This window comes from Burkholderia sola, from assembly GCF_905400185.1.
GTDB classification, from domain to species: Bacteria; Pseudomonadota; Gammaproteobacteria; order Burkholderiales; family Burkholderiaceae; genus Burkholderia; species Burkholderia sola.
In genome coordinates this window covers 286,628-343,624 of the sequence record NZ_FR989677.1, presented here as the reverse complement: position 1 = coordinate 343,624, position 56,997 = coordinate 286,628, and the positions used below count along the sequence as shown (strand labels likewise).

At 67.6% G+C, this 56,997-nt stretch carries 55 protein-coding genes and 1 pseudogene (1 of these 56 running past the window's edge); 28 read left to right on the top strand and 28 right to left on the bottom strand.

Annotation, left to right across the window (positions count from 1 at the left end; translation table 11 throughout):
• A protein-coding gene (locus tag KR541_RS31640) for a sialidase family protein (protein WP_252996723.1) crosses the window boundary here: on the top strand, positions 1–856 show its 3' portion. 281 nt of this gene lie to the left of the window's left edge; the window shows 856 of its 1,137 coding nt (coding positions 282–1,137); its start codon lies beyond the left edge, outside the window; it ends in the stop codon at positions 854–856.
• Between the two features lie 23 nt (positions 857–879).
• On the opposite strand, the gene KR541_RS31635 is transcribed toward KR541_RS31640, so the two are convergent.
• The 19 genes from KR541_RS31635 to KR541_RS31545 all read right to left on the bottom strand — a co-directional run bounded on the left by KR541_RS31635 (position 880) and on the right by KR541_RS31545 (position 21,697).
• Positions 880–1,815: a KpsF/GutQ family sugar-phosphate isomerase gene (locus KR541_RS31635; RefSeq protein WP_124630067.1), complete on the bottom strand. Its 936-nt coding sequence runs from the start codon at positions 1,813–1,815 to the stop codon at positions 880–882.
• On the bottom strand, positions 1,793–2,599 hold the full coding sequence (gene kdsB / locus KR541_RS31630; RefSeq protein ID WP_050013555.1) for a 3-deoxy-manno-octulosonate cytidylyltransferase: 807 nt from the start codon (positions 2,597–2,599) through the stop codon (positions 1,793–1,795). The genes KR541_RS31635 and kdsB overlap by 23 nt, the downstream gene beginning before the upstream one ends.
• A complete protein-coding gene (locus KR541_RS31625) occupies positions 2,583–3,122 on the bottom strand; it encodes a KdsC family phosphatase (RefSeq protein ID WP_204384810.1) in 540 nt (179 codons plus the stop codon). Before KR541_RS31625 ends, kdsB begins: the two co-directional genes overlap by 17 nt.
• 8 nt (positions 3,123–3,130) lie before the next feature.
• Positions 3,131–3,976 carry a 3-deoxy-8-phosphooctulonate synthase gene (kdsA, locus tag KR541_RS31620; protein ID WP_050013557.1) on the bottom strand — a complete coding sequence of 282 codons (846 nt, stop codon included), beginning with the start codon at positions 3,974–3,976 and terminating at the stop codon, positions 3,131–3,133.
• Between the two features lie 100 nt (positions 3,977–4,076).
• On the bottom strand, positions 4,077–5,159 hold the full coding sequence (locus tag KR541_RS31615) for a glycosyltransferase (protein WP_050013558.1): 1,083 nt from the start codon (positions 5,157–5,159) through the stop codon (positions 4,077–4,079).
• 51 nt (positions 5,160–5,210) lie between these two features.
• Positions 5,211–6,191 (bottom strand): glycosyltransferase, encoded by a 981-nt coding sequence (locus tag KR541_RS31610; RefSeq protein WP_216090048.1) that lies wholly within the window; start codon positions 6,189–6,191, stop codon positions 5,211–5,213.
• Complete coding sequence (locus tag KR541_RS31605; protein ID WP_050013649.1) at positions 6,188–6,718, bottom strand: serine O-acetyltransferase; 531 nt, start codon at positions 6,716–6,718, stop codon at positions 6,188–6,190. The genes KR541_RS31610 and KR541_RS31605 overlap by 4 nt, the downstream gene beginning before the upstream one ends.
• A gap of 1 nt (position 6,719) precedes the next feature.
• Positions 6,720–7,919 carry a capsular polysaccharide export protein, LipB/KpsS family gene (locus KR541_RS31600; protein WP_216090047.1) on the bottom strand — a complete coding sequence of 400 codons (1,200 nt, stop codon included), beginning with the start codon at positions 7,917–7,919 and terminating at the stop codon, positions 6,720–6,722.
• A 28-nt stretch (positions 7,920–7,947) separates the two neighbouring features.
• Positions 7,948–9,180 carry a lipopolysaccharide biosynthesis protein gene (locus tag KR541_RS31595; protein WP_213346928.1) on the bottom strand — a complete coding sequence of 411 codons (1,233 nt, stop codon included), beginning with the start codon at positions 9,178–9,180 and terminating at the stop codon, positions 7,948–7,950.
• A gap of 63 nt (positions 9,181–9,243) precedes the next feature.
• Entirely contained in the window at positions 9,244–11,481 is a 2,238-nt protein-coding gene (locus KR541_RS31590) for a polysaccharide biosynthesis tyrosine autokinase (RefSeq protein ID WP_124630062.1), read from the bottom strand.
• A 52-nt stretch (positions 11,482–11,533) separates the two neighbouring features.
• Positions 11,534–11,968: a low molecular weight protein-tyrosine-phosphatase gene (locus KR541_RS31585; protein ID WP_050013562.1), complete on the bottom strand. Its 435-nt coding sequence runs from the start codon at positions 11,966–11,968 to the stop codon at positions 11,534–11,536.
• Positions 11,965–13,134, bottom strand: coding sequence for a polysaccharide biosynthesis/export family protein (locus KR541_RS31580; RefSeq protein ID WP_239469032.1), 1,170 nt, complete (start codon positions 13,132–13,134; stop codon positions 11,965–11,967). The genes KR541_RS31585 and KR541_RS31580 overlap by 4 nt, the downstream gene beginning before the upstream one ends.
• Before the next feature lie 167 nt (positions 13,135–13,301).
• Positions 13,302–14,378, bottom strand: coding sequence for a sugar transferase (locus KR541_RS31575; RefSeq protein ID WP_050013564.1), 1,077 nt, complete (start codon positions 14,376–14,378; stop codon positions 13,302–13,304).
• 732 nt (positions 14,379–15,110) lie between these two features.
• Positions 15,111–16,037, bottom strand: coding sequence for a helix-turn-helix domain-containing protein (locus KR541_RS31570; RefSeq protein ID WP_373452514.1), 927 nt, complete (start codon positions 16,035–16,037; stop codon positions 15,111–15,113).
• Between the two features lie 306 nt (positions 16,038–16,343).
• The gene (locus KR541_RS31565; protein ID WP_124637467.1) at positions 16,344–16,583 is read right to left on the bottom strand and encodes a hypothetical protein; all 240 of its coding nucleotides are present in this window, start codon (positions 16,581–16,583) and stop codon (positions 16,344–16,346) included.
• A gap of 709 nt (positions 16,584–17,292) precedes the next feature.
• A complete protein-coding gene (locus KR541_RS31560) occupies positions 17,293–18,117 on the bottom strand; it encodes an alpha/beta fold hydrolase (RefSeq protein ID WP_124637466.1) in 825 nt (274 codons plus the stop codon).
• Positions 18,118–18,259: 142 nt separating this feature from the next.
• Positions 18,260–19,249: a LysR substrate-binding domain-containing protein gene (locus KR541_RS31555; protein ID WP_050013566.1), complete on the bottom strand. Its 990-nt coding sequence runs from the start codon at positions 19,247–19,249 to the stop codon at positions 18,260–18,262.
• 619 nt (positions 19,250–19,868) lie between these two features.
• Complete coding sequence (locus tag KR541_RS31550; protein WP_204384808.1) at positions 19,869–20,720, bottom strand: ferritin family protein; 852 nt, start codon at positions 20,718–20,720, stop codon at positions 19,869–19,871.
• A gap of 29 nt (positions 20,721–20,749) precedes the next feature.
• The gene (locus tag KR541_RS31545; RefSeq protein WP_050013567.1) at positions 20,750–21,697 is read right to left on the bottom strand and encodes a fatty acid desaturase family protein; all 948 of its coding nucleotides are present in this window, start codon (positions 21,695–21,697) and stop codon (positions 20,750–20,752) included.
• Positions 21,698–22,124: 427 nt separating this feature from the next.
• Between KR541_RS31545 and KR541_RS31540 the strand changes: the two genes are divergently transcribed.
• From KR541_RS31540 to KR541_RS31430, 23 genes are read left to right on the top strand one after another with little or no spacing between them, the layout of a single operon-like run.
• Positions 22,125–23,888: a fatty acyl-AMP ligase gene (locus KR541_RS31540; RefSeq protein ID WP_239469031.1), complete on the top strand. Its 1,764-nt coding sequence runs from the start codon at positions 22,125–22,127 to the stop codon at positions 23,886–23,888.
• Positions 23,885–24,595 carry an ABC transporter ATP-binding protein gene (locus KR541_RS31535; protein ID WP_050013569.1) on the top strand — a complete coding sequence of 237 codons (711 nt, stop codon included), beginning with the start codon at positions 23,885–23,887 and terminating at the stop codon, positions 24,593–24,595. Before KR541_RS31540 ends, KR541_RS31535 begins: the two co-directional genes overlap by 4 nt.
• Entirely contained in the window at positions 24,567–25,784 is a 1,218-nt protein-coding gene (locus KR541_RS31530; RefSeq protein ID WP_216090046.1) for an ABC transporter permease, read from the top strand. Before KR541_RS31535 ends, KR541_RS31530 begins: the two co-directional genes overlap by 29 nt.
• Positions 25,781–26,524, top strand: a complete 744-nt coding sequence (locus KR541_RS31525; RefSeq protein WP_089490100.1) for an outer membrane lipoprotein-sorting protein — start codon at positions 25,781–25,783, stop codon at positions 26,522–26,524. The genes KR541_RS31530 and KR541_RS31525 overlap by 4 nt, the downstream gene beginning before the upstream one ends.
• Entirely contained in the window at positions 26,514–27,851 is a 1,338-nt protein-coding gene (locus tag KR541_RS31520; protein WP_216090045.1) for a hypothetical protein, read from the top strand. The genes KR541_RS31525 and KR541_RS31520 overlap by 11 nt, the downstream gene beginning before the upstream one ends.
• Positions 27,852–27,864: 13 nt before the next feature.
• A complete protein-coding gene (locus KR541_RS31515; protein ID WP_050013573.1) occupies positions 27,865–28,950 on the top strand; it encodes a hypothetical protein in 1,086 nt (361 codons plus the stop codon).
• A gap of 58 nt (positions 28,951–29,008) precedes the next feature.
• Positions 29,009–29,263 (top strand): acyl carrier protein, encoded by a 255-nt coding sequence (locus KR541_RS31510; RefSeq protein ID WP_006481176.1) that lies wholly within the window; start codon positions 29,009–29,011, stop codon positions 29,261–29,263.
• Between the two features lie 7 nt (positions 29,264–29,270).
• The gene (locus KR541_RS31505; protein ID WP_050013574.1) at positions 29,271–30,146 is read left to right on the top strand and encodes a hypothetical protein; all 876 of its coding nucleotides are present in this window, start codon (positions 29,271–29,273) and stop codon (positions 30,144–30,146) included.
• A 1-nt stretch (position 30,147) separates the two neighbouring features.
• Complete coding sequence (locus tag KR541_RS31500) at positions 30,148–30,774, top strand: hypothetical protein (RefSeq protein ID WP_050013575.1); 627 nt, start codon at positions 30,148–30,150, stop codon at positions 30,772–30,774.
• Positions 30,774–31,757: a ferritin-like domain-containing protein gene (locus tag KR541_RS31495; protein ID WP_050013576.1), complete on the top strand. Its 984-nt coding sequence runs from the start codon at positions 30,774–30,776 to the stop codon at positions 31,755–31,757. The genes KR541_RS31500 and KR541_RS31495 overlap by 1 nt, the downstream gene beginning before the upstream one ends.
• A gap of 1 nt (position 31,758) precedes the next feature.
• Positions 31,759–32,748 carry a beta-ketoacyl-[acyl-carrier-protein] synthase family protein gene (locus tag KR541_RS31490; RefSeq protein ID WP_050013577.1) on the top strand — a complete coding sequence of 330 codons (990 nt, stop codon included), beginning with the start codon at positions 31,759–31,761 and terminating at the stop codon, positions 32,746–32,748.
• Positions 32,738–33,910 carry a PLP-dependent decarboxylase gene (locus KR541_RS31485; protein ID WP_204384742.1) on the top strand — a complete coding sequence of 391 codons (1,173 nt, stop codon included), beginning with the start codon at positions 32,738–32,740 and terminating at the stop codon, positions 33,908–33,910. Before KR541_RS31490 ends, KR541_RS31485 begins: the two co-directional genes overlap by 11 nt.
• A gap of 16 nt (positions 33,911–33,926) precedes the next feature.
• Positions 33,927–35,516: an acyl-CoA ligase (AMP-forming), exosortase A system-associated gene (locus KR541_RS31480; protein ID WP_050013579.1), complete on the top strand. Its 1,590-nt coding sequence runs from the start codon at positions 33,927–33,929 to the stop codon at positions 35,514–35,516.
• Positions 35,513–36,607 (top strand): hypothetical protein, encoded by a 1,095-nt coding sequence (locus KR541_RS31475; protein WP_050013580.1) that lies wholly within the window; start codon positions 35,513–35,515, stop codon positions 36,605–36,607. The genes KR541_RS31480 and KR541_RS31475 overlap by 4 nt, the downstream gene beginning before the upstream one ends.
• Positions 36,607–38,457: an acyl-CoA dehydrogenase family protein gene (locus KR541_RS31470; RefSeq protein ID WP_176015876.1), complete on the top strand. Its 1,851-nt coding sequence runs from the start codon at positions 36,607–36,609 to the stop codon at positions 38,455–38,457. The genes KR541_RS31475 and KR541_RS31470 overlap by 1 nt, the downstream gene beginning before the upstream one ends.
• A 1-nt stretch (position 38,458) precedes the next feature.
• Entirely contained in the window at positions 38,459–39,706 is a 1,248-nt protein-coding gene (locus tag KR541_RS31465) for a citrate/2-methylcitrate synthase (RefSeq protein WP_216090044.1), read from the top strand.
• Between the two features lie 28 nt (positions 39,707–39,734).
• Positions 39,735–40,397, top strand: a complete 663-nt coding sequence (locus KR541_RS31460; RefSeq protein ID WP_050013583.1) for a class I SAM-dependent methyltransferase — start codon at positions 39,735–39,737, stop codon at positions 40,395–40,397.
• A 3-nt stretch (positions 40,398–40,400) separates the two neighbouring features.
• Positions 40,401–41,474, top strand: coding sequence for a TauD/TfdA family dioxygenase (locus KR541_RS31455; RefSeq protein WP_050013584.1), 1,074 nt, complete (start codon positions 40,401–40,403; stop codon positions 41,472–41,474).
• Positions 41,475–41,485: 11 nt separating this feature from the next.
• Entirely contained in the window at positions 41,486–42,499 is a 1,014-nt protein-coding gene (locus KR541_RS31450) for an ATP-binding cassette domain-containing protein (protein WP_050013653.1), read from the top strand.
• Complete coding sequence (locus KR541_RS31445; protein ID WP_124555099.1) at positions 42,492–43,571, top strand: ABC transporter permease; 1,080 nt, start codon at positions 42,492–42,494, stop codon at positions 43,569–43,571. The genes KR541_RS31450 and KR541_RS31445 overlap by 8 nt, the downstream gene beginning before the upstream one ends.
• Positions 43,572–43,608: 37 nt before the next feature.
• Entirely contained in the window at positions 43,609–44,151 is a 543-nt protein-coding gene (locus KR541_RS31440; protein WP_124555100.1) for a permease, read from the top strand.
• A 2-nt stretch (positions 44,152–44,153) separates the two neighbouring features.
• Positions 44,154–45,572 (top strand): FAD-binding oxidoreductase, encoded by a 1,419-nt coding sequence (locus KR541_RS31435; RefSeq protein ID WP_089490108.1) that lies wholly within the window; start codon positions 44,154–44,156, stop codon positions 45,570–45,572.
• 32 nt (positions 45,573–45,604) lie between these two features.
• The gene (locus KR541_RS31430; RefSeq protein ID WP_176015874.1) at positions 45,605–45,856 is read left to right on the top strand and encodes a hypothetical protein; all 252 of its coding nucleotides are present in this window, start codon (positions 45,605–45,607) and stop codon (positions 45,854–45,856) included.
• Between the two features lie 168 nt (positions 45,857–46,024).
• Here the strand turns inward: KR541_RS31430 and KR541_RS31425 are convergent, their stop codons facing one another.
• The 5 genes from KR541_RS31425 to KR541_RS31405 form a co-directional block, all read right to left on the bottom strand.
• Complete coding sequence (locus KR541_RS31425) at positions 46,025–47,584, bottom strand: methyl-accepting chemotaxis protein (RefSeq protein ID WP_050013589.1); 1,560 nt, start codon at positions 47,582–47,584, stop codon at positions 46,025–46,027.
• A gap of 182 nt (positions 47,585–47,766) precedes the next feature.
• Complete coding sequence (locus KR541_RS31420) at positions 47,767–48,858, bottom strand: lactonase family protein (protein ID WP_050013590.1); 1,092 nt, start codon at positions 48,856–48,858, stop codon at positions 47,767–47,769.
• 94 nt (positions 48,859–48,952) lie between these two features.
• Entirely contained in the window at positions 48,953–50,305 is a 1,353-nt protein-coding gene (locus tag KR541_RS31415) for a TRAP transporter large permease (protein ID WP_006481162.1), read from the bottom strand.
• A 4-nt stretch (positions 50,306–50,309) separates the two neighbouring features.
• The gene (locus KR541_RS31410) at positions 50,310–50,888 is read right to left on the bottom strand and encodes a TRAP transporter small permease (RefSeq protein ID WP_216090043.1); all 579 of its coding nucleotides are present in this window, start codon (positions 50,886–50,888) and stop codon (positions 50,310–50,312) included.
• Positions 50,885–51,871 carry a TRAP transporter substrate-binding protein gene (locus KR541_RS31405; RefSeq protein ID WP_050013592.1) on the bottom strand — a complete coding sequence of 329 codons (987 nt, stop codon included), beginning with the start codon at positions 51,869–51,871 and terminating at the stop codon, positions 50,885–50,887. The genes KR541_RS31410 and KR541_RS31405 overlap by 4 nt, the downstream gene beginning before the upstream one ends.
• Positions 51,872–52,327: 456 nt before the next feature.
• Here KR541_RS31405 and KR541_RS31400 point away from each other — a divergent pair, with 456 nt between their 5' ends.
• On the top strand, positions 52,328–52,522 hold the full coding sequence (locus KR541_RS31400) for a hypothetical protein (protein WP_050013593.1): 195 nt from the start codon (positions 52,328–52,330) through the stop codon (positions 52,520–52,522).
• A 35-nt stretch (positions 52,523–52,557) separates the two neighbouring features.
• Here KR541_RS31400 and KR541_RS31395 read toward each other — a convergent pair whose 3' ends face one another.
• From KR541_RS31395 to KR541_RS31385, 3 genes are all read right to left on the bottom strand, one after another.
• Positions 52,558–53,649, bottom strand: a complete 1,092-nt coding sequence (locus tag KR541_RS31395) for a helix-turn-helix transcriptional regulator (protein ID WP_050013594.1) — start codon at positions 53,647–53,649, stop codon at positions 52,558–52,560.
• 193 nt (positions 53,650–53,842) lie between these two features.
• Positions 53,843–54,094: a hypothetical protein gene (locus KR541_RS31390; protein ID WP_089490112.1), complete on the bottom strand. Its 252-nt coding sequence runs from the start codon at positions 54,092–54,094 to the stop codon at positions 53,843–53,845.
• Between the two features lie 269 nt (positions 54,095–54,363).
• Positions 54,364–54,666: a hypothetical protein gene (locus tag KR541_RS31385; RefSeq protein ID WP_150123313.1), complete on the bottom strand. Its 303-nt coding sequence runs from the start codon at positions 54,664–54,666 to the stop codon at positions 54,364–54,366.
• 23 nt (positions 54,667–54,689) lie between these two features.
• Between KR541_RS31385 and KR541_RS31380 the strand changes: the two genes are divergently transcribed.
• Entirely contained in the window at positions 54,690–55,427 is a 738-nt protein-coding gene (locus tag KR541_RS31380; protein ID WP_252996702.1) for an NAD-dependent epimerase/dehydratase family protein, read from the top strand.
• Positions 55,372–55,812, top strand: a pseudogene (locus KR541_RS31375) (helix-turn-helix domain-containing protein); the annotation flags it as partial. The gene KR541_RS31380 and the pseudogene KR541_RS31375, both read left to right, overlap by 56 nt.
• A 119-nt stretch (positions 55,813–55,931) precedes the next feature.
• On the opposite strand, the gene KR541_RS31370 reads toward KR541_RS31375, so the two are convergent.
• Positions 55,932–56,420 (bottom strand): RidA family protein, encoded by a 489-nt coding sequence (locus KR541_RS31370; RefSeq protein ID WP_089490114.1) that lies wholly within the window; start codon positions 56,418–56,420, stop codon positions 55,932–55,934.
• 226 nt (positions 56,421–56,646) lie between these two features.
• On the opposite strand from KR541_RS31370, the gene KR541_RS31365 reads away from it, so the two are divergent.
• On the top strand, positions 56,647–56,946 hold the full coding sequence (locus tag KR541_RS31365) for an H-NS histone family protein (protein WP_050013598.1): 300 nt from the start codon (positions 56,647–56,649) through the stop codon (positions 56,944–56,946).
• Positions 56,947–56,997: the final 51 nt, after the last annotated feature.

Here is a 56,997-nt window from a genome sequence, read left to right as displayed (position 1 = left end):
GTATCTGATGGGCACCAACCGCTCGATGGGCACACCGTCGATTCGCCGCTCCGACGACGGCGGTGCGTCGTGGACCACGCCGGTCGATGCGTCCACCGGTCTGCTGCCGTATTCCGGGCGTTTCATCACCGGGCCGGTTCCGGTGCTCGTCGATCGCGGGCGCGTCTGGCGCGCGTATGAAAGCGTCGACGGCGCCGACCTGCGCGCGACGGTGCTGTCCGCCCCCGTCGACCGCGATCTGCTCGACGCGCGCAACTGGCGCATGTCCGCGCATCTGCCGTCGGACAAACGCTGGCTCGACGGCACATTCCAGTCGTGGGAAGAAGGCAATGTCGTCGGCAGGCAAGGCGCCGCGCCCGTCGTCATGCTGCGCGTGAATACGGAGAACGGCCCGGAGAAAGCCGCATTGGTGACGACGAGCGACGACGGCCGAACGCTGTCGTTCGACCCGACGCGCGATTTCGTCGACCTGCCCGGCGCGGGCAAGAAGTTCACGATCCGCTTCGATCCCCAGTCGAAGCAATACTGGACGATCACGAATGCAGTGCCGAAGAGCGTCGGGCCGATGAACCTCGAGCGCGTGCGCAACACGCTGGTGCTGCTGTCGTCCCCCGATCTGCGGCGGTGGACCGCGCGGCGCATCCTGCTGCAACACGCGGACAAGAAGCGGCACGGCTTCCAGTACGTCGACTGGCAATTCGACGGCAGCGATCTCGTTGCCGTGCTCCGCGTCGCGTTCGACGACCCGGAAGGCGGCGCGGCCAGCCAGCACGACTCGAATTTCATCACGTTCCTGCGCGTACGCCGGTTCCGCGACAACGCCGCATCCACTGCGCTGACACAAGAGTTGCAGTAGCCCCGGCCGAGGCCGCCGCCCGTCTATTTCTTGAACACGCCGACGACGTCGCTGCCGTCGACCACCAGCAACGCGCCGATGCGCTGCGTCTGCATCAGCAGCAGCGCATCCTCGACCCGCGTACCCGGCCGTACCGTACAGGGCTCGATCGACATCATGTCGGCTGCCGTGCGCCGCAATACGCCGTCGCCATACCGCTCGATCGCGCGGCGGATGTCGCCGTCGGTCACGATGCCCCAACCCGTGTCGCGCTTCACGATCGCGAGCCCGAGACGCCCGCGCGTCATCGCGTCCAGCACGTCGAGCGTCGACATGTCTTCCGTCACGATCGGCAGGTCTCGGCGCGCCATTTCGTCGTCGACCGTGGACAGCAGCCGGCGGCCGAGCGAGCCGCCCGGGTGGAAGCGTGCGAAGTGCTCCGGCTGGAAGCCGCGCGCCCGCATCAGCGTGACCGCCAGCGCATCGCCCATCGCGAGCGTGGCCGTCGTCGACGCGGTCGGCGCGAGTTGCAGCGGGCACGCCTCGCGTTCGACGCCGACGTCGAGATGGACCCGCGCGGCGCGTGCGAGGGTCGACGCAGGATCGCCGGTCAGCGCGATCAGGTCGTTGCCGTTGCTGCGCAAGAACGGGATCAGCTTGATCACCTCGTCCGTTTCCCCGGAATTCGAAATCGCGAGAAACGTGTCGTCCGGCGTCACCATCCCCAGATCGCCGTGATAAGCCTCGCCCGGATGCATGAAGAAGCCGGGCGTGCCGGTGCTCGACAGCGTCGCGGCGATCTTCCTGCCGACGATCCCGGACTTGCCCATCCCGCACACGACGACCCGCCCGCGCGAGCCGAGCATGATCTCGATCGCACCGTCGAAGTTCGCGTCGAGCCGCGCGGCCACGCTGGCCAACGCCCGCGATTCGATCTCGAAGACCTGCCGGGCGGATTCAATATGGTTCTGTCGCATCATCAGTTTGCCGTTTGAGAAGGGAGACGACGCGCGCGACGTCGTCGGGCGTATCGATGCCGGCCGGCGGCGCATCGGGCCATTGCATCACGTCGATCGGCATGCCGAGCCAGAGCACCCGCAACTGCTCGAGCCGCTCCAATCGTTCGAGCTCGCACGGCGCCGCGGCCGCCAGCGACTGCAACGCCGTATTCGCGTAGCCGTAGAGGCCGATGTGCCGCAGAAAACCGCCGCCGTTCGGACCGCTCGTTTGCGCGGGCCGGCCGTCGCGGCAGAATGGAATCGCCGCGCGCGAGAAATACAGCGCACGGCCGCGGCCGTCGACGACGAGCTTGACGATGCCCGGCTCGTCGAGCAACGCGGTGTCGCCGACCGGGCAGGCCACCGTCGCGACACCGAAGTCCGGCGCCGCGCTGCAGAAGCCGGCGAATGCCCGCAGCAGCGCCGTGGGCACGAGCGGTTCGTCGCCCTGTACGTTGAGCACGGCATCGGTGTCGCGCCAGCCGAACGCACGCGCGACTTCCGCCGCGCGATCGGTGCCGGACTCATGCCCGGCGTCGGTCATCGCGAAACGGATGCCGCGCGCGGCGAGCACGTCGGCGATACGCGGATCGTCGATCGCGACGACGATGTCGGTATCGGGCAGCGCACGGCTCACGCGCGCGTGCACGCGGACGATCATCGGTTCGCCGTCCAGATCGACGAGCGGCTTTCCCGGCAGTCGCGTCGAGCCGTATCGTGCCGGAATCACGACGTGCACCGGCCGCCCGTTATTGAATGACGTCATGGCTGCTCCATGCGTCGAACAACGGCCGGTACGCGTCGTCGAGCGACAGCCCGGCGCCGGTCAGCAGATGCTCGGCCACCTCGCGCGCCACGCCGCGGCCTCCGACCGTGCGTACGACATGATCGACGCGTGCGCGGACGAGCGGATGCGCGTCGGCCGGCGCATACGACACGCCGACGCGTTCGATGACCGCGAGATCGTTCACGTCGTCGCCGACGTACGCGATTTCGGGGTCGCCCATCCGTTGCCGCGCCTTGATGTCCGCATAACCGGCGGCCTTGTCGTCGCAGCCGGTCACCAGCACGTCGACGCCGAGCTGGGCCGCCCGCCACGCCAGCGCGCCGCTATGCTTGCCCGACAGGATGCCGACGCGAATCCCGTGCGCGCGCAGCAGTGCGACCGCGACGCCGTCGTGCGCATGAAAGCTCTTCATGAACTCGCCGTCGGCCGTCACGTGGAGCAGGCCGTCCGTCAACACGCCGTCGACGTCGAACAGCACCAGGCGCACGGGCCCGCGATACATCGCGCCGCTCACCGGATATCGAGCGGCGCGAGCCGCTTGACCAGATCGTCCACCGCCTTCGTCTGCTGCAGGAACGCGTCGAGCAACGCGAGCGGCAGCGCACTCGGGCCGTCGCAACGCGCGTGGTCGGGATCCGGATGCGCTTCGAGGAACAGCCCGGCCAGCCCGACCGCCATCCCGGCGCGCGCGAGATCGAGTACCTGACGCCGCCGGCCGCCCGACGCGGCGCCGTGCGGATCGCGCATCTGCAGGCTGTGTGTGACGTCGAAGATCACCGGGCAGTCGCCCGTCGCATCGCGCATCTGGCGAAAACCGAGCATGTCGACGACGAGATTGTCGTAGCCGAACGAGGAACCGCGCTCGCACAGGATCACGCGATCGTTGCCGGCCTCGCGGCATTTCGATACGACGTGCTCGATCTGCGTCGGGCTCATGAACTGCGGCTTCTTGATATTGACCACGTTGCCGGTCTGCGCGATCGCGACCACGAGATCGGTCTGGCGCGCGAGGAATGCCGGTATCTGCAGGACGTCGACGACCTGCGAGACCGGCCCGACCTGCCACACCTCATGCACGTCCGTGATCACGGGCACACCGAACCGGTGCCTGACTTCGTCCAGGATCCGCAGCCCCACGTCGAACCCCACGCCGCGATACGAGTGGATCGACGAACGGTTGGCCTTGTCGAAGGACGCCTTGAACACCAGCGGAATGCCGAGGCGGCGCGTGACCTCGACGAACGTGCCGCAGACGTCGAGCGTGAGCCCGAGGCTTTCGAGCACGTTGAGGCCGCCGAAGAGGACGAACGGCAGGTCGTTGCCGACCGTGACGTCCGGCGTGATGGTTACATTCATATGGATCTCCACGAAATGAGGACGATGGTGTTCGCGTCGTGCTGCGGCCGCGACCGCCGCCGCGCGAAACGCGGAGGTCGACCGCCGCTGTTTGCCGACGTCAGCGCTCCCCGCTCGTCGCATAGAGCGGCGCAAGCTCGCCGAACAGGCGTTCCTCGCCGAAACGCTGCCGCGCCTCGCGGTTCGCCCGCCGGCCCAGTTCTGACCGCAATGCAACGTCGCCAGCGAGGCGCTGCAGCCACGCGGCCGCGTCGGCTGCCGTCGCATAGATCACGCCGGTCTGCAAATGACGGACGACATCGACGTTGCCCGCACAGTCGGACACGACGACGGGTCGGCCGGCCAGCATCGCCTCGATCACCGACACCGGCATCCCTTCCCACGACGAGGTCGACAGGTACACGTCCGCGCATCCGAGCCGACGCTCGACCTCGTCGCGCGACAGCCATCCGGTCACTTCGACGCCGGCCTTCGCCAGTTCCGCCTTCGCACCATCGTCGCCGTCGCCGATCCAGACGAAACGCGTACCGCGCGCGCGCATGCCGTACGCGATCTGCGCGAACAGGCCCGGATTCTTTTGCGCGCGGATGCCGCCGACCGTCACCACATAGGCGGGACCGTCCGCGGGCCGCGCGGCGTCGCCCGAATGCGCGGTCGACGCAGCCTCGACCACCGCATTCTCGACCACCACCACCGGCTGACGAAGCCAGGTGCGAATCGCCCGACCTTCACTCTCCGAGCACGCGACGTAAAGGCACTTCCGCACGCACGCGATTCTCTCCAGGCCGACGAACGCCAGGCGCTTCACGCGCGAGATGTCGCGACGCATGAAAGAAATGCAGTGCGGACTGTAGAAGAACGCCGCCTTCGGCAACGCAAACAGCGTCGACAGCCGCCCTAAAAAACCGGCAAACGACGAATGCATGTGCACGACGTCCGGGCCGATCCCGTTGAGTGTCGCGCGCAGGCGCATCACGGTCTGCAACAGGCCCGCGCCTTTCATCTGAAGGTGGCGCAACGACACCCTCGCGTCGAACATCGCGGCCAGACCCGGCGGCGTATCGGGCCGCACCGAATAGACGACGTGCACGTCGTGCCCTTCGCGAGCGAAGCGATTGGCAATCAGGCACACCATCGACAACGTGCCCGTCGCGCTGGATTCGACTATGTGGACGATTTTCATCGGGTCCGTTCCATGAAAAATGAGCCGTCGCGCACCGACGCCGAACGACCGTCAAACACGCGGGCCGCGCCCCGCGACCGCATCGATATACGCGAGCACGCCGGACCCTTCGATTACGCGCCCCCATTCGAGCGACTTCATCGCAGCCGGATCGGGACGACGCACACGGATCCGCGACAACGGAAACACTTCGTCGAAGATCGCCGCGCCGGTGACGTGACACGGGATACCGAGTTCTTTCGCGGTGCGTACGTTCGACGGCGCGTCGTTGCAGACGATCTTTTTTCCGAGCGACGCGTATTCGAGCAGCTTCGTCGGCGTCTGGAAGCAATGCGGTCGGTGATACGGAAAGAAGCACACCGCGTATTCGCTGTCGCGCACGATCCGCAGCGCGTCGCGTTGCGGTACGCGGCCGACGAAGCGGATGCCCGGCGTGTCGGCGAAAGCCGCGCGGATTTCGGGCTCCGGATGGCCGACCAGCACGAGCGTGTCCGCTGCGTCGCGCCGCGCGTCGCGGTAGGCGGCGAGCACCTTGTGAAAGCCGCGTTCTCGGCTCATCTCGCCGATATAGCAGAACCTTCCGGACGGCATTTGCACGGTATCGGCGTCACCCGCGGCCGCGACGTCGGCACCGGCACCGGCATCCACCGGATCGAAGATCCAGTCCGGCACGCCCATCGGCAGCAGCAACGCGCGTACGCCGTCGCCAAACGCCATCGCGTCGCGCATCCGCGCGTTCTGGAAGATGCGCAAATCGGGCCGTACGTTCAACACGCGCTTCACGCGGTCCTTGACGGCCGCGAGCCGGCCCACCGACAGCGACCGATAGTCGTGAATCACGAACCGCGCGGGCGGCAATGCCCGATAGAAACCCATGATGCACCACAGGATGCAGACGTCCCGGTCCGGAAAGCGCACATACGCATCGAGATCGCCGTCGAACACCTCGAACCCGTGCGCTCTCAGCCGACGGCCGTAGGCGGCGATCTCGGGATAGTTCGCCTTGCCGGGATGCAGAATGAACACTTTCATTTCGATTCCTGTCCGTTGTCGACAACGCGCGCCGGCACACCGACCGCGACGCCGCCGTCGGGCACGTCGGTCAGCACGACCGCCCCGGCGCCAATCCGCGCGCGGTCGCCGATGCGAACCTCGCCGAGCACGACGCTGTGCGCGCCGAACTCGACGTGATCGCCGATCGTCGGCACGCCGCCGAGCGTGCCGTCCTTCCGGATCGTGTTGCCGACGGTCACGCCGTGCCGCAGCGTGCAGTACGCGCCGATCGTCGCGTATCCGTTGATCACGAGGCCGGTGCCGTGATAGATCGCGAGCCCCCTGCCGATCTTCGTCTTCGCCGGAATCTCGATGCCCATCAGCCAGTCGCACAACACGATGTACAGCAGGATCAGCGGCGCGCCGGCCAGCAGCGTGAACCGGTTCCGGCACGCGAGGTAGTGCACGATGCGGTAGAAGATCACCACGCTGCGCGTCTTCACGAACGCATTGCGGCGGCAATCTTCGGCGATCGCGTCGGCGGTCTGTCTCAACGTGACGGTCATGTCAACGCTGCCCCGCGAAAACGCGCCGCGCCGCATCGGCCGGGATACGCGCGGTGCCGAAGTAGTCGATGCCGTCGACCAGAAACGAATGGATGTACTTCAGCAGGCGCTCGCGGTCGAACTCCTTGTAGAAACACCGGCCGAGCGACACCACGCGCTTGCCGTACAGCATCGCCTCCAGCCCGACCGTCGAATTGATCGTGACGACCGCATGCGCATGCCGCAGCAGCTCCGTGGTCGGCGTCGTGACGATCTCGAAGTGATACGTCTGCTGCAGGCGCACGATCGCGTCGATCTCGGCCGCATCGGTTTCCGCCGGATGGAGTTTCACGAACAGGTCGGCGCTCTCGTTCGCCGCGAACTCGAACGCATGGCGAATCGCGTCGAGATTGCCGACGTCAGAGTGCAGCTTGATCTGCGTATCGCCGGCCACCTGAAGCGGCAGGAATACATAGCGGCAGGTCGACAGCGTGTCGGGCGACATATAGGTGGCCTGGCGCGGCGCCGGCATGCCGTTGCGCGCGCGCACGCTTGCCAGACGCCGCCGGCCGACACCGCGGCTGACCAGCTTCAGCACATAATTCGTCGCGGACGTCGCCTTGCGTCCGAACGACGTCCGCGCCTGCGGCAGCGGCTTGCGCTTGTCGCGTTCATAGGTCGACAGCCAGCGCGCATGCGTGTCCTCGTCGGGTAGCGGCAGGCGATCGATGACCTCGGGGTAGCGGCTGATCGTCGACAATGCATTGACGCCCAGCGAATCGACGAACAGCTTGCCCGGCAGATTCGAGATCTCGATGAAGCGGGTCGCCACGCCCTGCACCGTGCACGCCTGCCGCACCGCACGGCACACGAGCTGCTGCCCGTTCCACATCACGCACTGCTCGATCCGCAGCCCACGAAGGACTTCCAACGCAATATGGAAGATCGCCGCCGACTCGCGCTTCGCACGCGCCTCGGTCATCTGCCCGTTCATCACTTCGATCGACAGTTGATACGGCGTGCGGTCGGCCGCGCCGCCGTCTGACACGTCGATCGGCATCAGCCGGTTCAGGTACACCGACCGGAAGCCGCCCAGCAGCAGGCCGAGATGCGCGACCGGTTCACTCGTCAGGAATGCGAACTCGTATTCGTGCCGGACCGCGTTCACCAGGCGGGTGGCGAAGTAGTAGCGCTCGAGGGAGTCGATGACTATCAGGATCATGGTGTACTCGTTCGTCGTATCGGCGTTCTCACGCCAGCGCCCCCAACCGGGACAGGTTCGCGTCGAGGACCCGGTACGTCAGCGCGATGCCCGCCGCCATCAGCGCCGCGCCGGTCAATGAAAAAATCAGGACGCTCGTCGGGGCCGACAGGTTCGTCAGCCGCGCGACGCCCAGCGCGCCGACGAGGCCCAATCCGCAGGTCAACTGAAACAGGAAATCGGTGCGCTGTGCGCGCGTGGCCAGGAAGATCTGCGACAGCGGCACGTAGATCAGCTGCAGCGCGAACAACGGCATCAGGCTGTAATAGAAGCCGACCGAGCCGCGCCAGCTTGCGCCGAAGAACAGATCGACGAGCGGCGCGAACAGCAGCAGCCCGCCGGCCATGTACGCGACGGCGAGGCCCGCGAGTGCACGCGCGTAGGTGCGATACACCCGATGCACCGCCGAGCCGCCATCCGGTCGCGCCATCGCGCCGATTGCGTCGCGCCGAAACACGCCGCCCACGCTCTGCGCGATCAGCGAAACCGGAAAGAAACCGAGCCGGTAAGCCGCGGCGAAGTAGCCGGCACTCTGCGCATCGAACCAGTGCGGAATGGCGATCGCCAGCGCGTAGGTCAGCACCGACGCGCACAGCGTCGACGGCAGGATGTACAGCGCGAACCGGCGATTCCTGACGAAGAAACCCGGCGACAACCTGAACGCATACCCTGCGCGATAGCCGCTCAGCACGATCGCACCGGCCATCACGACCGACACTGCGGCGGTCACCCACGCGTACAACGCGAATACGTCGACCTTGCCGCATGCGGAGCAGGCGAGCGACAGCACGAGACCGATCAGGAACGCACCGTTGACGACCATGCGCGACAGCGCGATCCATCCGTAGCGCCTGAGGCTGTTCAGGTAGGCGCCGGCAGCCAGCTGGATGAACGATGCCAGCGCATAGACGGCGACAGGATAGAGATCCGCCCGGCCGGCGATCGCGATCAGCATCCCGCCCGCGGCGGCGACCATCAGGCCCAACGCCGTCACGTTGACCAGCGCATTGAACGATTCGCGCGGCGAATCGTCGACGCACGCGAGCTCGTAGCGCAATGCGAGCAGCGTGCCGACGAAAGACGCCAGCGCGAGCAGATAGTTGAAGTGGCCCAGCGACTCAGGCCCGAACCGACGTCCGATCACGAAGATGCTGACGAACAGCGCGATCTGTCCCATCACGACGCCGGCCAGCGAAACGATCGAATCCCGCGGATTGATCATCGCGCCTCCGTGCGCCGCGCGCGACCGGATTCGCATGCCGGGACGCCGGCTGCGCTGGACGTATCACGCATCCTGCGCTCCGTACTCGTAGGCGACATAGCGATAACCGCCGTACTTCGAACCGTAGCCGTACTGTCCGAGCCGCGGGTTGACGCCGTTGAAGATGACGCCGTTCAGGCGAACGCCGTTTTGCGCGAAGCGCTTCGCCGATTCGTCGATCTCGCCGAGCTTTGTCTTGCCCGCCATCGTGACGAGCAGCGCGGTACCGGCGAATGCACCGAGAATACCGGTATCGGGCACGGCGAGCACCGGCGCCGAGTCGATCACGACGATGTCGTAACCCGACGACAGGCCGTCGACCAGCGCCGCGAGATTGCGGTTCAACAGCAGTTCCGCGGGATTTTTCGGTATCGTGCCGGTCGAGATGAAGTCGAGACCCTCGACCACCTCTCGGTGAATCACGTCCTCCACGCGTGCGCTGCCGGCGATCAGCTCCGTGAAGCCGCGGCCGCGCGGAAAGCCGAGATAGTCATGCATCCGCCCCTTGCGAATGTCGCCGTCGATCAGCAGCACACGCTTCCCGGCGCTGGCCATCACGACCGCGAGGTTCGACGAGATGAAGGTCTTGCCGACGCCCGGCGCGGGACCGGCGATCAGCACGATGTTGTTCTTCGCCTCGAGCATCGCGAACTGCAGGGCGGTGCGCAGGCTCCGCAGGCACTCGACGGCCGGCTCGTTCGGGAAATCGATCGACAGGATCGACTTGTGGCCGCTCTTGCGCGCGGCTTCTTCGGCCAGGTCGCGCTGATGGTCGCTGATCGGGACCGTCGCGTACACCGCGAGGCCGAGGCGGCGCTCGATCTCGTTGTGATCCGAGATGCCGTGGAACAGCATCGAGCGGACGATCGCGGTGCCGCTGCCGGCGAGCAGCCCGAGCAGCAGCGACGCCAGCGCGACGAGCACCTTCTTCGGCCGCACCGCCACTTCCGGCACCGCAGCCGTGTCGACGAGACGCACGTTGCCGACCTTGCCGGCCTGCACGAGTTGCAGTTGCTGCATGTTGTTCAGCAATGCCGTGTAGAGGTCGGTGTTGACCTTCACGTCGAGCATCAGCCGCACGGCTTCCTGCTGCAGGTCCGGCAGGCGCCTGATCTGCAGCTCGGCGGCGTTCCGATAGCCGTTCAGCGCGGCGATCTGCTCGTCGATCACGGCCACGCTCGGGTGCCGTTCGGTGAAACGGGACATCAACTCCTGCCGCTTCTGCTGCAACTCGAGCAGGCGCGTCTTCGCGTCCGCGGTCTGGGCCAGCGCGAGCTTCGCCTCCTCGGTGAGGTCGACCGTGCCATGCTCGTCTCGCAGTTTGGTCAGACGTGCTTCGGAATCGGCCAGTTGCTGCTTGAGCTGCGGCAATTGCGCGGTCAGGAATTCAAGCGACTGCGCGGCCTCCGCCGATTTCCGCTCGATGTTCTGCCGCACGTACTGACGGCCGATTTCGTTCATCGTGTCGCTGACCCATTTCGGATCGGTATCCTGAAGACTGGCGACGACGACGTCCGATTGCTTCACGCGCTCCTGCACGTTGAGGCGGTCGCGGATGTCCTCGATCGTCTTCAGCCGCGAGTGGCGAACCAGCACGAATGCGGCGCCGGGCTTCGCGGCGATCGACGCGACCTGCAGCACGATCGGGCCGCGCGGCGAGTCGAAGCGCTCAAGCGCGCCGACGGTGCCCTCGACCGGCGCATCGAGATCGCCGCCGTCGAGCCGATAGCGCTTGCCCCCGAGGCTCGTCAGCGTGAACGCGTCGCCTTCGTTCTTGCGCGGCACGTCGAAACGCCGCACGTCGATGCGTTCGCGGCCCCACGCGTAGCCGCCCAGGCCGGCGAGGCCGGGTTCGGACAAGCCATCGCGATGGCGCGCGATCCAGTCGCCAATCAGCGGAAATCGCTTCGGCTCCGCGTCGATAAACAGGTTGAGCTTGTCGACCGCACGTTCGACGACGAGGCGCGACGCGAGGATCTGCTGTTCGGCGGCGGCCGACGACTTGACGTCGAACAGCGCCGATACGTCGCCGAGCAACGACTTGGCGGCCGACGTGTCGGGGCTGTCCTCGACCTGGACCATGATGTTGGCTTCGAACACGGGCTTGCCGAGCATCGCGTACGCGAGGCCGGCCGCCAGCAGCACGCACGTGATGGACGCGATCAGCCAGCGGCTTTCCAGCAGAATGTCGAGCACCGCAACGAAATCGGTCTCGCTGCCGTCTTCGGCGGCTTGCTGCGGCGGGGCGGAGGGTTGGGTCATGGCAACGATATGAGGCGTATGGGTTCCAGTGGAGCGTCGGCCGACGGCGGCTTCAGACGATACGAAGGCGCTTCGACCACTCGGACACGCCGAGTTCGATCAGTCGCGCGCAGCGTTCGAATACGAACCTGGGCTGCCGGTAAGGGTCGTGCACGTCGAAGTCCGTGTATTCGCCGAGACGAAACACGCGTCCCCGCACGAACGGAAACCGGTTCTCGAGCGACGTGCGCTGTCGACGGTCCATCACGAGGATCAGGTCGGCGTCGGTACACAGCGCGCGGTCGACCTGCCGGGCGCGATGCGGCGACACGTCGAACCCGCGCAGGCGCATGACGTCCAGCGCATACGGCGCGGCCGGCATGCCGACCAGTGCGTTCAGGCCGGCGGACGTGACGCGGCGCCCCGGCATCGACTGACGCAGCATCGCTTCGGCCATCGGGCTGCGGCAAATGTTGCCTTCGCAGACGATCAGGATGGACTCCATCATTTGGTCGCGATCGCCGCGGTCAGGCCGGCATTGATGGCCGGCAGCAACAGGCTGAGCACGCGGCTGAAGCGGACGAGCCCGTTGCCGTCGACGTAGACGACGTCCTTCGGCTTCAACTGGAATTGGTTGGCGAGCACCATCGCGACCGGCGAGCGGGCATCGAGGTGATAGACCTGCGGTTGCGCGTCCTGCATCCCGCGCACCACGTAGAGCTGCGCGGCGTCGGCCGTGTTCGCGTTCAGGCTGCCTGCCTGCGCGATCGCCTCGCTCAACGTCAGCCGGCCATTGCGCATCGGCAACGCCGTGACGGGCTTGTTGACCTCGCCCATCACGAATACGCCGCTCTCGTCGCGTGCCAGCACGCGCACGAGGTCGCCGTTGCGCAGCACGATCTTCGACGGATTGCGTCCTTGTTCGGCCATCCCGGTCAGATCGATCCTGCGCTCGACGCCGTCGCGCACCAGCACGATGCGACTCTGGTCGGCCGCCGCCGAGAATCCCCCTGCCCGCCCTATCGCGTCATACAGCGTCATCGGGATGTCGTTCACCGGCTGCGAGCCCGGCGTATGCACCTCGCCCTCGATATACACCTGCTTCGCACGGAACGATGCGATCCGCACCGTGACCTGCGGATTCCTGAACGTCTTGTCAAGACGCCGCGCAAGCTGCGTTTGTACCTGCTCGGCCGTCAGCCCGGCGACCGGCAACCGGCCCGCGTAAGGAAACTGCAGCGTACCGTCCTGATCGACGACGAAACCCGGCGGCGCATCCGCGGCACGCGGCGCGGACTGTGCCGGCGCGCCGAGCGCCGCCGCCAGTTCGGGGTGATCCCACACGGTGATCTGCAACACGTCGCCGCGGCCGATGGTGTATGCGTCCGGCGACGAGGCGATATCGCGGAGCTCGCCGGGCACACTGCGTTCCGTATCGCGCATGCGCCGGATCAGCGACAGGTCGATATTCGTCACCGGAACCGGCAGCGTGGCGTTGTCACCCGGCGTCGTGCCGCTTTGCAGCGGAATCGACGCCGGCTGCTGCATGCGCATGCCCGGCGCGATACCGCACGCGCCCAGCAACGCACACAGCGGCAGGATCATCACGAGTCGACCGACACGCGATCGTCGGCGCGGCGCGCGCGCCGGCTCCATTTGACGCAACCTCTGCATTACAACCTCGCTCTTTTTTAGTCTGAAATTGCTTCGGTCGCCTCGCGTCGTGTCGACCGCGAGTACAGCACCCCTGTCGAGACCGGACATGCCTGCTGCCACACCGTACCGTTGCGCCGCCTTCCGCCACGCGCGATCGCACCGCCTTCACATGCGGGAGGAAGCGACTAGTACGCGCCCGAGCCGCGCACCACCACGGTGATCGTCCTGAACAGAATGCCGATGTCGCGGCGCAGCGACCAGTCGCGCACGTAGGACACGTCGAGCGACACGCGCGTCGAATAGTCGGTGTCGTTGCGGCCGCTGACCTGCCAAAGGCCGGTCATGCCGGGCTTGGCCATCAGGTAGTAGCGCACGTCGGCGCCGTAGCGTTCGAGCTCGGCCTCGACGATCGGGCGCGGCCCGACCAGGCTCATGTCGCCCTTCAGCACGTTCAGCAACTGCGGCAGTTCGTCGAGGCTCGTCTTGCGGAGCAGGCGGCCGATCGGCGTGATGCGGACATCGTTCTTCAGCTTGAATTCGCGCGCCCATTCCGCCCGGGCGTCGGCGTCGCGCTCCAGCAGCGCCTTGAGCACCACATCGGCGTTCGTCACCATCGAGCGAAATTTCAGGCACTTGAAGCGCCGGCCGTTTCGGCCGACACGCTCATGCCCGAAGATCGCCGGACCGCCGTCGCGCCTCACGGCCCATGCGATGCCCAGCAATGCCGGCGCGAGTACGACGAGCAGCACCGACGCGCCCACCAGGTCGAAGCTCCGCTTGACCGTCCGTTTGACGCGTCCGACCGTCCGGTGGCCGATCTCGAACTGGCCGCGCCGGTCCGCGTGCGCGATCGCCGCCGCGCGCACCTGACCGCCCGCACGCTCGATCACACCAAAGATCGCTAGCGTCAGCGCGCGGAATGCGATCAGGCCGATCCCACTGGCGAGCGTCCAGCACACGAACCACTCGCTCGACAGCACATGCGCACGATGCAGCACGTAAAGCAGCGCGGTGCTCATGCCCTGCACGACGATCCATGCCAGCACCGTGCGCCCGAGCAGGCGCAGCGCCGATTGCGTCCGCACCTTCTCGTAGATGCCGCATGCGGGAAATACCGACAACGCCAGCGCGGCGGCAAACGCGACGAGGGCACCGTCGAACAGGGTGCCGCGCGCACCGCCGGTCGCACCGATCAACGCGGGGATGAACGCGCCCAGCACGATCATTCCGATATCGGTCGCTCGATTGATCAACGAATTCATTGATATGAACTCCTAAGTCATCACCCAATATCCATTCACGACGCAGCGCGGCATCACATCACGCGGAACGCTGGTTGCGGCGCCTCTGCTTCAACGTTTCCGCAGTGCATCATATTCGCCTCGACTTGCGCCTTTATCGATTGCGTCCGAATCCGCCTTGTTGATGGCGGAACAAATCAAGGCCGATTTCCCGAGCGAATTATTCGATCCATTTCTCGAATCGAGCGATGCACGAATAACGTGCGTTCGCACCCATTCATGCCCGGATTCGGATCGGATGTACGACATGAATTTCATGTCGATTTGCAATTCGCCGCGGCCGCCATGCGCGCGCACGGGGCATGCGCATGCATCGCCTGGTGCGTCCTGGCCTACGAGCGAGCATCGGCCGAACGACGGCGCTCGATGCTCGCCCAACGAATAAAAAGGCCTGCACGGTGCGCTCACGACGACACGGCAGGCAAAATTCCGAGGAGTACCGGGGTGCCGACTCCTCGAAAGGCCAGTCGATAACCTAATCAGTGGAAATACGCGCGGGTTGATCGATGTCCGACCGCGCCACGATTGTGGCCGAATCCGCCTTCGTCAAATCAGAATTACCGATACCACTGATTTGCATTCCAAATCATAAAACCGTCATGCTGAATGAACATCGATATCCAGGCATGGATTTGAATTCGGGTAAAGCGACTTCGCCGATGGGCGTCCGATGGCGAATTGCGATCGCCCGCTCTAGGACGATGCGCCGCTCATCCAGTCGCCCAAATCCGACGCGTACAGCGTGTCCGTCGATGCGTCACTGTCTTTTCGTGCAGCCGCCCGAAATTCGGTCGGCGATGTCTGCAAGTGCTGGCGAAACAGTTTTGCCATCCGGTCGCCGCTGCCGAGGCCGGTGCGCCGCGCGACCTTGTCCGCCGGAAGATCCGTCTCGATCAGCATGCGGCATGCCTTTTCGAGGCGTATCCTCAGCACGAACTCGGTAGGCGTGACACCGATTTCGTTCTTGAAGCGCCGCAAGAAATTGCGCTCGCTCATCGCGGCGGCCTGCGCGGCATCGGCGATCGAAATGCGGTTCTCGCTATTGACCCGCAGATGATGCGCAGCCATCCGGATCAGCGTGCTCGCACGGGCGACGCGTGCACCGAACAACACGTCGGTCAGTTTGCGGTTCGCGCCGGACACCATGCACATCACGATTTCCTGCGCGATTTCGTAACCCATGTCCACCCGGACGATCGACAACGCATCGGAGAAAGGCCCGTCGTCTTCGTCGCCGGCGGCTTCATCGTCCGACGCGCCGCCGTCCGTTCCCGACGCTGCCTTCTCTATCTCCTTCTGCCCCAGGCGAATCTGCGTCAGCAATCTCCGGCCGCCATGGCTGCCGCGCACGACCCGCGCCCGCTGATGGACATGCCGGACCCACGCAATAAACTGTTCGTCGAGCTCGTCGGTCCCGCCTTGACCGCTCAACACGAACATCGCGTGCACCCTGCTGGCTTCGAGTGTGCGCGCCGCTTCCGTCCAGATGCCGACGCCCGACGACGAACGAACCGGGCCGCCATGCACGGAATACAGGCGCAATTCGTAACGGTCGACGAATGCGCCATCGACCCGTCCGAGCTGATTCGCCAGTTCGAAAACGGCGGCCAGCTTGCCCATCTGCATAATCGAAAAACCCTCGAGCAACAGGACGATTACGCTTGCCCGTTGATGTTCGTTGCCGGCGCCTCTTCCCCGATTCACGCTTGACCCCGTCGATGAATGATTCGGCACTGTTTGCATCCTGCGGCCCTTTAACAATTTCTTACATTTGTTGTTTTCTGCGCCGCATCATAAGGGGCGCTCCTCGCCCGCCGATTTGTCAATGTCTGTTTTCGCCGTGTTGTTGTCGGATTCAATCAAGCCAATGATATGGACCTATTTATTGAAATTCATCAATTTTGGTGGAAATACGATCACGCCATTTCATTGAAAATTGACGTGCATCAATGCCAGGAAATATAAATCGCGATAACGCAGGCGGGGGAAATCACCGGTAATGAAGAGAAACCGAAATCGATCGAATGAGCCGTCTTTTTCGAGTGCCGCCGCCGCAATGGGCGAACGGGCCGCATCGCGGCGACCCCGCGTGGGCGCTGGTGAGAGCCGTTCAGGCAGCATGGTCGAATGTCGCTCAGGGCGGGTGAAACCGGCGATTTCGCGCAAACGTCATCCCGGGATTTTGGCCAGGCATTTAAGGAAAATTCAGATCGTGCGTGACCTCGGATCGGTAATGAAATACCGGCTCCATCGTCGAATCTTTCGGTATAGCGGCACGCAAACGTTTGTCGTTGAAGAGACCGAAACCTATGGGCGATACACGGGATCACACGGTATGACCAAGGATTACATGCGATTACGATCAATTACACGGGACGATTCGTTCGCCTGCCGGATCCTATGCCGTTTGTCGGACTTGTCGGTATGGATCCGTCATAGGGCAGTTCGTCCGGCGCGCGCTCATCGAATTCGGATCGACTCGTTTTGATGGGCGTTCGCGTCGGTCGAATGCGGCGCGTGCGATATGCGCGTTGCCCTGCCCGCACCGCCGGCCCGGGTCAGGAAAGGAGGAAACGGTTGCGGGCGACCCCGCCCGGTGCGTTTTAAACTTTCGTTCGTACTGCAGATTTTCGTGTGTCGACAGGCAACCCCAATGTCCAACCGAATCGGTAGTATTCCGGAAGATCGGTGGTCGATCGCAACCATTCGGCCGCGCGACCCGAGGGCGGCGCTCACGCCCACGCCCACGCAATCAGGATCGCTAGAAACCCGGCAGCCGCCCATGCCCGTCCGACCGCTGCGCTGCGGCGGCTCGCCACCGGAAAAACCGATCTGCGCGGCGCCGGGCACGCGGGCGTCGCCGTTCGCGCGATCGTCAGTTCGACGGCAGTGACTGCGCGTCGAACCAGTCGAGCAGCGTGCGCGTGACGAACGCCGGATTTTCCAGGTTCGAGATATGGCCGGCGTCGGGCACCAGCGCATGCGCGCAACCGATCACGCTCGCCATCTTCACGGTTTCCGACGGCGGGCGCGCCATGTCGCCCGCGCCGCACATCAGCAGCGTGCGTGCGGCATCGAGGTCGGCGAGTGTCGCGAGTGTGTCGGGCCGGCCGAAAATCAGCCGGCCGAGCGGCGCGATCGATTGCCGCAGCCGGTCGGCCGGCAGGTTCGCGAGCGCATCGCGAAACGCCGTCGGCACCGGGTCGTCGAGATTGACGTCCGGCCGGAAGAACAGCGGCACGATCGCGTCGAGCAGCGGCGGCGCGATGCGGCCCGCTGTCTCGATCGCGTCGAGCATCCCGAAGTAGCGGGCGCGCGTCGCATCGGGTTCGGCCTCGAGCGACGCATCCATGATCACGAGCGAGCGCACGCGCTGCGGCTCGCGCAACGCGAGCCGCGCGCCCCACATGCCGCCGACGCTGAGCCCGACGATCGCGCACTGTTCGATCTCCAGCGCGTCGAGCAGCGCGCTGGCGTGCGCGGCGAGATCGTCGAGCGTGTGCGTGCCGTCCGGCAGCGCGCCCGATTCGCCATGCCCCCACAGATCCGGCACGATCACGCGATACCGGCGCGACAGTGCGTCGATTTGCGGCGCCCACATCGTCGCGTCCCACAGATAGCTGTGCCCGAGCAGCACCGGAAAACCGGCGCCGTGATCGAGGTAGTGCAGGGTACTGCCATGAATAGTGTGTGCGGGCATGCTGTCTCCGGATGTGAGGACGCGGCGATGGCCCGGAAACGGGTGCCGCAGTCGGCGGCGTTCTGCGACGAACGCGAAGCGGCGCATCATCGCACAGGTTGCAGGCGTCGTGCATGACGCCGCGCACGACGTATTCGCCGCGCTATCCGACGCGGTACATCGGCAGCACGTTGCTGCCGGCGATGCCCGGCTCCTCCTCGAGCGAATGACACGCTTGTTCGAGCAACCAGTTGGTCAGCACCGCGATATCGAATTCGTTGCACGCATCGGGGTTCTGCACGAGCACGTAGCTGCCCGATGCAACGGTGCAGTGCGGGAACAGCTCGACGAGCCGCCCCTGCTTCAACAGCCCGTCGACGAGGGGCCGCCTGCCGATCGCGATACCGTGGCCGTCGACCGCGGCCTGGACCAGTTGATCGTACTGGCTGAAGTGCAGCGCGCCGACCGGCCGCAGCCGCGGCACGCCGAGCGCCTTCAGCAAATGGCTCCAGCCGTGCCACGGCCATTCGCCGCGCGGGTCGTCGAGATGCAGCAGCACGTGCTTGTCGAGGTCGGCCGGCTTCATCGACGCGGCGTCGCCCGCCGCCACCAGGCTCGGGCTGCACACCGCGACGACACGCTCGCGAAACAGCACGTCCGTATCGTCGGTCGACGTATACGGGCCTGCATAGCGCACGGCCAGGTGCAAACGTTTGCGTTTGAGATCTTCGATTTCGCTCGTGGCCGACACGCGCACGTCGATGTCCGGATAGCTGGCGCGAAACGAACCGAGGCGTGGAATCAGCCACAGCGCGGCGAACGAGACGGTGGTCGACAACGAGATGGCGCGCTGGCCGACACTCGACGACAGCTTACCGACCACCGATTCCAGGTCGGACAACGCGAACGAGATCGCGTCGTACAGCTCGCGCCCCTTGTCGGTCAGCGTCAACGAACGAATGTGCCGATGGAACAGCTCGATCCGGAGCTGCTCTTCGAGCGCCTTGACCTGCCGACTCACGGCCGATTGCGTGACGTTCAGTTCCTGCCCCGCCCGCGTGAAGCTCAAATGGCGCGCCGCGCATTCGAAGCCTCTCAGGAAATCCAGCGAAGGCAGACTTCTCAATCGCTTTGCCAATCTCACATTAGCCATACCGCCGCCTCAAAGTTGCACCCATCGACCGATAAGTCGCCGTTCGTCTCCCTGAATCGTCTCTCCCATTTGGATTCGGAAACGATTTTATATTGAAGCATGGATGCACATCATTCTTATTTTCAATCGTGACACTTGTATTTATCTATCGATTTTGATCGCAATGATATCCTTACATGAACATTATCCAGGTAGTGATTTTGTAAATTAATATGAGAACGAATCCAGCACTTCAAATAGTCGACAAACTCCTTAAAAAACAGAGGATTACCGCCAGAATTCGACGCTATCACGTCGATCTCGTCGCACAATCAGATGCATCATCCGATTCCTACAATTCAATTTCAATCGGCCAACTTTTAAATTTATTTTCCCGGACTGCGAAAGACAACCGGTCGGTAACATACACGAAAATGCCATCTAAATCCGGAATTCCGTGTTTACATAAATATGCTAAACGAATGAATTTCAAAGCTGCCATGCAATTTCAAGCAACTGATGCGCCGATTATGTCTGGAATGATTAATTCGCCTGCCGGTAGCGCCGTTCGGCCGCATGGCGTTCGGATGTCGGCGGGATTTCGGCCCGCACCGCGCGACGGGCTGCCTGTATCGATCCGCTACGGGCGGCCCAACGCGCCATTCGTCCGCGCGGTCACTTCGCGGCGATAGCGGTTCAGTTCCTGCGCGGTCGCGAACGTGCGCTCGAACAGGATCGACAGGTTGTGCAGGATCCGCTCGACGACCTTCTTCTCCCACTCGCCGTCGAAACGGATCTGCTCGTCGAGCCAGCGCTCGAGCCATTCCGGATCGGGCAGGCGCGACTGCACGGTGTCGCGCGGGAACAGCGCCTGGTTCACGTGCAGGTTGGTCGGGTGCAGCGGCTTCTCGGTGCGGCGCGCCGACGCCATCAGCACGCCGATCTTCGCGAATGCGGCGCGGGCGACGTCGCCGCAGTTGTTCAGCGCTTTCTTCATATAGCGCAGGTACGCGCCGCCGTGACGCGCTTCGTCGCGCGAAATCGTTTCGTAAATCTGCTTGATGACGGGCTCGGTGTGCCAATCGGCCGCGCAGCGGTACCAGTGGTTCAGGCGGATTTCGCCGCAGAAGTGCAGCATCAGCGTCTCGAGCGGCGGCGCCGGATCGAACTGGAAGCGCACCGCGTGCAGTTCCGCTTCGGTCGGCACCATCTCCGGCTTGAAGCGGCGCAGGTATTCCATCAGCACGAGCGAATGCTTCTGCTCCTCGAAGAACCACACGCTCATGAACGCGGAGAAGTCGCTGTCGTGCCGGTTGTCGCGCAGGAACATTTCCGTCGCGGGCAGCGCCGACCATTCGGTGATCGCGTTCATCCTGATCGTCTCGGCCTGCTCGTCGGTGAGCAACGCGGCATCGAACCGGTTCCACGGAATGTCCTTCTCCATGTCCCAGCGAACCGCTTCGAGCGATCTGAACAGTTCCGGATAGAGCATCGTCGTCCCAAGATAGTCGGCAGCGGTAGTCATGCCGATTGCGTGGACGCCGGCGCAACCGCTTCGGCATCGGGCTCGCGATCGTCCCGATCGTCGTCCACCGAGCGAGGCGTCAGCCGGCCGCGCAGCAACGCGTAGTAGAACTGCCGGTACGTGCGGTGGTAATAGCGGATGCGCGGCGCGATCGCGCCATGCAGATCGTGCAGGCGCTCGATCGGCAGGTTCGGCATCATGTGATGCTCGACGTGATAGTTGTTGCCGTTCGTGAACCATGTCATGAACGCATTGCTCTCGATCGTCCTCGTGTTGCGGAACGGGTCGGTGCTCGTCAGGTCGCAGCGGTAGTGCTCGGGCATCTCGACCAGCGCATGCACGGGCGCCGCGACGCACACGAGCGGCACGACCCACACCCAGACGACGCACCACGAGTGCAGCGCGAACGACAGCGCGGCCAGCAGCGCGATCGCCGCCGCCATCAGCAGGTAGTCGCGGCGGATCGCACGCGACACGAGCGCGTTGTCGCCGAAGCGCGCGCCCGGCACGACGAGCTTCGCAACGCTCTTCGCGAACTGGATATAGTGCGCGGCCATCGACAGCCGCCACGCCCACAGCCCGACATTGACGACCGGGCGCGCGCCGTACTGGTCGCCGTAGTCGAAGAACTCCTTGTTCTCCGGCGTGCCGAGCAGCCGGTGATGGCGCAGGTGGCTGTCCTGGTACGCGTGGAACGACACGAGCATCGGCATGCCGAGCAGCACGCCGAACACCATGTTCAGGCGCTTGCTGCGGAACCCCTGGTAATGCAGCGCCTGGTGCTGCAGTTCGACGCCGTGCGCATACATCGCACCGATCAGCAGGATGCCGAAGATCTTCAGGATCACGAGCGCCGACAGCGCGAACATCATCCCGTGCGCGATGAGCGCGACGTACACCGCCAGCTTCAGCGAGAAGACCACGCCGCTCGGGCGGCTCTTCATGTCTGCAACCGATTTCGTTCGGGCGACCAGCGATGAGGTGACGGACAAGACGCTCTCCTTGAGCCGGGCCCCGCCCGGCACGATGACGCGGCGGCGCTGGCGCGCTGCCGGGATGCAATTCTTCTGTGAGTCGATGTTTCGGACAAACGAATTTTCCGAACGCATTGCATGACGCCTGCGCATGAGCGCACCACATCGTGAACTAGACGACCGGTCGAATGAGACAGACCAGTCACCTAGCGCGTATTCATCGTTCACGCTGATAACGAATGTGCGCTGCCCCGAGTGGATGCGCTCCGCTCATGCATAGCCTGCATAGATTCCGTTTGTCGCGGCCGATCGATCCGGCAAGAATCCACCTCACTCGACGAACGGCGCCGCCGGCACCGTGGCGCGAGCGGCCGTGTTCCGCAACGGGAGAACCCTCGTGACGAAGTACGCATCGACCATTCATCGCCTGATCGAATCGCTCGAGGACGTCGCGGGCGCCATGCATCGCATGACGTTCGTCGACGATGCGGGCAACGAAGCCGGCGTCACGTACCGGCGCTTCGCGGAAGCGGTGTTTCATCAGGCCGGCGCGCTGCGCGAGCTCGGTGTGCGCGAGAACGATCTGGTGATGCTGGCGCTGCCCGCGTCGGTCGAACATGCGGTCGCGATGATGGCCTGCGTGATGACGGGTGCGCTGCCCTGCACCGTGTCCGTTCCCGCACGGCGCGCGGCGGCCGGACGGCAGGTGATCGACGTCGCGTGCGAACTGTACCGGCCGCGCATCGTCGTCGCCGCGGATGCGCAGGCCGCCGCGTGGCGCGACGACGCGTTTCCCGCGGCCTCAACGCGCGTGGTCGATCTCGCGACGCTGTCGAATGCCGCCGACGCCGGCGCGCGCGCACTGATCAGCGCGAAGAGCGGCAGCGATCCGCATCATGTGCAGCTCACGTCCGGTTCGACGTCGCATCCGAAGGCCGCGGTGCTCAGCCACGAGAACGTGATCGCGAACGTGCTCGGCATCGGCGGCTCGGTGCGCTTCGATATCGCGGCCGGCGACGGCACCGCGTCGTGGCTGCCGCTCTATCACGACATGGGGCTGCTCACGCTGCTGTCGAACCTGCATTACCGCGCGCCGCTGCTGATGATGCAGCCGAACAGCTTCATCCGGAATCCGCTCGGCTGGTTGAAGCGCATCGCGTCGGCGCGCGCGACGACGACGTCGGTGCCGACCTTCGCGCTGCGCTACTGCGTGCGCCGCTTCAATGCGGCCGCGATGATCGGCGTCGATCTGTCCGCGTGCCGCAACATCTTCATCGGCGGCGAACGCGTCGACGACGCGACGCTGCGCGATTTCGCCGCGACGTTCGCGCCGTACGGCCTGGCGGCATCGGCGCTGCAACCGTGCTACGGGATGGCCGAATCGACGCTCGCGGTATCGATGCATCGCGCGTGGCACGAAGGCGCGGTCGACCGCGCGCCGTACGTGATCGCCGACACGCTCGACCGGCGCGCGCTGATCGAGCGCCGCGACGCGCAGCCGGCCGCCGCGAACGACGGTCGCGAGACGGACACCGAAACGGTGCTCGCGATGGGCACGCCGATCGACGGGATGGCGTTCCGCATCCTCGACGACGGCGACCACGCGCTGGCGAACCGCGCGGTCGGCGAAGTCGCGATCCGCGGCACGTCGGTGATGCTCGGCTACCTGAACCCCGACGACGGCACGATCGCCGCGCCGCTGACGGCCGACGGCTGGTTCCGCACGGGCGACATCGGCTACGTCGCGGACGGCCAGCTGCATATCCTCGGCCGCAAGAAGGAAGTCATCATCATTCGCGGCAGCAACTATTTCCCGCACGAGATCGAGGAAGCGCTGGCGTCGCACAGCGCGCTGCGCAAGAGCACGTGCATCGCGTTCGGGCTGCCCGATCCCGAAACCGGCACCGAGCGGCTGGTCGTCGCGATCGAGGCGCGGCCCGTCGACGCGACGCCGCAAACGCGCACCGAGTGCCAGCAGCTGCTCGCGTCGCGCATCGGCTTCGCCGCGCAGGATCTGTGTTTCGTCGAGCCCGGCTCGCTGCCGCGCACGACGAGCGGCAAGCTGCAGCGCGTGAAGTGTCGCGATCTCTATGCGAACGGCGCGCTGCCCGTCATCGCAGCACCGGTTGCCGTCGAAGCGGGCCAGGGAGCATTCGCATGACGGCCGCGCCCCTGGCCCCGGTGCTCGAGCTGCGCGACGTCACACGCACGTACGAAGGCGCGGGCCGCGTCGTCGCGGTGCGCGACGCGACGATCTCGATCGCCCGGCGCGACGTCGTCGCGCTCGTCGGTCCGTCGGGCAGCGGCAAAAGCACGCTGCTCAACCTCGCCGGCTTTCTCGACGTGCCGACGAGCGGCGAACGCTGGCTCGAAGGCCGCCGCATCGACGATGCGCCGGACACGCTCGAACGGATTCGCCGCGAACGCATCGGCTTCGTATTCCAGCAGTTCAACCTGATACCGGTGATGTCGGCGCTCGAGAACGTCGAGCTCGGCTGCTTCGCATGGGGCACGCCGCGCACGCGGCGCGAACGCGCGCGCGCGATGCTCGACGCGGTGGGGCTCGCCGCGCGCGAACGACATCGCCCCGGCGAGCTGTCCGGCGGCGAACAGCAGCGCGTCGCCCTGGCCCGCGCACTCGCCAAGGAGCCGGCGATCGTGATCGCGGACGAGCCGACCGCGAGCCTCGACAGCACGAATGCGCGGGCGGTCGCCGAGCTGATCCTCGACACCAATCGCACGCTGGGCACCGCCTTTCTGATTGCGTCGCACGACGATCGTCTGTGCGCGCACCTGCCGCGCCGCATCGAGATGCGCGACGGCGTACCGGGAGTGAATCGTGAACTGGTCGACGTTTGCGTGGCGTAACCTCTGGCGCAACCGGCGCCGCACCGTGCTGACGATGGCGATGATCGGCGTCGCCGCGTTCGCGTCGAGCCTCGCGCTCGGCTACGTGATCGCGACGTTCGATGCCGTGCGCGAAGGGTCGATCGACAGCGGCGTCGGCCACGTGCAGGTGCTGCATCACGGCTACCTCGACCTGATCGGCGAACGGCCGCTGCAATACGGGCTGACCGCCGACGAACAGGCCGCCGCCACGCAGGCGATTGCAAAGGTGCCCGGCGTCGCGACGACCGCGCGCGGCATCGACTTCGACGGGCTCGTATCGAACGGCGATCTCAGCTACGGCTTCGTCGGCGAAGGAATCGAACCGAACCGCGAGCCGCCCGGCTTCTTCGACTATCACACGGTACTGTCGGGCCGCTATCTGTCGCCGACGAACGCGGGGACCGAAGTCGTCGTCGGCGCCGAACTCGCACGCAAGCTCGGCGTGCACGTCGGCTCGGTCGTGCAGCTGATGGCGTCGACCGCGCACGGCGGCATCAACGCGACCGACGCGCAGATCGTCGGCGTGATGAGCACCGGCAACAAGGACGTCGACGAACGGATCGTCAACGTGACGTTTACGGCCGCGCAGGCGCTGCTGCGCACCGACCGCGCGTCGCGCATCGCGGTGTTCCTCGAGGACACCGCCGGCACGACGGCCGCCGCTGCGACGCTGCGCACCGCGCTGCCGACGCTCGACGTGCGGACCTGGGACCAGCTCGTGTCGCTCTATCACCAGGTCGTCGCGCTGTACAAGAACCAGTTCTCGGTGTTCGGCGCGATTCTGTGCGTGACGATCCTGCTGTCGATGAGCAACTGGATTTTGATGAGCATCGTCGAGCGGCGCCGCGAGATCTCGACGCTGCGCGCGCTCGGCGTGCCGGCCGCGACGGTGCGCGGCGTGCTGATCCGGGAAACCGCGCTGCTCGGCCTGCTCGGCGCGGCCGCCGGCATCGCGCTCGCGCTGTTGACGATGGTCGCGCTCAATCACGCGCAGATCCACCTGCCCGCACCGCCCGGCCGCGTGAAACCGATCCTGCTCGAATTCACCGTATCGCCCGTCGCCGTGGCCGCCGTCGAAGCCGCGTTCGTCGTGCTCGGCGTGGCCGCGGCGCTGCTCGCGACGATCGGGCTCGCGAAACGCAACATCCTCGAAGGACTCGCCCCATGAACCGCATTCGCCTTACGTTCGCCGCGCTCGTCGCGTGCGTGCCGCTCGCCGCGCACGCGGCCGACACGCCGACGGCCCAGACCATGCTCGCCCGTGCCGACGCATACCGCAGCACGGCCGCCGATACGCAGACGAACATCCGGATCACCAACGAGGTCGGCGGACAAGCCGGCGACGCGACGCGCTATCTCGTCTACACGCGCGGCAACGGCGACACGCTCGCGCTGACGCGCAGCGGCGAGAACGACGGCCAGAAATACCTCGCGACGACGCGCGGGCACTGGTTCTACGTGCCGAACACGCGCAGCGCGGTGCGCATCAACGGGATGCAGCGGCTGCAAGGGGAAGTCGTGATCAGCGATATCACGCGCACGCACTGGGCGGACAGCTATCGCGCGACGGCCGTGCCGGGCACGACGCCGATCGCCGGCAAGCCGGCCACCGAGCTCGACCTGAGCGCGACCGATCCCGACAACGTGTACCCGACGATCAAGCTGTGGGTGACGCCCGACACCGACGTGCCGGTGCGCGCGCAGTTCTTCCTGGCGAGCGGCCTGCTGTTTCGCAGCGCCGACTTTTCGGCTCCGGTCGACGCGAACGGCCGCAAGGTGATCCGCAAGATCACGTATCGCAACGAGGTCGAGAAGCAGCGCGCGAGCGTCGTCGACATCCTCGACGGCCAACCGCGCAAGATTCCGTCGGGCTGGTTCAATCCCGACACGCTCGCCGATGGCCAGTGAGTACGACGCCGATGCCGACGCTCATCGTGACCGCCTCCGTTCGTCGCCCGACCGCGCAAGCCGCACGTCCTGCGGCTGGCCCGGCGTCGCGCTCGCGATCCCGCTCGCGCTCGGTTGCACGCTCGCGCACGGAGCATCGCTGATGGATCAGCTCGGCACGCTCAACGGTATCGGCTACGCGCGCTCCGTCGACAGCATGGACGGCCGCGCGCTGCTCGGCCGCCTGATCGGCGACTCGCCGCGCAACCAGCAGGAAGCCGGCCTGCTCGCACGCATCGACGGCGAGAACCTGTTCGTGAACGCGCGCGTCGTCGCCAGCAACCATTCGCTCGGCGCGCAGGCGAGCCGCTTCAACGAAGCGGGCGTGCGCTACGCGTTCGACAACGGCATCACGCTGACGGCCGGCAAGCGGATCGATACGCTCGACACGTCGCAGGCGTTCTTCCCGCTCGGCTTCTTCCAGAAGCGGGCCGCGACGGCCGACATCTACGATCGCTACGGCGACGTCGAAGGCACGCCGCTCATCGAAGCGAAATGGGCCGGCGAACAGACCACGCTGCAGTTCATCGCCGGCGAGAACCGCACGTTGCGCAACGACGTCGACAACCGCGACGTGCAGGGCGCGACGCAACTCGTGCGCGGCGCGTACAACGGGTCGGGCGGCTCGGCCGCGCTGCTCGCGGGCCGTCACGCGGGCCGCGGCGGCGCGGGCGCGACGCTGTCGTTCGACGTCGCGCGCTCGAACACCGTCTATGCGAGCGCGTGGCTCGAGCGCGGCACGACGCGGCCGCTGCCCGCGTTCATCGCGAACGGCACGCCGCTCGATTCGGCCGCCGCGTACGACGCCGTCGATCGCCGCAACGATCGCCAGTACATGTGGCGCAGCGCGGTCGGCATGCAGAGCGCGCTGCCCGGCAATCTGTCGCTGATCGTCGAGTGGTCGCACGACGAAGCGCGTTACGACGCGAGCCAGTGGCGCCGAATGGTCGGCGCGGTGCAGGCGAACAACGCGCTGCTGCCCGTCGCGCCCGGCGCCGCGCTGGCCGGCCTCGGCGGCACGGCCAACTTCGTGAGCGTCGACGGCAGCCTGCGCGACTACCTGTTCGCGCGGCTCGGCAAGAAGGTCGGCCGCGTCGAGTATTCGCTGCGCGGCGTCTATTCGCCGCAGGACAAGGGCCTGCTCGCGATCGCGCAGGTCGTCGCCGACGTGAACACACGCGTGAGCGTCGATGTCGCGCTCACCCACGCCTTCTCCGACAGCCAGTCCGAGTACCGGATGGTCGGCCTCGGCACCCGCATCGACGCCGCCGTGCGCGTGCGTTTCTGACAGGAACCCTGCCATGTCCACGCTTTCCGCCCCCGCCCCGATCGCACCGCCGCTGCTGCTGCGCGTGGCCGACCAGGCTGCGTATCCGGTGCTGCGCCACCTCGACGCGATCGGCACGCCGCCGCGCGCGGCGGCCCGGCTCGTCGAAGCCGCCGCCGTGCGGCTGCTCGACAGCGAGATGGTGATCGCGCTGCGCGCCGCCACGCCGGACGTGCTGCCCGACGCGTCCGCGTCGACACCGCTGCGGCACGACGAGGCGCCGCTCACCGAAGCGCTGCTCGAGCAGATCGACCGCGAAGGGTTTCATCACCTGTTCAAGCCGTTCATGCGCGCATTCATCCGCATCATGTTCGGGCTGTTCTTCTCCGACGACCAGAACCGCCGTGCATGCGCGTGCATCGACGCCGGCCACAACTTCGCGTTCCTGATGAGCGACGGTGGCGGCCCGACGCTGGCCGCCTGGCGCACCGTCGTACGTAGCGACGACAACGGGCTCGCGCTGACCGTCGACAAGGTATGGGGCATCGAGGCGCATCGCGACTGCATGGCCGTCGTCGCCGCGCGCCTGCCGGGCGTGATGTTCCCGGCCGCCTATCTCGTGTGGCCCGAAGAGTATCGAAAACTGAAACGCACGACCTGCGGCGCGCCGTTCCTCGCGGGCAACCTGCAGCTCGCAAACGTCGGCGGCCAGGTGCGCGTCGCCGCCGAGGATCGGCTGCGGATCGGCGGGCCGACCGTCTTCAACAAATACCTGACCGTGGTGCGACCGTACTTCGTCCGCGCGCTGATGGCACACGTCGGCTGGCTCGAACGGACCGGCCGCGTCGAACTCGATGCCGACGCGCGCGCCGTGCACCGCTTCATCGCGGACGCCGCGCGCACCCAGACCGACGACGCGCACTACAGCTTCGGCAAGGTGCAGCGCGTGCTCGCGATCAAGCTGCTGTCGAACGAGTTCCTGAGCGCGCTCGTGCGCGACGGCAAGGTGCCGCTGTTCGACGACCAGCGCGACCTGCTGGCGTTTTCGAAGATGGAAGGCAGTTCGTACCGTTGTTATCACGAGCTTCGCAAGAGCCTGCGCTGCGAAGCCGGCAGTTGATCCACGCGACAGGCCGATCGATCCCGATCCATTCAACTCAACTCCAGGAGCTCCCCTCATGACGACCCAGAACGTTCCGGCCGACGCGCTCGACATCCTGTCCCGCGAAGTCGCGAAGATCCTCAACGTCGAAACCGTCGACACGGACGCCGGCATCGGCGAACTCGGCATCGATTCGCTGAACATCGTCGAGCTGATCGTGTTCTGCGAACAGCTTTACGGTTCGATCGATCCGGAAGCGCTGAACATCACGCAGTACACGACGCTGCAGCAGCTCGACGCGCAACTGCGCAGCCAGCAGCACGCGGCCTGATACGGCGATGCTCGCGCCCCTTGCCCCCGTGGCGACCGCCGCCATCGAGCCGGCCCCGGCGACCGCGCTGACCGTGCAGGCGCTCGCGTACCGGCGCGTCGCGCCGTCGCGCGACGGCGCGGCGGTGCCGCTCGACGACACGGCGCGCGCGATCGGCACGCTCGCGTGCGCCGAGCGCGAGCGGCTGTGCGGCGCGGTCGGCGCGGACGACTACGTGGTCAGCTCGACGATCCTGTCGATGCTGCTGATGAACGATTCGCCGCAGCATCGCGTGTTCGCGCAGGCGCTGGCCGGCGCGAACGACTACACGCCCGACTGGATGACCTGCTCGTACGAATGCGCGGGGTGGGGCTACGTGCTGCGCCGCACGCTCGCGACCGCGGCCGAGACCGGGCCGCGCACGCTGCTGCTGCAGATCGTCGACATCGACGTGCACGGCTATACGTACTGGCACGGCAATCCCGCATGGGGGCGCTCGGGCTTCGGCGTCTGCACGCTGCTCGTCGACGTCGGCCGCGAACCGGCGCAGTCGGTGATCGCCGACGCCGCGCCGCCGTCCAGTGCGGTCGTGCGGCTCGGCCGCGACATCCGCACGTTCTGCGCGGCGCGCCCGGGCCTGCACGCGGCGTTGCCGTTCTTTCCGGCGACGTCGCGGCGCGCGCTGCTCGCGTCGGTCGGCAAGACGCCGCTGCTGCCGGACGGCCACGGCGTGTTCGGCCATGCGTTCGGCAGCGACCCGTGGCTGTCGGTGCTGCTCGCGCGGCGCGACGGCGACACGCCGCGCCGCGCGGCCGTCTGCTCCCTCGCGCTGAACGGCTATTACGCGATCGCGGACGTCGCGTTCGCGCCGGACGCGACGTTCTCTCTCGACGGCGAGGCGTGACATGGTGCGACCCGTTCACTTCACCTACCGGATCGAGCGCGATGCGCGCCAGCCGGTCGCGGTCGCGGCCAGCGCATACCGGATGCCGCTCGACACGCCCACCGACTACGCACGCGCCGCGCTCGCGGAAGCGGCCGGCGATGCGTACGACGCTGGCAATACGTCGGACGCGGCCGACGGCGAACGCCGCGTGCTGCTCGACCACGTGCAGTATTTCGCATTCCTCGCGGAAATCACCGCGCGGATTCGCGACGCGGTGCACCCGGACGCGCGCCTGTTCATCGAAGTGTGCGCGCCGTATTTCGGTGCGCTGCCGGCCGAACTGCTCGCGCCGCACGTGCTGCTCGGCGTGCACCTGTACGACGAAGCCTTGCGCGATGCCGCGCGCGGCGCGCCGGTCGTCTGGATCGGCGACCGCATCCTGCGCGATGCGGAATTCGCCGGCGACAACCGCGTGTGCTGCGCGATCTGGCCCGCGCGGCTCGCCGATGCGTTCGACGCGCAACTGCGCGGCGCGTGGCCGGCGTTCGCGATCCGGCTCGAGCCGCACCCCGGCGCGTCGCGCGCCGCCCCATTCACCGATTCCGCCCATCATTCCGGCGCCGCCGCGCGGCCGGGGAGACCCTGATGAACGACACGCTTACCGTGATGCAGGACACGGCCGATATCCGCTGGTCGATGCCCGTCGATGCGCTGATGTCGAACGACTACGCGCTGCGCGAAGAGGCGCTGAACCGGCTGTACGAGAAGGCTAAGGCCGCGCAGTGGGACGTCGCGACCGACGTCGACTGGCGCCACGACCTCGACCCGGCGAACCCGCTCGGCATGCCCGACCCGACGCTGCTGATCTATGGCACCGAACTGTGGGGCAAGCTGGCCGACGCCGACAAGCGCGAGGTACGCCACCACGCGCAGGGCTGGCTGCTGTCGCAGATCCTGCACGGCGAGCAGGCTGCGCTGATCTGCGCGTCGAAGCTCGCGTCGGCCGAGAACGGCCTGAGCGCGCGGCTGTGCGCGGCCGCGCAGATGATGGACGAAGCGCGCCACGTCGAGGCGTACGCGAAGCTCGTCAACGAGAAGCTCGACGTCAGCTACCCGATGAGCCGCTCGCTGAAGGGGCTGCTGCACGACACGATCACGAGCAGCGCGCTCGACATGACGAACCTCGGGATGCAGGTGCTGGTCGAGGGCATCGCGCTGTCGATCTTCCAGAGCGTCGTCGCGTACAGCACCGACCCGTTCATCAAGGACCTGTTCCTGCGGATCCAGCGCGACGAAGCGCGTCACTTCGCGGTCGGCCGGATCACGCTGTGCCGCGTGTACGCGGAGATGAGTTCGCACGAGCTGCGCGAGCGCGAGGAATTCATCTGCGAAGGCGCGGCCGTGCTGTACGAGCATCTGTGCGCGGACGACATCTGGGAGCCGATGGGACTGTCCAAGCGCGAATGCAGCGCGATGGTGCGCGAGTCGCCGGTATCGAGCTCGATCCGCCGCTCGATCTTCCGGCGCCTGGTGCCGACGATCCGCGAGATGGGCCTGCTCACGCCGACCGTGCAGGCGACCTTCGAAAAGCTCGACGTCCTCGACTACGCGGCGATGCCGCTCAACTGACATGACGATGCCCTCCTCCCCCGCATCCCGCGACGCCGGCTTCTGGATCGGCATCGACGCGGTGGCCTACGAGCTGCCGGGCCCGCCCGTCGATATCGAAGCCTGGGCCGCCGAACGCGACTATCCAGCCCAGCGGGCGGCCGCGATCGCGCAGTCGGGCAGCCGCTATTTCCACATGGCGCTCGACACGAGCGAGACCGATCTCGCGATCGCGGCGGTCGGCCGGCTGCTCGATACCGCGCGCGTGCCTCCGTCCGACGTCGGCGCGATCGTGCATGTGCACACGCAGCAGTTCAGCGTGCCGCCCGCGCCGCGCAGCCTGCCGCACGAAGTGGCCGCGCGCTTCGGCATCGAGCCGCTGTGGCTCGGCTCCGTCGCGCAACTGAACTGCGTATCGGTCGCGGCCGGCATCGAAACCGTGCGCGCGCTGATGCGCCGCCATCCGCAGATCGACGCGGCGCTCGTCGTGTCGTCCGACCGCGTATACGGCGAGGATTACCGGATGCGGCAGATGACGGGCGTGCAGTGCGACGGCGCGGCCGCGATGCTGATCGCGCGCAACAGCACGAAGAACCGGCTCGGCGGCATTGCGATCGAAACGCATGCGAAATGGCATCGCGGGTCTGACACGGTCGCCGCGAACGAGGCCGACCTGATCATGATGGAGTGGCCGTACACGCGTCGTGCGATCGACGCGGCCGTCGCGCTCGAACCGCATGCGCTCGACGCATACGACCTCGTGCTGCCGCACAACGCCGACCTGCCCGGCTGGAGCGCGCTGTGCCGCGCGATGCGCGTGCCGGCCGAGCGGCTCTATGCGGACAACATCCATGCGCGCGGCCACGCGTGCTGTTCGGATTTCCCGATCAACCTGGCCGACGTCGGGCTCGATGCGGTCGCGCACGGCCGGCGCGTGCTCGGCGTGATGCAGTCGAACTGCGGCGCGTATGCGGCCGCCACGCTCCATCCGGTGAGCCGCCATGACGCCTGAGCGCCCGCTTCCCGCCGCCGATCAGGCGTGGATCGCCGATCTGCGCACGCCGTGCTACGTGTACGAGCCCGAGATCGCGATCGCCCGCTACCGGTCGCTGAAGGCGCGGCTCGGCACGCGGCTGATCGTGTCGCTGAAGGCGAATCCGAACCAGGACATGCTCGCGCGTTGCGCGCATGCGTACGAGGACGGCGTCGAACTCGCGAGCCGCGGCGAACTCGACGCGGTGATCGGCCGGATCAAGACGCCGCGCTACCTGAACAATCCGTCGATGGACGAGATGTTCATGCGCGCGGGGCTCGCGTCGCGCTGCCATTTCGTGCTCGACAACCCGGACGCGGTCGCGCGCTTCGTGCCGCTCGCCCGCGAAGCGGCGGCCGGCGGCAGCACGCCGGGCGCCGTGCTGCTGCGCGTGAACGCCGGCGCGCTGGCGGGTGAACACGCACGGGCGCTGTGGCACGACCACTTCGGGATGACGCCGAACGAGGCGCACGACGCGGTGCGCACGCTCGTGGCCGCCGGCTTGCCCGTCGCCGGGCTGCATGTGTTCTCCGGCCCGCATTCGTTCATCCGCCAGGACCCGACGCAGCCGGACACGCTCGTGTTGCCCGAACGGCTCGCGGCGCTGGCGCGCGATCTCGCACCGGCCAACGGTGCGCCGCTCGCGTCGCTGAGCCTCGGCGGCGGTTTCGCCGACGATCATCCGGGCGATGCCGCGTTCGAACGCTATGCCGCCGCGCTCGCGCCGCTCGCCGGCCAGTATTCGCTCGCCCACGAATCGGGCCGCGCGATCTTCGCGGATGCGGGCGTGTTCGCGACGCGCGTCGTCGCGGTCAAGACGTGGCAGGACCGCACGATCGCGGTCTGCGACGGCGGGCTGTCGCATGCGTTCCTGCTCGCGCAGACCGAAACGATGATGCGCCGCCTGGCCGCGCCGTCGCTCGTGCGCCGCACGCCCGCGCCGCCGCCCCGTGGCGTGCCGACGCTCTACGTCGGCAGCACCTGCAGCCGCGCGGACGTGATCGGCCGCGACGACACGGGCGCGCCGCCCCAGGTCGGCGACATCGCGGTGTTCGAACGCTGCGGCGCGTATCACCGCACGTACTCGATGGCGCATTTCCTGTCCCACGAAGCCGCGCACGTGTACGTGCGGCCGGCCTGAACCCGAGGAGCCGATCATGAACGCATTGATCAGCATCGCCGACCTGCTCGAACACGGCGCCGAGCGCTGGCCGCATCGTCCGGCGTATGCCGACGGCGGCGGCACCCTGACTTACGACCAGCTCGCGCGCGCGGTTCGGCGCGCCGCCGCCGCGCTCGCCTCGCGCGGCGTGCGACCCGGCGAACGCGTCGCGATCTACGCGCCGAAGCGCATCGAAACCGTGGTCGCGATGCTCGCGGCCAACGCACTCGGCGCGATCTTCGTGCCGGTCAATCCGCAGTTGAAGGAAGCGCAGATCGAACACATCGTCGCCGACAGCGGCGCCGCGCTGTTCGTGACCGGCGCGCAGCGGCTCAAGCGCCTGCCAACACTCGCCGCGCTCGTCGGCGAACGCACGCTGCTGATCGAGGAATTGGCCGATGCGATCGAAGCGGCCGACACCGACGCGCCGGCGTCGGCATCGGCAGCGCCCCCCTTCGGCCGCCCGGTCGACGACGATCCGGCCGCGCTGCTCTACACGTCGGGCTCGACCGGCAAGCCGAAAGGCGTCGTCGTGTCGCATCGCAACCTGGTATCGGGCGCGTTCAGCGTCGCCGCGTACCAGCAGCTCGCCGAAGACGACGTCGTGCTCGGCGTGCTGCCGCTCAGCTTCGACGCGGGCCTGAGCCAGCTGACGACCGCGCTCGCGTCCGGCGCGTGCTATACGCCGCTCGACTTCCTGCAGCCGGCCGAAGTGCCGCGCCATTGCGAAGCGTTCGGCGTCACGTCGATCACCGGCGTGCCGCCGCTGTGGATGCAGCTGACGTCGGCCGGCTGGAGCGACAGCACACGCACGCGGGTCCGCCGCTTCGCGAACACCGGCGGCCATCTCGCGACGCCGCTGCTGCATCGCCTGCAAGCGCTGTTCACGCAGGCGTCGCCGTACCTGATGTACGGGCTGACCGAAGCGTTCCGCTCGACCTACCTGCCGCCCGCGGACGCGGCGCTGCGCCCGACGTCGATCGGCAAGGCCGTGCCGAACGCGGAGATCCTCGTGCTGCGCGCGGACGGCAGCGAATGCGCGGCCGACGAGCCCGGCGAACTCGTGCATCGCGGCGCGTTCGTCACGCTCGGCTACTGGAACCGGCCGGAGCTGACCGCGCAGCGCTTTCGGCCGCTGCCGCGCCGCCACGGCGAAATCCCGCGCCCGGACGTCGCCGTGTGGTCCGGCGACATCGTGCGGCGCGACGCGGACGGCTACCTGTACTTCGTCGCGCGCGGCGACGACATGATCAAGACGTCCGGCTATCGCGTGAGCCCGACCGAGGTCGAGGACGTGCTGTTCGCGCTGCCGCACATCCGCGAGGCTGCCGTATTCGGCGTCCCGCACCCGGCGCTCGGCGAGGCGATCGCCGCGTGCGTCGTGTCGACGCTCGACGCCGACGCGTGCCGCGCCGACATCGCCCGCGCATGCCGCGACGCGCTGCCCACCTACATGAACCCGCTCGTCGTCGAGCCGCTGCCCGCGTTGCCGCGCAACCCGAACGGCAAGATCGACCGACCGGCGCTGAAAGCGCAGTATCGCGACGCGTTCGCGCGCCCGAACCTCGAGGAGACCGCCGCATGACCCTGTCGACGCTCGATGAAACCTGTGTCGGCGCGCCGCGCGTCGCCGCGCCCGGCATGCTCGCGCTGTCCGGCGGCGTCGTGGTGCTGCCGCCCGCCGTCGTGTTCAGTGCGATCCAGGCGCAGGAGCGCCATCCCGGCTACCGGCACCTGCTGCTGCCGCAGGCGCGCTTTGCGCGGCCGCGCGGCCTGGGCGCGCTGACGCCCGACGAAGGCACGCGTCTCGCGCCGGGCGGCCGGCCCGCGCTGCGCGTCGCGCCGCCCGGGCGCAGCCTCGCCGATCTCGCCGCCGATGCCGCGCTCGACCTGCGCGACCAGCTCGGCTCCGGCGCGCTGGCCCGCACGACGCATGTGATCGTCGCCAGTTGCGCGCTCAACGAAGGCATCGGCGACTCGGTCGTCGGCCGCATGCAGTACGAACTCGGGCTGCAGCGCGTGACGCCGTTCGCGCTCGGCCAGAACGGCACGCTCGGCTGGTATTCGGCGCTGATGCTGCTCGACGGGCTGCTGCGCGACGAAGGCGACCAGGCGCTCGTGATCCTCAGCGACAAGTGGCTCTACCCGTTCTTCCGCCAGTTCGGCGACCTGGTCGGCTACGGCGACGCGGCCGCCGCGCTGCTCGTGTCGCGCGCAGGCCCGTCGCCCGAGCCGGCCGCGTGGGGCGGCGTGCGGTCCGTCGCGCTCGAATTCGGGCCGTCGATCGCCGATCCGTGGGCCGATGCGCCGGCCACGCTGCGCGACACGCTCGCGCCGGTCGCCGCGCGCGCGATCCGCCGCGCGCTCGACCAGGCCAACCTGCGTGCGAACCAGATCGACTGGTGCGTGCCGCCCGGCTTCGATCCCGGCTTCGCGGCGCGCGTGGCCGACGCCGCGTCGATTCCGGTCCCCGCGCGCATCCAGCACGACGGGTCGGGCCATCTGTCGTCGGCCGAATCGGCCGCCGCGCTGATCCGGCTCGCGGGCGCGCTCGACGAAGGCGAACGCCGCACGGTGCTCGTATGGGATGCAGCGCTGCATGGCGCGGCGGCAGCAGCCGTCGTCGACCTGGCCGGCGGGCTCGACGCCGCACTCGATATCGAAGGAGACGCATGATGAGCGCCTACAAGGTCAGCCTGCGCGAGCTGCGCTTCTTTCTGTGGGAACTGTTCGAGGCCGACAAGCGGTTCCTGTCGGAACACGGCCTGTACGGCACGCACGATCGCGCGTCGATCGATGCGCTCCTCGAACGCGCACGCGATTTCGCGCTCGACCTCGGCCGCAGCTACCAGCAGGCGGACGTCGAGGGCTGCACGCTGCTCGACGACGGCCAGGTACGGATTCCTTCGCATTTCCACGCGTTGTGGGCGCGCTTTCGCGACGAGTGGTCGAACACGCTGTTCGGCACCGCGCACGGGCTGCCGCCGATCGTCACGCAGATGATCTACGAGATGTTCATGGGCGCGAATCCGTCGTTCATGACGTACGGCGGCTTCACGCGCCCCGCGGTCAAGCTGCTGCAGATGCACGGCACGCCGCACCAGAAGGCGCTGATCGCGCCGCTCGAAGCATACCGCTGGGATGCGTGCTTCTGCGCGACCGAACCGCAGGCCGGCACCGACCTGACCGCGGTCGCGCTGCGCGCGACGCCGCTCGAACGCGACATCTACGCGATCGACGGCGAGAAGGTCTATATCTCGGCCGGCATGCACGAGCTGACGGAAAACACGCTGTACTTCGTGCTCGGGCGCGTCGACACCGCATCGCCGGATTCGTTCTCGCTGTCGTGCCTCGTCGTGCCGCGCTTCTGGCCCGACGAAACGACCGGCGAGCTGCAGCCGAACCACGTCGACTGCATCGGCCTGCCGCGCAAGATGGGGCTGAAGGGCTGCGCGAACACCCATCTCGTGTTCGGCTCGAACGGCACGACGAAAGGCTGGCTGCTCGGCGGCCGCCGCAACGTCGGCCTGCTGCAGCTGATGCCGCTGATGAACCAGGCGCGGATGAGCACCGGGATGTTCGGCGTCGGCGTCGCGTCGAGCGCGTACCTGCACGCGGTCGAGTATGCGGGCCGCCGGCTGCAGGGCCGGCCGATCGAGCGCGCGTCGAACACGAACGCGGCACGCGTCGCGATCGTCGAGCACGCGGACGTGCAGCGCATGCTGGTCGACATGAAAAGCCGCGTCGACGGCTGCCGCGGCCTGCTCGGCAAGCTCGCGGCGACCGCGACGCGCGCGGCGATGCTCGAGGCGACGCCGGACGCCGACCCGGCCGAGATCGAGCGTCATCGCAAGCTGCAACTGCTGCTGACGCCGATCTGCAAGGCGTTCATCTCCGATCAGGCGTGGCGGATCTGCGAAACGGCGATCCAGGTGCACGGCGGGCTCGGCTATACCGATGCGAGCCCGGTCGAGCAGAACGCGCGCGACGTGAAGATCCTGTCGATCTGGGAAGGCACGAACTACATCCAGGCGCAGGATCTCGTGCGCGACAAGCTCGGCTTCGGTCGCCATTCGCGGCTGATCCAGTACTACCGCGACGAACTCGACGCGTTCCTCGCGCAGCAGCATCAACCCGGCACGCATGTGGAATTGCGGCCGCTGTTCGATGCGCTGCGCGCGGGCGCCGACCGCATCGCCGCCGCGCTCGACGACATCGCGCGCGACGTGCAGGACGGCCATACGCATCGCAGCAGCCAGTTCTACACGCGCTTTCTGGAGATGTTCGGCGTGGTCACGTCGGCATGGGTGCTGCTCGAATCGGCGACGATCGCCGCGCGCCGGCTCGATGCGCCGGAAACGGCCGACGCGCCGGCCGAACTCGCGTTCTATCGCGGCAAGCTGAAAAGCGCGCGCTACTACTTCGCGAACGTGCTGCCCGTCGTCGACCAGCACGCGGCCGTGATCGCCGCGATGGCGCACGCGGCGATCAGCGTCAGCAGCGACGAACTCGCCGCGGTGGAATGACATGGACACGACGCTCGATTCCGGCACCTCCGCCACCATCGCCGCGATCGACGATGCGCCGCGCAACCTGCTCGGCCGCCCGGCGACGCGCCATCGCGGCACCGACATCGACGGCGCGACGCTCGACCCCGAAGCGCTGCGCGTGCGCGATCTCGACCTGAACGCGCTGATCGGCGCGACGACGTTCGAAGGCGCGCTCGCGCATCTGTGGTTCGACGTCGCGCCCGGCAGCACCGACCATCGCGCGCACGAGGCGACGATCGGCGCGCGGCTCGCCGCGTTCGCCGACGCACTGGCGCCCGGCTCGGTCGCGCAGTCGGTCGCGGCCGAGCTCGGCGCGGCCGGCGTTGCGCCGGTATTCGCGGCCGCGTCCGGCCTGCTGCGCGGCCTCGACGACGTGACCGCACGCGTACATGGCGCGGCGCCGGACGATGCCGATCTCGACACGATGCTGCGATGCGCGGCCGCCGCACCGTTTCTACTGCATGCGGCGATCGAGGGCCGGCCGTTCGCGGCAGGCGCGGGCGCTGGCAGCACGGCGCTCGACGCAGCGCAGACACAAGCGCAACGCATGCTCGTGCTGACCGGCGCGACGCGCCGCGACGCACCGGCGCAAGCGGCGATGGACATGCTGCTCGTCGCGTGGCACGCGGGCTTCGGCTACATCACGCCGACCGTGCTCGCGCCGCGCGTCGCGATCGGCACCGGCGTCACGCTGACCCAGGCCGTCGCATCCGGCTTTCTCGCGAGCGGGCCGTCGCACGTCGGCGCGGCGCTCGAAGCGATGCAGTGGCTCGCCGCGCTCGCGCAGTCGGTGCCGGGCGGCGCCGGTGCGCGGGCCGCGGCGCTCGATACGGCCGGGCGCGCGGCGATCGACGCGGCGGTCGACGCGAAACGTACGCTGTACGGCTTCGGCCATCCGCTGTTCGTCGCCGATCCGCGTCCGCCGCACATACGTGGCCGGTTGACGGAAGCACGCTTCGACGGCCGATACATGACGCTGTTCGACGCGTGCTGCGCGCAGGCCGACGCGCGCCGCGCGCTGCGGCCGAACATCGATTTCCTGACCGCCGCGACGCTGCTCGAACTCGGCGTCGCCGCGCCGTCATGGGGCGTCGGCGTCGGGCTCGGCGCACGCATCGCGGCGATGGCCGCGCATGCCGTGGAACGGCGCCGCCGCCCGGCGTTCGGCGTCAACAGCGCGACCGCGCGACGGCTGCTGGCCGCCGTGCCGGTCGGCTGGCTGTGAACCCTCACCCTTTCGCACAAGGAACGTCATGCTGCTCAAGAACCTGCGCCCGGCGAACGACTACGATCGCTTCGCCACCGAAACGCTCGAACCGTGGGACCTGCTGTTCATCAGTCGCATCCGCCAGCTCGCGCGCGGGATGACGGCCGGCACGATCGCCGATATCGGCACGGCCACCGGCGTCGTGCCGGTGCGGCTCGCGACCGATCCGGCGATGCGCGGCTGGCGCTACGTCGGCATCGACCTCGATCCGGCGATGCTCGACGAAGGCCGCCCGCGCATCCGCGAACTGGGGCTCGCCGACACGATCGAGATGCGCGTCGGCGACGCACTCGCGCTGCCGTTCGACGACGGCACGCTGACGATGGCGGTCGGCCGCGCGACGCTGCACCACCTGCCCGACAAGGCGCTCAGCCTGACCGAGATGTATCGCGTGCTGGAGCCGGGCGGCATCGCGCTCGTGCACGACATGCGCCGCGACGCGCCGCAGCACCTGCTCGACCGCTTCACCGAGATGCGCGCGGCCGCCGACTATCCGCCGACCCACGTCGAGGAAAAGATCACGCTCGACGAAGCGCATGCGCTGGTGGCCGAAGCCGGCCTGACTGCCGTTGCGTCGATCTACAGCCCGAGCATGGGGCTCGGCGCGCTGGGCTTCGAAATCCTGCTGAAGAAACCGGCGCTGGCCTGAGCGATGACCGATCTCGCCTTCCTCGCCGCGCATGCGGCCGTGCGGCTCGGCGCCGACGACGTGCAGTGCGCGCCGGTCGCGCCCGGCGCGACGCTGCCGCTGTGCGTGACGCCGCGCAGCGCCGAACTCGCGACGTCGCCGGAGATGTTCGTCGCGTGGTACCGCTCGCGGCTCGACACGATCGACACGCTGCTCGATGCATGCGGCGCGCTGCTGTGGCGCGGCTTCGCGGTGCCCGACACCGCCGCGTTCGGCCGCCTCGGCGCGCTGTATCCGGCGCACGCGAACGGTTATACGGCAGGCGCCGCCCCGCGCCGGCAGATCGACGGCCAGGTCTATGAATCGACCCGCATGCCGCCGCCGTTCAGGATCGGGCTGCATCAGGAGATGGCCTACATGCCCGCGTTCCCGCGCCTCGTCGCGTTCTACTGCCGGCAACCGGCCGACGCGGGCGGCGAAACGCCGATCTGCGACATGCGGCGCGTGACCGCGCGCGTGCCGGCCGCGCTGCGCGCGCGGTTCGCCGAGCGCGGCGTGATGTATCTGCGCAATTTCGCGGCGCCGGGCGACCGCGCGGACGGCCTCGCCGCGAACCCGAACCTGCCGTTCGCCGCGTACCACCGGCCGTGGGACGACGCGTTCGGCACGACGGCGCGCGACGAGGTCGAACGGCTGTGTGCGGAACGCGGCGTCGGCTGCCGCTGGCTCGACGACGGCAGCGTGACCGTGTCGCACGTCGGCAGCGCGCTGCGCACGCATCCGCGCACCGGCGAGACGGTGTGGTTCAACCAGGCGAGCGCGCAGCACCCGAACCCGCGTTCGATGGGCGAGCTCAGCTATCGCTACCTGCAGCGCATCTACGGCGCGCGCGCTGCGTTCCCGTACGAGATCCGCTACGGCGACGGCGCGCCGATGCCGTTCGACGATCTGGCGGCAATCTACGACGCGCTCGACGACGAGGAATGCGCGTTCCCGTGGCAGGCCGGCGACGTGCTCGTCGTCGACAACATGCTGGTCGCGCACGGCCGCAACCCGTACCGGGGCGCGCGCGACACGCAGGTCATGCTGTTCGACTGAGGATGCCGACGATGAGCGTTTCGTTTCTTGCGTCCGTGCGCGCGATGTTCGGCCCGCCCGCCGCGTTCGACCGGCCGCAGCGCGCGGGCACGCCGCCGCTGCCCGACGCGCATGCGCCGGGCGCGGCGCTCGGCGCACGCGCGATCGACGTCGCGGCCGGCGACTTCCGCTTGTCCGCGCGCCACGTGCGGTTCCGGCTCGGCGCGATCACCGCGATCGTGGGGCCGAACGGCTCGGGCAAGACCACGCTGCTCGAGACGCTGCTCGGCTTCCGGCGCGGCGGCAGCGACGTGCGCGTGCTCGACGTGCCGGCCGAACGCTTCATGCGCGATTCGCGGTCGCTGCGGCGGCTCGGCGCGCAATTGCAGAAGGTCGAGTATCCGGACCATCTGCGTGTGTCGGAGATCGTCGCGCTGCACCGCGCAATGTACGCGCACACCGATGCGGCGATCACCGACGCGCTCGGCATCGCCGAACTGCTCGACAAGCCGTGCCGCGCGCTGTCGAAGGGGCAGCGCCAGCGCGTGGACCTGTACGTCGCGCTCGCGCACCGGCCGGAGCTGGCCGTGCTCGACGAGCCGTTCACGGGGCTCGACCGCCGCTATGCGGGCGTCGTGATCGACCTCCTGCGCCATCGCGCGAGCGGCACGAGCGTCGCGATGATCTGCCATTCCGACGAAGAGCTGAGCGTGGTCGACGATCTCGTGTGGGTGCGCGACGGCGGCGTGCGCTACCAGGGCGACCAGGACACGCTGCGCGCCAGGCTCGTCGGCGATGCGCGCGCGGTCCTGCATTGCCGCGACGAAGCCGACGCGCGCGCGCTGCGCAAGCGGCTCGCGGCGCTGCCCGGCGTGACCGGCGTGCGCGTATCGGCCGCGCATGTGGTCGAGGCGTTCGGCGATGCGACGCTGCATCCGAACGTGCACCGGATCGTCGGCGAACAGGGCATCCAGCATCTCGCGCTCGCGCCGAGCACGCCGGGCGACCTGCTGCGCCTGTGCACCGAGGGCCCGACCCATGACTAAGGTGTTCCTGATCCTCGTGCGCAACGAGCTGCTCGGCTATCTGCGCAGTCGCTCGTCGCTGTTCTGGACGCTCGTGTTCCCGGTGTTCCTGCTGAGCGTGATGCTGTTCGCGTTCGGCGGCTCGGGCTCGCTCGGCACGGCCGACCTCGCGTTCGACCTGCCCGGCGGCGCGACACCGTACAACCAGGCGTGCCAGGCGCAGATCGTCGCCAGCCTGTCGCACAGCGACACGGTGAAGGCGACCTTCGGCGGGCGCGGCGCGCCGGCCGACCGCGTGACCGTCGTGCTCGGCGCGGACGAACGCACGCCGGCGACGATCCGCTACGACTTCAACGGCTCGCTCGCGGTAAAGGCCGCGTCGCGCGTCGTCGAGATCGCGCTCGCGCGCTGCGCCGCGCAGCAGCTCGGGCTGCCGGCCGCGCAGGCGCGCTTCGAGAACGCCGCCCCCACGCGCCGCCCGTTCGACTATGGCGCATTCTTCGCGACCGGCATCCTGGTGATGGCGTTCATGGCGATCGGCCTCAATTCGACGACCACCGCGATCGCCGCGCTGCGCGAGCGCAATACGTTCAAGCTCTACGTGTGCTTCCCGGTGTCGCGCGGCGTGTTCCTCGCCGCGCTGATCGTCGCGCGGATGGCGATGATGGCGCTGTCGGCGCTCGTGCTGCTGACGGTCGCGCGCGTCGCGTTCGGCATCGCGCTGCCGATCGCGACGCCGGACGGGCTGCGCGCGTTGCCGATCGTGCTGCTCGGCGCGGCGATGGTGCTGAGCATCGGCGTGCTGCTGGCGAGCCGCACGCGGTCGCTCGCAGCCGCCGAACTCGCGTGCAACGTCACCTACTACCCGCTGCTGTTCTTCAGCGACCTGACGATTCCGATGCACGACGCGCCCGCGTGGCTGAAGGCCGGGCTCGCGTTCCTGCCGACCAACCAGTTCGCGGTCGCGCTGCGCGGCGCGCTGGTCGACGGCGCGCCGTATGCGCAGCTCGCGCCGCAACTGCTCGGCATGGCCGCGTGCACCGCGCTGTTCCTGTTCGCCGCCGCGCGGCTGTTCCGCTGGCACGACGCGTGACGCGTCGCCACGCTGTTTCGACGAAGGAGAGACACCGATGAAATCGAACCATCCCATAACCGACTACCTGCTGCACGCGAGCAACTTCCTGCCGGCGATCGTGTTCCTGTTCTACGGCCGGCTCGGCCCCGAGCAGCCGGACCTGCGCTGGACCCATGCGTTCCTGATCGGCGGCGTGCTCGCGCTCGTGCACGGCGCGTGGCTGATGCGCCGCGCGGAGCGCAACAGCATCGCGATCGGCGTCGACCTGTTCCTCGTGATCGGCGCGGTGCTCGCGCTCGTGTCGCCGACAGGTAGCCGTCTGTGGGGCGAGGAACTCGGGCCGGCCGCGATGCTCGTCTGCGTGCTGGTGGTCGGCATCGTGCATACCGCTTGGTCGGACGGCGGCTTCGTCGACGGCACGTTCGTCGACCATGCGCGCACGCGTTCGCTGTCGCTCGTGCTGCTTGCGGTTACCGTCGTCGCGCTCGCGGTGTCGATTGCGATGCGCCACAGCCCGCTGTGGGGCGGCGTCGTGCCGCTGATCGCGCTCGTCGTCGTGCGCGGCCGGCTGCGCAAGCAGCTCGCGCGAGCACGCTGACGATGAACGCGTTGCCCGCACACGCGGCACACGCCGCGCAACGGCACGCGCTCGCCGCGGCGCTCGGCGACGGCTGGCTCGAAGGCACGGCCTGCGAGCCGTATGCGGCCGACGTCATGCAGCACGGCGGCGTGCCGCTCGGCGTCGCGCGGCCGGCATCGACCGCCGACGTGCGCGCGCTCGCCCGCGTCGCCGTCGCGCACCGGATCGCGCTCGTCGCCCAGGGCGCACGCAGCGGGCTCGTCGGCGCCGCCGTGCCCGATCGCAGCGGCACGCAATGCGTGGTGTCGTTCGAGCGGATGCGCGCCGTTCGCGCGTTCGATCCGGCCAATCGCAGCATCACGGTCGACGCCGGCGTGCGGCTGTCCGACCTCAATCGCGTGGCGGGCGAAGCCGGCCTCTGCGTGCCGATCGATCTCGGCAGCGATCCGGCGGCCGGCGGCCTCGTCGGCGCGAACGCGGGCGGCAGCCGCCTGGTCAAGTACGGCGATGTGCGCCGTCACGTGCTCGGCGTCGAAGTCGTGCTGGCGGACGAAGCCGGCACCGTGATCGACGCGCTCGCGCCGCTGCGCAAGCGCAACGCGGGCTTCGACGTCGCGCAATGCTTCATCGGCGCGAACGGTGCGAACGGGCTCGTGACGGCCGTGTCGTTCGCGCTCGCGCCGCTCGAACGGTCGTCGTGCGCGGCGTTCGTCGCGTTCGCGTCGTACGATGCGGCGCTCGCCGGCCTGCTCGCGTTCGAACGCGCATTCGGCGAGATGGTGTCCGCGTTCGAGTTCATGTCGGCGGCGACGGTCGGCTGCGTCGCCGCGGCGTTTCCGGCATTGCGCGTGCCGTTCGAGCCCGGTGAAGCCGGATGCTACGCGCTCGTCGAAATCGCGACCGGCATGCCGGGGCTCGATGCGCTGCTCGAGGAACGCACGGTCGCGACGCTCGATGCGCTCGCGAACGAACGCGTCGTACTCGACGCGGCGTGCGCGCCGGCCGAACGGTTCTGGCGGATTCGCGACGCGCTGCCGGCCGCGGTCGCGCTGGACGGCCTGCCGCTGTCGTTCGACGTGTCGTTTCCGCGCGGCGCGCTGGCCGGATTCGTCGCCGATGCCGAGCAGTGGCTCGCCGCCGCGCATCCGGCGCTGCGCTGTCATGCGTTCGGCCATTTCGGCGACGGCGGCTGCCATCTCGTCGTGTCGATTCCGCCTACCGCGGCGCAACGCTACGGGCCGCTGCAGCAAGTGGCGCTGCGCGGCGCGCTGTACGACCGCGTCGTGCAGGCAGGCGGCTGCTTCAGCGCGGAGCATGGCGTCGGGCCGGTCAATATCGCGTACTACCGCAAGCACGTGCCGGCCGCGCAACGGCAACTCGCGGGCGCCGTCCAGCACGCGATCGATCCGCTCGGCCTGGTCGGGCGGGTCCGTTACTGATGCACCGCTTCGACACCCCACGGAGAATTCGTATGATGTCGCCCCGCCCGCCCAGCCCCGCCGTCGCCGTCGAGCCGGACGACGATCCGTCGTCCGCGGGCATTTCCACGCTGCCCGACTCCGGTGCGATGGTCAACGTGCGCGGCGTCGCGTATGTCATTGAATTGCCGCCGCGTGACCATGCGCGGCCGGCGCTGTGGCGCGAGCTTGCGCACTGGCGCAACGATCGGTCGGGCGATCACGCATCGGATGGCGACGCCGAGCGGGATGCACCGCAGGGTTAGGTGAGCGTTCGCGTCGCTCCGTGCGGCCGTGACGAACGGCCGCGCGCGGTCGTCGTAGTCGATGTCGATGTCGATGTCGATACAAGTGGGACGGCGGCTACCGGTGCCGACTCCGGTGACCGCAACGCTTCGCGCGGCATGCCGAACACGGCAGCTTCGGCCGACGGCTCACCCCGCCCGCGCGACCCGGAAGACCGACATCGCGACCTGCATCGAACCGGCCTGCTGCTCGAGCGCCGTCGCGGCCGCACTGGCCTGTTCGACCAGCGCGGCGTTCTGCTGCGTCATCTGGTCCATCTGCGTAACGGCCTGCCCGACCTGGTCGATGCCCGCGCTCTGCTCGACGGTGGCCGTCGTGATCTCGGTCATGATCGTCGCCACGCGCCGCACCGACGACACGATCTCTTCCATCGCGTGCCCTGCCTGCGTCACGAGCGCATTGCCGTCGCGCACGTCGTCGATCGACGCGCCGATCAGCTGCCGGATCTCGCGCGCGGCGCCCGCGCTGCGTTGCGCGAGCGTGCGCACCTCGCCGGCGACGACCGCGAAGCCGCGCCCGTGTTCGCCCGCCCGTGCCGATTCGACCGCCGCGTTGAGCGCGAGGATATTGGTCTGGAAGGCGATCCCGTCGATCATTCCGGTGATTTCCGCGATCTTCTGCGAGCTCGTGTTGATCACGCCCATCATGTCGACCGCGCGGCCGACCAGTTCGCCGCCGTGCTGCGCGAGGTCCGCCGCGCTGGCCGCGAGCGTGCTCGCCTGCTGCGCATTGTCCGCGTTCTGGCGCACCGTCGACGTCAGTTGCTCCATGCTCGCGGCCGTTTCCTCGAGCGACGCCGACTGCTGCTCGGTACGGCTCGACAGGTCGAGGTTGCCGGCCGCGATCTCGCGTGCGGCCGTATGAATCGCATCGCTGCTGTCGCGCATGCCGGTGACGGTCGCCGCGAGCCCCGCCTGCATCCGCTTCATCGCCGCGAACAACTGGCCGATTTCGTTGCCGCCGGCATCGGGCACCGTCACGGTCAGGTCGTTCGACGCGATGCGGTCGAGCAGCGCGGCCGCGTTCGCGAGCGGCCGCGACACGATCGCGCGCAGCGCGAAGTGCGTCGCGACGATCAGCGCGAGCGCCAGCGCGACGCCGATCCCGACCATCGCGATGATGCGCGTATAGGCGGCGTTGTCGGCGTCGATCGTGTCTTCCGCCAGTTGGTTGGCGGTGCGCTGGAATTTCTCGACGTTCGCCGAATACACCTGGCCGGCGAGCGTGATTTCCTTGTCGTTGATCGCCGCATACGCGGCGGTGTCGCCGTTGCGCAGCGCATCGGCCGCCCGCGCGAGCACGCTCGCGAGATGCGTCGACGACTCGACGAGCGCCTGCTTCAGGTCCGCGCCGAGGCTGCCGACCGGCGCGGCATCCTTGAACGCCTGCGTTTCCTTCGCGGACAGGTCGAACGTGCGTTGCGCGCTTTGCAGCGCCGAGTCGCGCTGGGCCGGATCGTCGTGCTCCTTCAGCGCCGAATACGCGCGGACGAGCGCCGAGCGCGTACGCGTGCTGTCCTTGTAGGCGTCGTTGACGAGCGACGTCTGCGCCGCGATTTCGTGCAGGCGCTTCGCGTTCGTGTTCGCGCCGCCGAGCGCGACGATCCCGACGATGCCGCCGACGACGATCATCGCGGCAAATGCAGCGAGTACGGCGAGCAAACTGCTTTTCACTTTCAGATCACGCATGGCGAATCGACTCCCGAAGTTATCCCTTGTCGGTTAACGACGGCAATTACGCCAACTTGAGCCGATTGACCGGAATTTCGCCGCGCGATCGTGCGGCGCGCGCAAGCGCGCGCGTGCGTGTGCATCCGGTTCGCGCAACAAGCGGCACGCGATCGACGCCGCCCGTTGCGCCGCCCGCCGAATCAGTTCGTCCCGTCGTACGTGACGATCTCGATCCAGTTTGCGCCCTTGCCGACCGGATACTTGCCGATCGCGTCGAGATGCCCGGTATCGCGATCGATCCGGTACACGGCCAGCGTCGGCGACAGTTGCCCCGCGGCGAGCAGATACTTGCCCGACGGATCGATCGCGAAGCCGCGCGGCTGCCGCTCGGTCGCGAACGTGCCGATCCGCGCGAGCCTGCCCGACTTCGCGTCGACGCGATACGCGGCGAGCGTGCTCGACGTGCGCTCCGATGCATACAGGAATTTGCCGTCGGGCGTGAGATGCAAGTCAGCGCCCCACGGCTTGTCGCCATGGAAATCCGGCGGCAGGATCGACACGGTCTGGATCGGCCGCGCGTCGGCGCCGCCGCGCGACAGCGCGAGCACGTGCAGCTTGCCGTCGAGTTCGTCGATCAGGTAAGCGAAGCGCCCATTCGACGAGAACACGAAATGGCGCGGGCCCGATTTGTCGGGCAGCCGGTACGCGGGCGTCGTATCGTCGGTCAGCGTTCCCGTCGACGCATCGAACGGCAAACGCAGCCACGCATCGGCGCCGAGCACCGACGCGAACGCATAGCGGCCGTCCGGCGACTGGCGGATCGCGTGCGCCATCGGGCCGGTCTTCACCGTCTGCTGCACGTCGCCCGCGACGCCGTCCGCGCCGATCCGGTTCACCGCGAGCAGGTTGCCGCCGTACGACGCCGAGAACAGGTAGCGGCCCGACGCATCGGTCGACACGTACGCCATGCTCTCCGCGAGCGGCGCGCGGCCCAGCTCGATCAGCCGCCCGTCGAGCGGATTGATCGCGAAGCTGACGACGCGATACGGCGTCGAGCGCAATGCCGCGTACAGGCGCCGATGATCGGGCGACAGCGCCATCGGCATCACGGTGCCGCCGACCGGCACCGTCTCGATCGCGGTCAGCGCACCGTTCGACGTATCGACGCCGAACACCGAGATGTCGCGGCTGTCGCTGTTCGACACGTACGCATACGTCGCCGCGTGCGCGAGCGACGCGGCCATCGTCAACGCAGCCGCCGCAACGGCGCGCCGCAGGAAAGTCGTTTTCATGGGAGGGGCGTGAAGTGAAGAAATAAAACCGCGGATGCGAACGCGGCGCCGGACCACCTCGGTCGTCCGGCGCCGCGAACGGCGAAACATCCGGTCAGAACACCGCGTGCCCGCTGATCAGGCTCGGCAGCCACGTCGAGAAGAACGGCATGTACGTGACGATGTTGATCGCACTGAAGATCGCGAGGTAGTACGGCCACGCCATCTTCGTCGTCTCGCCGATCGACACGTTGCCGATCGCGCAGCCGACGAACTGCACCGACCCGATCGGCGGATGCACGAGGCCGAGCGAGCAGTTCAGCAGCAGCATGATCCCGAACTGCACCGGCCCGACGCCGCACGCCATCGCGATCGGCAGGAACAGCGGCGTCGTGATCAGGATGTGCGCGGCCATGTCGACGAACGTGCCGAGGAACACCTGGATGATGTTGATGTACAGCAGCATCAGCCACGGCGCCGCGGTCGACTGCTTCAGCAGCCCTTCGATCGCATCGGGAATCTCCAGGTACGACATCTGGAAGCGCAGCATGTTGGACACCGCGATCAGCAGCAGCACGACACCCGTCGTGCGCGCCGCATGCGACAGCGCGCGGCGCAGCTTCTCGGCCGTCAGCGTGCGGTAGACCACCGCGGTCAGTACGAGCGAGTACACGACGGCGATCGCGGCCGCTTCGGTCGCGGTGGCGATGCCCTTCGCGACGCACACGAGGATGATCGCGATCACCATCAGCCCGGGCACCGCGCCGACGAAGCTGCGCAGCACCGCATACCAGCCGGGAAACCGCGGCAGCGCGGACGAGCCGTCCTCGCGGCGCGGATAGCCGTGACGCACGGCCTGCCAGTACGCGGCGGCGAGCACGAAGCCCATCACCCACAACACCGGCAGGAGCCCCGAGAACAGCAGGTCGCCGATCGACACGCCGCTCACCGGCTGGCCGTGCAGCATCCCGGTGATGCCCTGCGCGGCGAACGCGTAGATGATCATGTTGGTCGACGTCGGCATCAGCGCGCCGGCGAGCGATGCGTGCGTGGTCACATTCACGGCATACGCGGCGCTGTAGCCTTCGCGCTTCATCAGCGGAATCACCACGCCGCCCATCGCCGACGTATCGGCGGTCGGCGAGCCCGACACGCCGCCGAACAGCGTGCACGCGACGACGTTCGCCATCCCGAGGCCGCCGCGGAAGTGGCCGACGGTCGCCTGCGCGAAGCGCAGGATCCGGTCCGCGATGCCGCCATGCAGCATCAGCTCGCCGGAGAAGATGAAGAACGGCACCGCGAGGAACGAGAACGCGTTCATCCCAGAGATCATCGCCTGCATCGCGGTCGCGATCGGCAGGCCCTCGACCATGTAGGTCAGCACGCACGCAATGCCGAGCGCGAACGACACGGGCACGCCGAGCACGAGGAATATCAGAAAACTGACGGACAGGATCGCGAGTTCCATGGCGTTATTGTCCCCACGAAGAACGACGAAGCGCGAGCAGGTGCTCGAGCGAGAAGAAGATGATCGCAACCGCCGCGGGCATCGTGATCAGGTAGCGCACGCCTTCGGGCAGCCCGATGATCGGGATGCGGTCGCCCATCGTCTCGGCGGCCATGCTGCCGCAGCCGATCATGATCATGATCGCGAACGCGATCAGGCTCAGGTGCTGGATCGCGATGACGACCGTGCGCGCCTTCGGCGACAGCCGGCGCACCAGCGAATCGAGGCCGATGTGGCCGCCGTCGCGCACCTTCATCGCGGCGCCGAACATCGCGATCACGATCACGAGCAGCAGCGCGATCGGCTCGACGAAATCCGGCGCGTTCTCGAACACGTAGCGCATCACGACCGCGTAGAACACCAGCACCGTGAGCACCGCGAGGCACGCGGACGCGATCACGGCCAGCACGCGGAACAGCACGTCGTTCACGCAGCGCAGCCGCGGCGCGGCCGCGTGCGGCCGGCACGGCGTCGCGCCGTCGGCGGCCGCCGCGTCCGGCGAGCCCACGGTCGCGGCGCCATTCAGCGAAGTGCGACGCGTCACTTGGTGGCCTCGATCTCGTCGACGATCTGCTTCATCTGCGGCGTCTTTTCATACTTGGTCCACAGCGGCTGCATCGCCTTCACGAATGCCGCGCGGTCGATCTGCGCGGCCGGCAGGATCTTCGCGCCGCCCTTCGTCACCAGCTGCTGCGCGGACGCCTCGCGCGCGGTCCACAGCTTCTGGTAGTACGGCACCGAATCGGCCGCCGCCTTCCGGATCGCCGCCTGCTCCTGCGGCGACAGCGTGTCCCAGATCTTCTTCGAGAACACCAGCACTTCCGGCGTCATCGCATGCTGCGTTTCCGAGTAATCGGGCGCCACTTCGTAGTGCTTGGTTTCCTCGTACGACGGCAGGTTGTTTTCCGCCGCATCGACGAGGCCCGTCTTCAGGCCCGTGTATACCTCGGCGAACGGCATCGGCGTCGGCGTGCCGCCCATCGCGCGGATCTCGTCGACCATCAGGTCCGACGGTTGCACGCGCACCTTCAGCCCCTTCATGTCGGCCGGCGAGCGCACCGGGCGCTTCGCGTAGATCGAGCGCGCGCCGCTCTCGTAGAACGTCAGCGCGATCATCCCCTTCGCGGTAAACGCATCGAGGATCTTCTGGCCGGCCGGGCCGTACATCGCCTTGCGGAAATGGTCGACGTCGCGGAACAGGAACGGGAACGACGGGATCAGCGATTCCGGCACGATCTCGTTGAACGACGCGCCGTTCACGCGCGCCATGTCGATCGCGCCGATCCGCACCTGGTCGACCGTGTCCTTCTCGGAGCCGAGCGCGCTGTTGCCGAACACCTTGATCGAGTCCTTGCCGCCCGTCTGCTTCGACAGCGCGTCGCCCATGAACTTCACGGCCATGTTGGTCGGAAAATTGTCGCCGTGCACGTCCGCCGAGCGGAACACACGCGCCTGCGCGGACAGCGCGAAGCCGGCCATCAAGGCAACGGCCAGGGCGGTACGGGAGCCGGTGAATCGGTGCTTCATGGTGAGTCTCCTGGATGGTCGATCGTTGTTGTGCGGCGATCCGGCGGCCCGCGCGGACTTCCCCGACGCGCTTCCCCGAACCGCAGAGTCATACGTCGTATGACGTGTGGAGCGAATGTACGTCGGTTAATCGTTTAACTCACTTGGTGCATACCCCTATAACGTCTGTCATCAAGCGCTTACGGGGCAATCCGAAAGCTGGATGCTCCGTTTTCGTACTTTTTTGCGAAACGTTTTCCGGAAACGCTCGGCGAGCGGATTGGCCGTCGACGTCGCAGTTTCCACCCGCCTGACGGCCTTCTTTCGCTTCATTCATTGTTGTCATGTGATGACTGACAACAATATTGCCGCGCCGCCGCGATAACCCGCGCGATCGATCCGTGGTCGACGGGCGCGCCGCCTGACAGGCACGCGCGATGCGCGCCGCCACCGCGTGAAACGCGAAAGGAGCCAGTCATGTCGATCACGAAGCGATCAGCGCCGCCCGACCCGGCTACCCCACCGAACGCCGGCGACGAAGGCCCTGCCGACGCGCCGGGCATCGGCGAGGACACGTGCCGCGTCTGCCGCGGCACCGGCATGGTGGAGGGACAGGCGTGCACCGTCTGCGGCGGGACCGGCAAGATCCTGCAGGGAATCGGCGGCGGATAGGTAAAAACGCAGGCGCGCCCGCGCGCATCGATCGCTCAGGTCTGCATGACCAGCGACGTCAGCTGCGCGGCGCGCGCCACGTCGGTCTTCGTGTAGATCGACTTGATCTGCGCGCGGACCGTGCCGATCGACACGCCGCGCAGCGCCGCGCATTCCTGCGGCGAGCGCCCGTCGCAGCACAGCAGCACGGCGAGATCGGCTTCCGCCGACGACAGCCCGTAGAACACCCGCAAGCGCTGCGCGCGCGCCGATGGCGAACGCAGGTCGGCGGCCGTCATCAGCGCCGCGACGCCGGGCCGTTCGCGCGCGAGGCGCGACTGTTCGGGAACGGGGATCAACGCAAGCGGCAGCGGCTCGCCGGTCGCACGACGCAGCAACAGCCCGCCGCGTGCGAATGCATGCCGCCATTGCGCATCGTCGACGCAGCCTTCCGGCGCGAAACGGCCGTTCAGGATCCGCAGCGCGGGTTCGGCGGCGATCAGCTGCTCGGCCGCGCGGTTCGTATAGCGCAGCTCGCGCTGCGCGCCGAGCAGGAATACCGGCACGGGCACCGCGTCGAGCGCCGATTCCGCGGCGGCCACGCGCGCTTCGAGCTCGCCGATGCGTGCGTGGATGCGCAGTGCACGGCTGATGTGGGCGCCCATGATTTCGATGGTGCGGCGCTGCTCGTCGGACAGCCCTTGCGATTCGAGGCCGCTCTGTACGCTGAGGAAAGCGCTGGCGCCCTCGCCGCGATGGATGTACAGGCCCGAGATGCTGCCAAGCCCGAACGGCTGCAGGAATTCCCGATAGAACACGCCATGTGTGCGCTGCCGCACCGACAAGTGCCTGACGTCCTCGAACCAGCGCCCTGCCTGCCAGTCGGCGGCAACCGGCACGACCGGGTCGTACAGGTAGAACTCGGTGTTGTAGCGGCGGTGGCACGCGGCGACCCATGACGGATCGTCGCCGGCCGCCCGCTCGATCGCCGGCAGCCGCGCCGCGTCGTCGAACGACAGCAGCGTCGCCATGCGGACGCCGACGGACAAACGCAGCCCGTCCAGCACCGCTTCCCATCGCTGGTCGCCCAGCGCCGCAGCGTAGACGTCATCGATCCATGTCGATGGAACCACCCCGTTCATCTGCATCTGGCCACCCCGTGCCGTGCGTTTTTATCGAACGCCGTTCGGGCATCTTACTCAATCGGCCTCATTGTTCAAATTGCCGATGCAGGTTTGATCGAAATACCACGCTTATTACCGGTTCTCGTCAGACGTAACGCTCGTTTTCGACCGGGCGACGCGACGGGAACGCGTTTGGCCGCCCGGTCCGACGAGGCACTTACTTCATCGCGGTGAACCGCGCTTCCATCTCGTCGATCTTCGCGAGCACCGCTTCGCTCAGCTTTCTGACGTGACGCGGCACGTCGGGTGTCGACAGCAGTTCCTCGATACGCCCGCGCCAGTATCTCGGATGCCGGACGCGCCCCGCGCCCGACATCGACACATCGACGACGGCCGTCTCGCTGTCCAGCAGCGCCACCATTCTCTGGATGTGAGAGAGCTCACGTTCCACATAGTCTCGTGCGAGCATATCGATTGAAATTCCCCGAAATACGACATCAGGCCTTCCGTCACCCACCCGCGATCGTCCGCGGCGCCGACGACGCGCCGCATACGTTGCGCATCAGCGTACGCGCCGATCATGTCAATCGATTGTGCGGACGCACACAGCGATCGACAAAGGAACGACAGGCCTGTCCGATTGTCCTGGCGACATCCGGTCGCGATGCCCCGTTGACCATCGTAGGCGCACCGTTCGGCGCCGGCATCCCCAAAACTGGGGATGCCGGTTGATATGGGTCAGGCGATGACTTCCGGAAAGGACGGGGTAAAAACGGCCGGCTGGCGCGGCGGCTCGTTGCGCAGCAGCACGACGGCGAGCATTCCGGCGAAGCGTGCGCTTTCACGTCTGACGAATCGGCCGCAGGCAGCGACGTGCGGCTTCGTCGCACGCGTTGCGATGTTCCAACGCACGGCATCGTCGTTCCAGTCGTAGCCCCTTCGACTGGAAGCCGGGCACGGTGTGCCAGTCTCGCGCCGCCTGTCGCCCCCTGCATGTCGATTGGCGCGCTTTGCGAGTGAAGCGGCGCGCAAATGGCGCATCCCCTCTGCAACGGAATCCCTTCATGAATATCGATACCGACCTTCCCGTCATGGTCACCGGCGCGACCGGGTACGTCGCGGGCCGGCTCGTGCAGCGGCTGCTCGAAGCCGGCCTGACGGTCCATGCGGCCGTCCGCGACCCCGACAGCCCGGACAAGCTCGCGCACCTCCAGCGCATCGCGGCCGGCAAGCCCGGCACGATCCGCTATTTCCGCGCGGACCTGCTCGAACCCGGGTCGTACGCGGACGCGATGGCGGGTTGCGGGACCGTGTTCCACACCGCGTCGCCGTTCACCGTCACCGTTCGCGATCCGAAGAAGGCGCTGGTCGATCCGGCGCTGCTCGGCACGCGCAACGTGCTCGAGACGGCAAACCGCACGCCGTCGGTGCGGCGCGTCGTGCTGACCCGCAGTTGCGCGGCGATCTACGGCGACAATGCCGATCTCGCCGCGACGCCCGATGGTGTGTTCACCGAAGCGGTCTGGAACACCAGCTCGTCGCCGACCCATCAGCCCTATTCGTATTCGAAGACCGTTGCCGAGCGCGAAGCGTGGAAGATTGCCCGCCCGCAGCAACGCCGGGATCTCGTGACCATCAATCCGTCGCTCGTGATCGGGCCGGGTATCAATCCGTACGCGACGTCGGAGAGCTTCGAGATCGTGCGGCAAATGGGCAACGGCACGATCCGCCGCTGTTCGCCGCGTTGTGCAGCCCGAACCTGGAGATCGCGCTCCGGCGCATCGGCCAGTTCAAGCCGCTGATCGGCCCGGTCCGGTTGCGCGTGTCGCACGAGGCCGACGCGCTGACTCTCGCCGTCGATTTCCTCGAGCGCGACATCCCGCCGCCCGGCACGCTGGTCGCGGCCGAACCCGGCTTCTTCGTGAAACTCGCGCGACTGGCGACCCGCACCGAGCTGTCGGCGCGCGCCGTCACGCTGCCGCGCGACGTCAGCCCCCAGCCACCGCGGACGGCGTCGCGCAAACGCTTGCGATCAGCAAGCGGACGCTGCAGCGGCGGCTCGGCGACGAAGGCGCGAACTTCAAAACCCTGCTGGCGGAAGTCCGCGAGAAGCTCGCGTGGCATCCCCTCGATCGCTCGGACCTGCCCTACAGTCAGATCGCGCTCCTGCTCGGTTACCAGGATCCGAATTCGTTCTTCCGCGCATTCAACGAATGGACCGGGATGACGCCCGACGCCGCCCGCTCGCGCAGGCGCACTGATCGATACAACGCGGGCCGCTGTCCCGTCGCCGCGGTGATCCCGAATCAACCGGCGACGCCGCCGCGAGTCAGCCCGAAAATGAAATCGGCTTCGACCGACGCACCCTTCGGCAATTGCAGCACGCCGACCGACGAACGCGTATGGACGCCGGCGTCGCCGAGCACCGCGACCAACACGTCCGACGCGCCGTCGGCCACTTCGCTTTGCATCGTGAAGCCGGGCGCGCTTCGCACGTACACGGTCATGCGCGGCACCGTTGCGATCGCATCGAGCGTGCCGCACTGCTTACGGATCAGCGCCAGCGCGCGCAGCGCGGAAATGCCGGCCGCGCGGCGGCCGTCTTCGAGCGAAACGGATTCGCCGACGATACCGACGAAATGCACGACTTCCCCGATTCGCGGCACCTGGCCGGCAATGTAGGCGGTGCTTCCGTCGATCACGACCGGCGTGTACTTTCCGCCGATCCTGATCGTTTCGTCCGGATCGAATCCGAATTCGGCTGCGACCTGTTTCAGCTTTTCATCCCTGTTCATCAGTGAATTCCCCAATCCCTCTGAAAAAAGATAAAGAATAATTGAGTCTCCGAAGCTTGTCCCGCACGAGAAGATCGGACGCAAACGATCCCGCCGAGCCACTTCTCAGGTGTTCGAAGCAGTCATCCATTGCGATATCGACAATGGAATTCGTAGTCGGAGCAATTTTCTTCATTATTTCAGCTGAAACCGCTATCATGTATGGACACAACCTGAAGAGTGATATATGGCAACTTACAAGGAACTGAAAGCCCAAATGGATGCTTTGGCCGAGAAAGCCGAAGCAGCGCGCGCCGCTGAATTCCAGGCGATCGTCGACGACATCCGCACCAAAGTCGCGGAATACGGCATTACCGAAAAAGACATTTTCGGTACGCGCCGCGGTCGGCCGGCCAAACAGGCGGGCGCCCCCGTGCAGGCCAAGTATCGCGATCCGAAGACCGGGGCCACCTGGTCGGGCCGCGGTCGCGCGCCCGCATGGATCAAGGATGCGAAGAATCGCAATCGATTCCTGATCCAGGAATAAGATTCCCCGCATGGGCCGGCGCGTGATTCAACACGCTGCCCGGCAAGTTGG

Excerpts from the sequence above, each read along its gene's own strand:
- KR541_RS31475 (WP_050013580.1), top strand. The coding sequence starts at position 35,513 with ATGACCCTGTCGACGCTCGATGAAACCTGTGTCGGCGCGCCGCGCGTC.
- KR541_RS31520 (WP_216090045.1), top strand. The coding sequence starts at position 26,514 with ATGGCCAGTGAGTACGACGCCGATGCCGACGCTCATCGTGACCGCCTC.
- KR541_RS31560 (WP_124637466.1), bottom strand. The coding sequence starts at position 18,117 with ATGCCCGCACACACTATTCATGGCAGTACCCTGCACTACCTCGATCAC.
- KR541_RS31480 (WP_050013579.1), top strand. The coding sequence starts at position 33,927 with ATGAACGCATTGATCAGCATCGCCGACCTGCTCGAACACGGCGCCGAG.
- KR541_RS31590 (WP_124630062.1), bottom strand. The coding sequence starts at position 11,481 with ATGACCCAACCCTCCGCCCCGCCGCAGCAAGCCGCCGAAGACGGCAGC.
- KR541_RS31510 (WP_006481176.1), top strand. The coding sequence starts at position 29,009 with ATGACGACCCAGAACGTTCCGGCCGACGCGCTCGACATCCTGTCCCGC.
- KR541_RS31555 (WP_050013566.1), bottom strand. The coding sequence starts at position 19,249 with ATGGCTAATGTGAGATTGGCAAAGCGATTGAGAAGTCTGCCTTCGCTG.
- KR541_RS31380 (WP_252996702.1), top strand. The coding sequence starts at position 54,690 with ATGAATATCGATACCGACCTTCCCGTCATGGTCACCGGCGCGACCGGG.
- KR541_RS31550 (WP_204384808.1), bottom strand. The coding sequence starts at position 20,720 with ATGCTCTATCCGGAACTGTTCAGATCGCTCGAAGCGGTTCGCTGGGAC.
- KR541_RS31440 (WP_124555100.1), top strand. The coding sequence starts at position 43,609 with ATGAAATCGAACCATCCCATAACCGACTACCTGCTGCACGCGAGCAAC.
- KR541_RS31470 (WP_176015876.1), top strand. The coding sequence starts at position 36,607 with ATGAGCGCCTACAAGGTCAGCCTGCGCGAGCTGCGCTTCTTTCTGTGG.
- KR541_RS31495 (WP_050013576.1), top strand. The coding sequence starts at position 30,774 with ATGAACGACACGCTTACCGTGATGCAGGACACGGCCGATATCCGCTGG.
- KR541_RS31460 (WP_050013583.1), top strand. The coding sequence starts at position 39,735 with ATGCTGCTCAAGAACCTGCGCCCGGCGAACGACTACGATCGCTTCGCC.
- KR541_RS31535 (WP_050013569.1), top strand. The coding sequence starts at position 23,885 with ATGACGGCCGCGCCCCTGGCCCCGGTGCTCGAGCTGCGCGACGTCACA.
- KR541_RS31570 (WP_373452514.1), bottom strand. The coding sequence starts at position 16,037 with ATGGGCAAGCTGGCCGCCGTTTTCGAACTGGCGAATCAGCTCGGACGG.
- KR541_RS31595 (WP_213346928.1), bottom strand. The coding sequence starts at position 9,180 with ATGATCAATCCGCGGGATTCGATCGTTTCGCTGGCCGGCGTCGTGATG.
- KR541_RS31545 (WP_050013567.1), bottom strand. The coding sequence starts at position 21,697 with ATGAAGAGCCGCCCGAGCGGCGTGGTCTTCTCGCTGAAGCTGGCGGTG.
- kdsB (WP_050013555.1), bottom strand. The coding sequence starts at position 2,599 with ATGACGTCATTCAATAACGGGCGGCCGGTGCACGTCGTGATTCCGGCA.
- KR541_RS31465 (WP_216090044.1), top strand. The coding sequence starts at position 38,459 with ATGGACACGACGCTCGATTCCGGCACCTCCGCCACCATCGCCGCGATC.
- KR541_RS31515 (WP_050013573.1), top strand. The coding sequence starts at position 27,865 with ATGTCCACGCTTTCCGCCCCCGCCCCGATCGCACCGCCGCTGCTGCTG.
- KR541_RS31525 (WP_089490100.1), top strand. The coding sequence starts at position 25,781 with ATGAACCGCATTCGCCTTACGTTCGCCGCGCTCGTCGCGTGCGTGCCG.
- KR541_RS31500 (WP_050013575.1), top strand. The coding sequence starts at position 30,148 with ATGGTGCGACCCGTTCACTTCACCTACCGGATCGAGCGCGATGCGCGC.
- KR541_RS31415 (WP_006481162.1), bottom strand. The coding sequence starts at position 50,305 with ATGGAACTCGCGATCCTGTCCGTCAGTTTTCTGATATTCCTCGTGCTC.
- KR541_RS31575 (WP_050013564.1), bottom strand. The coding sequence starts at position 14,378 with ATGAATTCGTTGATCAATCGAGCGACCGATATCGGAATGATCGTGCTG.
- KR541_RS31450 (WP_050013653.1), top strand. The coding sequence starts at position 41,486 with ATGAGCGTTTCGTTTCTTGCGTCCGTGCGCGCGATGTTCGGCCCGCCC.
- KR541_RS31485 (WP_204384742.1), top strand. The coding sequence starts at position 32,738 with ATGACGCCTGAGCGCCCGCTTCCCGCCGCCGATCAGGCGTGGATCGCC.
- KR541_RS31435 (WP_089490108.1), top strand. The coding sequence starts at position 44,154 with ATGAACGCGTTGCCCGCACACGCGGCACACGCCGCGCAACGGCACGCG.
- KR541_RS31580 (WP_239469032.1), bottom strand. The coding sequence starts at position 13,134 with ATGCAGAGGTTGCGTCAAATGGAGCCGGCGCGCGCGCCGCGCCGACGA.
- KR541_RS31395 (WP_050013594.1), bottom strand. The coding sequence starts at position 53,649 with ATGCAGATGAACGGGGTGGTTCCATCGACATGGATCGATGACGTCTAC.
- KR541_RS31430 (WP_176015874.1), top strand. The coding sequence starts at position 45,605 with ATGATGTCGCCCCGCCCGCCCAGCCCCGCCGTCGCCGTCGAGCCGGAC.
- KR541_RS31445 (WP_124555099.1), top strand. The coding sequence starts at position 42,492 with ATGACTAAGGTGTTCCTGATCCTCGTGCGCAACGAGCTGCTCGGCTAT.
- kdsA (WP_050013557.1), bottom strand. The coding sequence starts at position 3,976 with ATGAATGTAACCATCACGCCGGACGTCACGGTCGGCAACGACCTGCCG.
- KR541_RS31455 (WP_050013584.1), top strand. The coding sequence starts at position 40,401 with ATGACCGATCTCGCCTTCCTCGCCGCGCATGCGGCCGTGCGGCTCGGC.
- KR541_RS31385 (WP_150123313.1), bottom strand. The coding sequence starts at position 54,666 with ATGCGCCATTTGCGCGCCGCTTCACTCGCAAAGCGCGCCAATCGACAT.
- KR541_RS31635 (WP_124630067.1), bottom strand. The coding sequence starts at position 1,815 with ATGATGCGACAGAACCATATTGAATCCGCCCGGCAGGTCTTCGAGATC.
- KR541_RS31600 (WP_216090047.1), bottom strand. The coding sequence starts at position 7,919 with ATGATCCTGATAGTCATCGACTCCCTCGAGCGCTACTACTTCGCCACC.
- KR541_RS31625 (WP_204384810.1), bottom strand. The coding sequence starts at position 3,122 with ATGTATCGCGGGCCCGTGCGCCTGGTGCTGTTCGACGTCGACGGCGTG.
- KR541_RS31585 (WP_050013562.1), bottom strand. The coding sequence starts at position 11,968 with ATGATGGAGTCCATCCTGATCGTCTGCGAAGGCAACATTTGCCGCAGC.
- KR541_RS31370 (WP_089490114.1), bottom strand. The coding sequence starts at position 56,420 with ATGAACAGGGATGAAAAGCTGAAACAGGTCGCAGCCGAATTCGGATTC.
- KR541_RS31390 (WP_089490112.1), bottom strand. The coding sequence starts at position 54,094 with ATGCTCGCACGAGACTATGTGGAACGTGAGCTCTCTCACATCCAGAGA.
- KR541_RS31605 (WP_050013649.1), bottom strand. The coding sequence starts at position 6,718 with ATGACCGTCACGTTGAGACAGACCGCCGACGCGATCGCCGAAGATTGC.
- KR541_RS31400 (WP_050013593.1), top strand. The coding sequence starts at position 52,328 with ATGTCGATCACGAAGCGATCAGCGCCGCCCGACCCGGCTACCCCACCG.
- KR541_RS31405 (WP_050013592.1), bottom strand. The coding sequence starts at position 51,871 with ATGAAGCACCGATTCACCGGCTCCCGTACCGCCCTGGCCGTTGCCTTG.
- KR541_RS31610 (WP_216090048.1), bottom strand. The coding sequence starts at position 6,191 with ATGAAAGTGTTCATTCTGCATCCCGGCAAGGCGAACTATCCCGAGATC.
- KR541_RS31490 (WP_050013577.1), top strand. The coding sequence starts at position 31,759 with ATGACGATGCCCTCCTCCCCCGCATCCCGCGACGCCGGCTTCTGGATC.
- KR541_RS31420 (WP_050013590.1), bottom strand. The coding sequence starts at position 48,858 with ATGAAAACGACTTTCCTGCGGCGCGCCGTTGCGGCGGCTGCGTTGACG.
- KR541_RS31425 (WP_050013589.1), bottom strand. The coding sequence starts at position 47,584 with ATGCGTGATCTGAAAGTGAAAAGCAGTTTGCTCGCCGTACTCGCTGCA.
- KR541_RS31505 (WP_050013574.1), top strand. The coding sequence starts at position 29,271 with ATGCTCGCGCCCCTTGCCCCCGTGGCGACCGCCGCCATCGAGCCGGCC.
- KR541_RS31365 (WP_050013598.1), top strand. The coding sequence starts at position 56,647 with ATGGCAACTTACAAGGAACTGAAAGCCCAAATGGATGCTTTGGCCGAG.
- KR541_RS31615 (WP_050013558.1), bottom strand. The coding sequence starts at position 5,159 with ATGAAAATCGTCCACATAGTCGAATCCAGCGCGACGGGCACGTTGTCG.